Genomic DNA, 55,301 nt, shown 5'->3' with positions numbered 1-55,301 from the left:
GCCAAAAAACTGCCAGACATGCCCCCGGAGCTACAAACCGACGACCGCAAGGTGCAGGGCTGCGTCTCCCAGGTGTTCATCGATGCCCAGCTTGATGACGGACGCGTCCTCTGGCAGGGGGCTTCCGATGCCCTGATCACCAAGGGATTGCTCGCCCTCCTGATTCAGGGACTCAGCGGCCTCACCCCGCAGCAGGTGCAGGCGGTCGATCCAGCCTTCATCGCCGCCACGGGACTCCAGGCCAGCCTCACCCCATCCAGGGCCAACGGCTTCCTCAACATCCTGCGCATGATGCAGGCCCAAGCACGACAGCTCGAGACAGGGAGCGACCCCTCCACTTCATAGAGTCGTTGGATCGAACCACGGATCGGACACATCCCCATGGCGACAAGGATCGGCATTGGCCTGTTGGGCCTGGGCACCGTGGGTGGCGGCGTAGCCGAGATCCTGCAGACCCCTGATGGTCGCCATCCACTGGTCGCTGACCTTGACCTTGTGCGCGTGGCCGTGCGCGACCTCAATCGCCCACGCCCCGTGGAGCTACCAGCCGATTGCCTGACCACCAACCCCGAGGCGGTGGTCGACGACCCCAATGTCCACGTGGTGGTGGAGGTCATGGGTGGGATTGAACCGGCCCGCACCCTGATCATGCGAGCGATCGCTGCCGGCAAGTCGGTGGTCACCGCCAACAAGGCCGTGATCGCACGTCACGGCGAGGAGATCGCAGCAGCAGCAGCCTCGGCAGGGGTCTACGTGCTGATCGAAGCAGCCGTGGGCGGCGGCATTCCGATCATCGAACCGCTCAAGCAATCCCTGGGCGGCAACCGCATTCAGAGGGTGAGCGGCATCATCAATGGCACCACCAATTACATCCTCAGCCGCATGGCCCAGGAGGGGGCCGACTACGACGCCGTGCTTCGCGATGCCCAGGAGCTCGGCTACGCCGAAGCCGACCCGGCTGCCGACGTGGATGGCCTGGATGCCGCCGACAAGATCGCAATCCTGGCTGGCCTGGCCTTCGGCGGTCCGATCCCCCGTGGCGGAATCCCCACCGATGGCATCAGCAGCCTGCAGAGTCGCGACGTGGACTACGCCACCCAGCTCGACTACGGCGTCAAACTCCTGGCCGTTGCCGAGCGCGCTGACAACACAGACACTGACAACGCAGACCGTGATGGAGGCCCCTCTCTCCCGCTAGCCGTTCGGGTGCAGCCAACCCTGGTCCCCCTGGATCACCCCCTGGCCGGGGTGCACGGCGTCAATAACGCCATCCTCGTGGAGGGGGATCCAATCGGGCGCGTGATGTTCTACGGCCCCGGAGCCGGCGCCGGCCCCACCGCCTCCGCCGTGGTGGCCGACATCCTCAACATCGCCGGCATCCAACAGCTCAACGACACCGATGGCCAGCTCGATCCTTTGCTGGCTGCCAGCAGCTGGCGCGCCTGCCACCTGGTGGAGAGCAGCGCAATCCGGCAACGCAATTATCTGCGTTTCCACACCGACGACACCCCTGGGGTGATTGGCCAAATCGGCACAAGCTTCGGCGATCACGGTGTTTCCATCCAATCGATCGTGCAATTCGATGCCAGCGATGCAGGCGCCGAGATCGTTGTGATTACCCACGAAGTGAGCAACGGCAACCTCGACAAGGCCCTTGCCGCGATCACGGCACGACCGGAGATCCGGGGGATCGCCGCCCACCTGGGCTGTCTCTGAGCGATCCCTGACCGTTGCCGCCGACACTGGCAGTCACCCCCCTGCATGGGGCAGAGTCGTAAGAACCATCACAGGACAGGTCTGCATTTGCCGATCTGTGCTTCATCCGGTTCATGCCGAACGAATTGATCCACGCCCCGGGGCAACGCTGCATCGCGAACGCGTCGCACTCCACCATGGATCTTCACCAGGGTGACTGCATTCGGATCGACAACACCAACGATCTCTTCCAGGTCATCAGCATCGACGGAGACCACAACCGCTGCTGGGTCCGCCGCTGGCCCCTCCAACCCAAGGGTGGCTCTGGCGTCTTCGAAATTTCCCTGCAACAGATCACCCGTCCCGAGCCGGCTCTGCCCCACAGCCAGGCTCGGCGCCCTTGAATGGCTGGCAGCTGAAGATCAATCGCCGTGCAGCAGCCGTGCCGCCCTTCCCGCTCCGGCTGGATGGCTGCGTCCCTGCTGCTCGTCCTTGGCAGCAGCCAGCTGGCCTGCCAGCAGCAACGCAGCAGTGATCGACTGACGGTGGCGAGCGCAGGACGCATCGTGTCCCTCGACCCAGCCCAGGCAAGCACCACGGGCACCCTCCAACTGCTCAGCGCCCTCGGTGACACTCTCTACCGCCGCTCAGAGAACGGGACGCTGACCCCCCAGCTGGCTTCAGCCCAACCCCAGCTCAGCGATGGGGGGCGCACGGTGGAGATCCCGCTCCGCCGAGATGTGTTGTTCCACGACGGCAGCCGCTTCGATGCCGATGCCATGGCCTTCAGCCTGCGTCGTTTTCTGCGCATCGGCACCCAGAGCTATGTGGTGGGGGATCGGATCGAGAGCATCGAAACGCCAACCCCCTTTCTGCTCAGATTGCGGCTGAGCCGTCCCTCGAGCTCTCTAGAAAGCCTGCTCACCTCCCCTTACCTGACGCCGGTCTCCCCGAAGGCATACGCCGACCATCGCGATCGCTTTCTCAATGACCGCTTCATCGGCACGGGCCCCTACAAACTCACTCGATTCAACGCCACTCAGCAGCGCCTCACGCCCTTTCCTGAGTATTGGGGCGAGGCACCTAGCAATGGCGGACTTGACCTGGTCAACCTCAGCAATTCCACGGCTCTGTTCGGGGCCCTGCGCAGTGGCGAAGTGGATGTGCTGCTTTCCGATTCCATCGATGAAGACCAGCGTTTGGCCCTCGATCGGCGCGCCAAACAGGGACTGCTGCTGGAGAGCAGCGGCCCCGCTCTGACCATCGGCTACGTCACTCTGCTCAGCAATGCCCCACCGCTGCAAAACCAGCTGGTACGCAGGGCTCTCGCCCACAGCCTCGATCGGGACCTAATCAGTCGCAGGGTGAGCCACGGACAACGCCAGCCCCTCCGCTCTCTGATTCCTCCGGCCCTTCGAGGGGGCGCAAGCGAACCCTGGCCCACCTATGCCCCGGCGACCGCACGCCGTTTGCTGCAACAGGCTGGCTACTGCCAGGGCAAGCCCCTCAACGTGCCCTTCACCTACCGCTCGAATGTGCCCTCCGACCGGCTGATGGCCCTCACCTGGCAGGCCCAGCTGAGGCGGGATCTGCAGGACTGCATCAAGCTCAACCTGGAGGGCGTGGAGTCGACCACGGTCTACCGTCAGCTCGGCGAGGGGGCGTTCAAAGCGGTGATGCTCGACTGGGGAGGCACCTACCCCGACCCGGAGGCGTTCCTGGTGCCCCTGCTCAGCTGCAACAAGTCGCAGGGCTCGCTTTGCGAAGCAGGCGAGGCCGTGAGCAGCGGCAGCTTCTGGACCCGCCCTGGCCTCGAGCTGGCCCTGCGTCGTAGCGACAGTCTCCTGGGCCAGCAGCGTCTGCAACAACTGGCACGGGTGGATGCCATGGCTGCTCAGGGAGCGGCCTACCTACCCGTTTGGCTGGTGACGCCAAAGGCCTGGGCCCAGACCGATCTAGACAGACCCCGGTTCGATGGAAGCGGATTGCTACAGCTCTCCAAACTCAAGAAGCACTCCGCTCAGGCGAGGGGACTCTGATGGCACGGGGTCGTGAGCTACTGCGCTACTGCGCCACACGCCTGGCTCTGGCGCCTCTCATGCTCTGGCTGATCGCCAGTCTGGTGTTTCTGCTGCTGCGGGTTGCCCCTGGCGATCCTGTCGATGCTGTGCTCGGCAGTCGAGCCCCAGCAGCAGCCAAGGCCTTGCTCCGCCAACGCTTGGGGCTCGACCTACCCCTCAGCCATCAATACCTCGACTTTCTTCAAGGTCTCCTCCACGGCGACCTAGGCCAGGCACTGATCAACCAGGAACCAGTAGGGCAGATCATTGCCAAGGCGCTGCCCGCCAGCCTGGAACTCAGTCTCACCGCCCTACTGATCGCGGCCGTGAGCGGCCTGGCCGTGGGCTTCAGCGGCATTGCCCGCCCCGAGGGGAAGCTCGATCTCGCCGGACGCTTTTACGGGATAGGCACCTATGCACTGCCACCCTTCTGGGTGGCGATGCTGGTGCAGCTGCTGTTTGCCGTGATCCTGGGCTGGCTGCCGGTGGGCGGCCGCTTCCCCCCCAGCCTTGTGCCACCGAGCGGCAGCGGTTTTCTGATCCTCGACAGTCTCATCAGTGGCAATTGGGCAGCGCTGCAGGGCTCCCTGCGCCACCTGGTGTTACCCGCCTGCACCCTGGGGTTGCTGCTCAGTGGCGTGTTCACCAACGCCCTGCGCCTGAACCTGCGCCGTGCCCTTGGCTCCGATTACGTGGAAGCGGCCCGCAGTCGCGGGCTGAGCGAAGCACAGGTGGTGCTGCGGCACGCCCTGCCCAATGCCCTCTTGCCCGTCCTCACCATCGCCGGAATCACCGTGGCCTCCCTGATCGGTGGCGCCCTGCTGATCGAAGTGACCTTCTCTTGGCCGGGGATCGCCCTGCGTTTGCAGGAGAGCATCAACCAGCGCGATTACCCGGTGGTGCAAGGGATTGTGGTGGTCGTGGCTGCCCTGGTGGTGATGGTGAGCGTGCTGGTGGACCTCCTGGTGGCGCTGCTGGATCCGAGGGTTCGCTACTGAGCGAGCAAACGGGCTGCACCACCGCGATCGAGTCGATGCAGATGCAGCTCACCAATCCGGCGATGCAGGACCCTGGACTCTGCTGGCGGCGCTGAGGGCATCGCTGGTCCCTCCAGCTGATCGAGAAAGCTGATGATCTCCGCTTCCAGAAGGACCTGCACCTGAAGCGGCTGCACCCCCACCAGCTCTTCCCCGAGCTGGAACAAATCCTCACCCCGGCCACCTCCAGCCTGACCCTCCACCCGCACCGGTGAGAAGTGGCTCGCTCCCTGCACGAGCACAGCGCGACTAGCGGGGTGGGGAGACACGGCGAGCATCAACCCCAGCTGCTCGCTCTGGGGAGGGGTAATCAGATCGAGGGTGCCCCCGGTAAACAGCACAGGCACCGCCACATCAATGGGGCGATCCCGGGGCCAGAGCAGACTCCCGAAACTGTTCATGCCGATCACCCCCACCAGCTCCCTGGGAGGGGTCAGCTGGGGGAGACGCACATCCTCCACTTGGCACTGGAGCAGACGGGAAAGATTGCCAAGGGGCAAACCATCCAGGGCCACGGCACAACGGCGCTGCAACCCTGGTTGGGGTTGCGCCCCGGCAGCCAGCAGGGCGGTGAGGGCACCAAGGGAGTGACCACCGAGGACCAACTGCTGACCGGGCAACTGAAGGCCCCCCTCCCGGCGTGCCCTGAGCACGGCCTCGAGGTCCCGGAGCCGATCCGGCAACACCTCAGCGCCCGGTGGAGAACGACGGCCATCGAGCAGCGCCTGCACGGCGTCGGCGTCGCTGCCGGGATGCTCCAGCACCAGCACTGGCCAGCCACGGGCACTGAGATCACGGCCGAGCCAACGGAAATGGTCAGGGCTGCCACCCAACCCCGGCATCCACACCAACCAGGACTGTCGTTGGGGCGCACCAGGACTGGCAGGCCAGATCTGCAACCTGAGCGGACGGGAGCGGTGGGGCACCGTGAGCAGCTGGCGTTCGGGATCGAGAGCCTGGCCAGCCGCCACGGCACTGCCCCCGTCGATCGTTCCGACGCCGCTGGCTCGCTCTTCGGCCTGCTCCACAGACTCGCTGGAGAGACGTCGCACGAGCTGCTGCTGACGCTCCAGCTGCTGACGCCAATGGCTCGCCACCTGCAGCAGAGCATCGAGGTCAAGCCGCACCCGCTCGGCGGGCAGCGCCTCAAGCAGATCAAGACTGCTGACCTGCTCCTGACGCTCCAGGAGCATCTCCAGAGTCGTCAGGACGGTGATGCCCTGGCTGTCCTCATCAACACGCACGATGTCGGCCACTTCATCGAGCAGGCGACGGCCGGCCCAACTGCCGAGCATCTGACGGGCCATGCTCCGGTCATTGATCAAGGGGGCCTTCAGCAGGGCCAGAACGCCTTCACGGCTCTCAGGCTCCAGCAGGTTCAGCCAGATCGCCAGTTCACTCGTACTGCGCCCGTCAGCCCGCACCCAGGCCACCAGATCAGTGATCTGAACGGGAATCGACAGACCGTCGAGCTGCACTTGCAGCTGCTCCGCGGCGCGGAGCGGACGCAGGAACGTCGGGGAAAGCAGCAGACTGGCCAGCAGTCCAACGCCCAACCACTGTTGAGGAAATCGTTCTGTTGAGCGTCGTCGCAAGGCCAAGGCCCTTGAACTGGTGGCACCAGTTTCCCGCAGCACTGCAGGAACTGGCAGTGATTCGCTGGATCGCCTCGCTCGGGGCTGGTGGCGTGATCTACATGACACCGATCATTTTTCACCAGGTGGACCTCTCGGCCAGCCAGGTGGGACAGGGGCTTGCGGCTTCCGCCCTGATCGGAACCGTGGCCAGACTCCTCAGCGGACTCATGCTCGACCGAGGGCTGAGCTGCTCCTGGCCGGTGAGGGCCGCAGCAGTGCTGGCCCTGATCGCCGATCTGGTATTGCTGCAGGCCCATGGATTTGAGGGCTATTTGAGTGGCCAGCTGTTGATCGGCGTAGCCGCGGGGTTCTACTTCCCGGCGATCGAACTGGCCGTCCCCCTCAGCACAGGACCCTTCCCCTCCAGCCGGGGCTACGCCCTGGCCCGCAGTGCTGACGCCCTCGGGGTGGCGATGGGTGCCCTGACGGGAGCAGTGCTTGCCGGCCTGGGCCTGATCCGAGGTGTCTTTCTGGTGGAAGCGGCCGCGGTGCTGGCGATGCTGACCCTGCTGGCCTGGAAGCCTCTCCCCGATGGTCGTGATGCCCTGCTGCATCCCCAGGGCGCCGAGAAGCCTCTCCTCAAGGAGCCGGCCGCCAGCGCCGGTGGACGCTGGCTTCTGCCTCTTCTGCCGGTGCTGGCCTTGAGCATCGTGGCCACAGGCATGATCGCCCTGATGCAAAGCGCTCTGCCCCTCGACCTGGTGCGCGGTGGGCTGGAGCGCCCCGCCCTGAGCGAAGCCTGGAGCGGCGGATTGATTGCCCTTCAGCTGAGCCTGCTGGTGGTGCTGCAGTGGCCGGTCGGCAACTGGGTGGCGCGCCACAGCCTCCGTTTCGGGCTGGGCCTTGGCCTCGTGAGCTTTGCGGTGGGCTGCTTACTGCTGGCTGGCTCCGCGCTATGGAGCGGTGGCGTCAGCCTGATCCCCCTGGCGGTGCTTCCCGTCGCCTTCGCTGAAGCAGCCTTTCTGCCGACAGCGGCCGAAGCAATGGTTGAAGAAACGCCATTGCAGCATCGCGGCCTGGCGATGGCCCTCTTCTCCCAGTGCTTCGCGATCAGCGCCACCGGTGCCCCTCTCATCGCCGGCACCCTGCTCGACTCCCAGGGGCACGGCCTGGTGCTCTGGCTCCTCATGGCCCTGATCTGCATCTGCAGCACCCCGCTGCTCAAAAGCGTCAGGCCGCGCTATACAGCGGGTCTGGCGGCGATTCCTCTGCCCCTGGAGACCGATGAGCAAAGCCCGGGAACTGCTGCGCTCCGTTCGCAACATGACCATCCTTCGGGAGCTGGCCCGGACGGATGGGGGGCTGGACAGCGTCGCTGATCTGGTCGACAACTTCATCGACAGCCAAGCGATGGAGCTCTGCATCGAACGCTTCAGGGCCCTGCCGGGCGGTCGCGAGCTCCTCGAACAGCGCTACCCACCCTTCCAGCCGGACGTGGACGCCCTGGAGCGGTTGCCGGAAGGCAGTCTTGGCCGCGCCTATGCCGGCATGATCCGGCGGCTCAACTACGACCCGGAGTTCTTCCGACCACGGGACACGAGCACAGAAGCGCTCTGGCTGACTCAGCGGATCGCGACCACCCACGATCTGCATCACGTGGTGGCAGGTTTCAACACGGAAGCTGCAGGCGAATCCGGGGTTCTGGCGATCACCGCCACCCAGATCGGCTTCCCGGCCTTCGTGCTTCTCAACCTGCTTTCGGGCTTCCGAGCCTTCCGCCTCCAGCCCAAGGAGCTGGAAAGCATCAGCAGGGCGATCGCCCATGGCAGCCGCATCGGCCTCGAGGCAGCCCCTCTGGTGGCCCAGAAATGGGAGGAAGGCTGGGACAAACCCCTTCAGCAATGGCGTGAAGACTTAGGCCTCCGAATTGCTGAGGGAGAGCCGTTCAGCGCCGTCTACTGAATCACCGAAGACGACGAGCCACGCTGAAAGCGATGGCGCAACTTGGCTTGCAGCACAAAGACCGCTGGCACCAGGGTGACCAAATTGGCAGCGATCACCGGCCCATTGCCCGTCAGCAGCCCGAAGAGCGCCCAGGTGGCCAGCCCAAGGGTGAACAGGCCGTACATCGACAGAGAGATCGAGCGAGTGTCCTGACTGCGCAAGGTTTTGAGCGCCTGCGGAAAAAAACTGAAGGTGGTGAGCAGCGCCGCCAGATAACCGATCGCGTCAACAGACATGCCAAATGAGCCACAGGGCTCCATACAGTTTCGCCAGTCATGTCTCAATGAGGACGCACGTCATGGCCATTCGACGCTGCCAGGGGCTGCTCAGCGCCGCAGGCCTCAGCCTGACGCTGGCCGCCCCGCTTTCGTCCGCAGTCTTTGCTGGCGAGAGTCGCCAGGAGATCCGCAAAGCCCTGGTAGGCCTGGCCGCCTATGCGGGTTGCAAGGAGCGCCATGCCGGCTACAGCGCCGAACGCGCCCAGCGCATCATCAGCAGCGGCATCGCCAACAACGGTTGGCAGTCACAGGCCGACTGGCTCCGCTCCCCTCAGGCTCTGCGCGTGGTGGCCCTCACCACCGACGCCATGAACAAAAGCTGCGATGACTTTGATCAGAACAGCAAAGACTTCGTGCCGGCGATGCAGGCGATCGACGCCCTATGAGGCAATCGGCAGGGAGACCCGGTGAAGCGCTAGGGGTTCAGACATTGAACAGGAACTCCATCACATCCCCTTCCGCCACCACATAGTCCTTGCCTTCACTCCGTAGCCAGCCCTTGTTGCGGGCTTCAGCCAGCGAACCGGCCTCCAGCAGCTTCTCCCAGCCAATCGTCTGAGCCCGAATGAAGCCCCGCTCGAAGTCGGTGTGGATCACCCCGGCGGCCTGGGGAGCGGTCATGCCCGCACGGAAGGTCCAGGCACGGGTCTCCTTCTCACCCGTCGTGAAGTAGGTGCGCAGACCCAGCAATCGGTAGGTGGCCCGGATCAGGCTCTGCAAGCCGCCTTCGCTCACTCCGAGCCCTTCGAGGTAATCGCTGCGCTCCTCATCCCCGAGCTCAATCAGCTCGGCTTCCACCTGGGCAGAGATGCGTACGGTTTCCGCACCCTCCTGCTGGGCCAACGCCACCACCTCCTCGCAGAAACTGTTCCCCGCGGAAAGGTCATCTTCACTCACATTGGTGGCATAAATAATCGGCTTAGCGGTGAGCAGACCCAGGGGCTTGATCATGGCGGCCTCCTCATCGCTCAGAGGCACGCTGCGGGCGGCTCCCCCCTGCTCGAGCACCTCTTGGATCCGTTCCAGAGCGGCGTCTTCCACCTGCGCCTCCTGACTGGTGCGCATCTGCTTCTTGAGCCGTTCGCGGCGCTTCTCGATCTGGGACAGATCAGCCAGCCCCAACTCCAGGTTGATCACCTCCGCATCCCTGGCCGGCCCCACGGAACCCGATACATGAATGACATCGTCATCCTCGAAACAGCGGACCACATGCACAATCGCGTCCACTTCGCGGATGTTGGCGAGGAACTTGTTGCCCAGGCCCTCACCCTGGCTGGCTCCCTTCACCAAACCGGCGATGTCGACGAACTCCATCCGGGTGGGAATCAACTCCTTGCTGCTGCTCAGATCTGACAGCTGCTGCAAGCGTGGATCAGGCACCGCAACAGTGCCCACGTTGGGTTCGATCGTGCAGAAGGGAAAATTGGCAGCCTGCGCCTGCGCATTGGCGACCAATGCGTTGAACAGGGTGGACTTGCCGACATTGGGCAGCCCGACGATTCCGGCTTTAAGCATGGGCGGGAATCTACCTGCGGCCCACAGCGGACCACTGCTGTTCAGAGAACAGTCATCCCAACAACACGCGCGCAGACCACAGCAAGACCGCCAGCCAGCGAGACTGGTCGCACTGTCGTCTGTGGGGCATGGCCACCACCAACCGCCCGCCCCGCACCTCACCTCAGGAGCTGGGCTTGCCTTCTCTTAGCCCACTCAGCGGCCTCCGACGCCATCGACGCCGCACCGTTGCCGTGATCGCAGGGGTGGTGCTGATTGCCGGTGGGGCCAGCATCTGGACCCTGGGTCCCGGCCGCAACCGAACCCGAAACCTCACGCCTTACACGGTGAGTGCCGAAAGGGGCTCGTTACCCGGGGTGGTCACCGCCAGTGGCGAACTGGAGGCGGTACGTCGCGTGAATGTGAGCCCCAAGCAGCAAGGGCGCCTGGAAGCGCTTTTCGTGGAAGAAGGCGACTCGGTCAAACAAGGCCAAGTACTCGCCCGCATGGACAGCGGCGACTACCGCGACCGGCTCGACGAGTTAATGGCCCTCGAACGCCAGGCCAAGGCTGATTACGACGCCAAAGCCGCGGACTATGAGCGCCAGCAATCGCTGTTTGCCAGCGGTTCCATCAGCCGTGCGGACGTGGACAATGTCCGAGCGGCTTACCTCTCCAGCAAGGCGGCCCTGGCTGCTGCACGAGAACGAATCCAACAACGCCAGGTGGAGGGTGGAGAGCTCCTGATCCGCGCCCCTTTCAGCGGCGTGATCACCCAGCGTTATGCCGAGCCCGGCGCCTTCGTCACCCCCACCACAACCGCCTCCGCAACCGCCGGCGCGACCAGCTCCTCAATCGTTGAGCTCTCCCAGGGGCTCGAAGTGGCCGCGAAGGTGCCAGAAAGCGATATCGGTCGCATCCGGATCGGCCAGGACGCCATCGTGCGTGTGGATGCATTCCCCGATCAGCGGTTCAACGCACGGGTGCGCGACATTGCACCTCGCGCCGAAAAACTCGACAACGTCATCTCCTTCGAAGTGGAGCTGGATCTCCTCAACCCACCTCCCCAACTGCGGATTGGGATGACAGCAGATGTGGACTTCCAGACTGGCCGCACGGCGATCAGCACCCTGGTACCCACGGTGGCCATCGTGACCGAGAACGGTAAGCCGGGTGTGTTGCTGGTCGGCAAAAACGATCAGCCCCAATTTCAAGCGGTAGAGCTCGGTGCGAGCAGCGGCAGCCAAACGGCCATCCTCAATGGCGTGCAACCGGGATCCAGGGTGTTCATCGATCTGCCCCCCTGGGCCAAAAAGCGCGACTGACGGCGACAATGCCCCTTCTTGCCCCTGCCCGAGCCCACCGTGACATCTGAGGGAAAGGATCGACCACTGCTGCTTCTGGTGGACGGCCATTCCCTGGCCTTCCGAAGCTTCTACGCCTTCACCAAGGGTGGTGAGGGTGGTCTTGCCACCAAAGATGGACTGCCCACCAGCGTCACCTACGGCTTCCTCAAAGCCCTCCTGGACAACTGCAAGGGGTTAAAGCCCACGGGCGTGGCGATTGCCTTCGACACGGCTGAACCCACGTTTCGCCATGTGGCAGACGCCAACTACAAGGCGCACCGGGATGTGGCCCCCGACGTGTTCTTCCAGGATCTGGAGCAGCTGCAGGTGATCCTGCGCGAACAGCTGCGTCTGCCCCTCTGTCTGGCACCGGGCTACGAGGCCGATGACGTGCTCGGCACCCTGGCGAATCGCGCCGCAGGCGATGGCTGGCGCGTGCGAATCCTCAGCGGCGACCGAGACCTGTTCCAGCTGGTGGATGACCAGCGCGACATCGCAGTGCTCTACATGGGCGGTGGCCCCTATGCCAAAAACAGCGGCCCCACGTTGATCGACGAAGCCGGCGTGGAGGCGAAGCTGGGCGTGCATCCCACCTCCGTGGTGGACCTGAAGGCCCTCACAGGCGATAGCTCCGACAACATCCCCGGAGTGAAGGGCGTCGGCCCCAAGACCGCCATCAATCTGCTCAAGGAAAACGGCGACCTCGATGGCGTCTACCGGGTGCTGGAGGAAGTGGAGGCCGAGGGGGCGAAAGCCAGCCGAGGTGCCATCAAGGGTGCCCTGAAGGGCAAGCTCAGCGCCGATCGCGACAACGCTTACCTCTCGCGCAAACTCGCGGAGATCCTTGTGGACATTCCCCTGCCAGAGGATCCTGAGCTCGATCTGGGCACGGTGGATGCCGAAACTCTCACCACCCGCCTGAAAGAACTCGAGCTCAACAGCCTGATCCGCCAGGTGCCCACCTTCGTAGCGACCTTCTCAAGCGGCGGCCTGACGGCGAATGGCCATCTGCTGGAGACAACGGAGCATTCCTCAAAACCCTCCGTTGACTCCAGCCCCCCAGTCGACACAGTGCCCGACAGCAAAACGGCTGCGGCTGTCGACGAGGCCAGCCTCCCGGTCCTAGCCCCCCAGCTGATCACCAGCCCGGCACAACTCAGCGCCCTGATCGAGCGACTGATGGCCTGCCGCGACCCCCAGGCCCCGGTGGCCCTCGACACCGAGACCAGTGACCTGAACCCGTTTAAAGCCCAATTGGTCGGGATCGGGGTCTGCTGGGGAGCTGAACTCAGCGACCTGGCCTACATCCCGGTGGGACACACCCCGCCGACAGAACCCGGCCTCGACATTGCCAACAGCCTCGACATTGCCAACAGCCCCGAGAGTGCCAACAGCCTCCAACAGCTGCCGCTTGAAACGGTGCTCGAGCAACTGGCACCGTGGCTGGCCAGCCCCGAGCATCCCAAGGCCCTCCAGAACGCCAAATATGACCGTCTGATCCTGTTGCGCCATGGCCTACCCCTTGGCGGCGTGGTGATGGACACCCTGCTGGCGGACTATCTGCGTGATGCAGCGGCTAAGCACGGCCTTGATGCGATGGCCGAGCGCGACTACGGCATCCGCCCCACGCTGTTCAGCGATCTGGTGGGCAAGGCAAAGGAGGGGAAGGCCAGCTGCTTCGCGGACGTCCCCGTCGATCAGGCGGCCCTTTACTGCGGCATGGACGTGCACCTCACGCGACGCCTGGCCATCGATCTGCGCCACAGCCTGGAGGCGATGGGTCCCCAGCTGACCGAGCTGCTCGAGCGGGTGGAACTCCCCCTTGAGCCAGTGCTGGCGCTGATGGAGGCCACGGGAATCCGTATCGACACCCCCTACCTGTCGGAGCTGTCTTCCGAGATGGGCCAGACCCTGGAACGACTGGAAGCGGAGGCGAAGCAAGCTGCGGGAGTCGACTTCAACCTCGCCTCTCCAAAGCAGCTCGGCGAATTGCTCTTCGAGACCCTCGGCCTCGACCGCAAGAAATCGCGCCGCACGAAAACGGGCTTCAGCACCGATGCATCCGTACTGGAGAAACTGGAAGCCGATCATCCGGTGGTGCCCCTGGTGCTGGAGCATCGGATGCTCAGCAAGCTCAAGAGCACCTACGTGGATGCCCTGCCCCAGCTGGTTGAAGCGGAAACCGCACGCGTTCACACCGATTTCAACCAGGCGGTCACCGCCACAGGAAGGCTGAGCAGCAGCAATCCCAACCTGCAAAACATCCCCGTGCGGACGGAGTTCTCCCGCCGAATCCGCAAGGCGTTCCTGCCCCAAGAAGGCTGGAAGCTGCTGAGTGCTGATTACTCCCAAATCGAGCTCCGCATCCTTACCCATCTCTCCGGTGAGGAGGTGCTGCAGCAGGCCTACCGAGATGGTGATGACGTGCATGCACTTACGGCCAGACTGCTGCTCGACAAACCCGAGGTGAGCAGCGATGAACGCCGCCTGGGCAAGACCATCAATTTCGGGGTGATCTACGGCATGGGTGCCCAACGGTTCGCGCGGGAAACCGGGGTGAACCAGGCGGAAGCCAAGGAGTTCCTCAGCAAATACCGGCACCGTTATCCGAAGGTGTTTGCCTTCCTGGAACTCCAGGAGCGTCTGGCGCTGAGTCGTGGCTACGTCGAGACAATCCTGGGCCGGCGCCGGCCCTTCCACTTCGATCGCAATGGACTCGGCCGACTGCTTGGCAAGGATCCACTGGACATCGATCTCGATGTGGCACGGCGGGGAGGCATGGAGGCGCAGCAGCTGCGCGCCGCCGCCAACGCACCGATTCAAGGCTCCAGCGCCGACATCATCAAACTGGCCATGATTGAGCTGCAGGCCGCTTTAGACCAGCAAGGGCTACCGGCACGCCTGCTGCTGCAGGTGCACGATGAACTGGTGCTGGAGGTGGATCCCTCGGCCCTGGACAGCGTGCGCACCCTCGTCGTGCAGACCATGGAAAACGCCCTGCAGCTGAGCGTGCCCCTCCTGGTGGAAACCGGCGTGGGCGCGAATTGGATGGAGGCGAAGTAAGCCCCACGCCGTAGCCTCGCCCCAGCCCACTGCGCTTGCCCCGTGCCCCTGCGGTTCACCAACACCCTCACCCGCCGCACGGAAACCTTCCGGCCGCTGAGGGAGGACCAGGTGAGCATTTACTGCTGCGGTGTGACGGTCTACGACCTCTGCCATTTGGGCCATGCCCGCAGCTACATCAACTGGGACGTCCTGCGTCGCTATCTGATCTGGCGTGGGTATGCGGTGACCTTCGTGCAGAACTTCACCGACATCGACGACAAGATTCTCAAACGCGCCGCCGAAGAAAACAGCTCGATGGATGCGGTGAGCGAGCGCAACATCGCGGCTTTCCATACCGATATGGATGCCCTCGGGATTCTGCGGCCCGACCGCATGCCCCGGGCCACCCGCTGCCTCGATGGCATCCGCGCCTTCATCAGTGAGCTTGAGGCCAAAGGAGCCGCCTATTCCGCTGATGGTGATGTGTATTTCGCTGTGATGAAGCACGCCGGATACGGCAAGCTCAGCGGCCGCGACCTCAGTGAACAACAGACCAATGCCGACGGCCGCGTCGCCGATGCCGAAGAAGCCCGTAAGCAGCACCCCTTCGATTTCGCCCTCTGGAAGGGCGCCAAAACCGACGAACCCAGCTTCCCCTCACCCTGGGGCGAGGGGCGACCGGGCTGGCACATCGAGTGTTCAGCGATGGTGCGGGAGGAGTTGGGAGAGACGATCGACATTCACCTGGGTGGCGCCGACCTGGTCTTCCCCCACCACGAGAACGAGATCGCGCAATCGGAGGCTGCCACCGGCAAGGAGCTGGCCCAGGTGTGGCTGCACAACGGCATGGTGAACGTGGGGGGCGAAAAGATGAGCAAGTCGCTGGGTAACTTCACGACCATCAGGGCCCTACTGGAGAGCGGGATCTCCGCCATGACCCTGCGTCTGTTCGTCTTGCAGGCCCACTACCGCAAACCGCTCGACTTCACAGCGGAAGCACTGGAGGCGGCCACCACAGGTTGGAAGGGTCTCAACGCTGCCCTCGGGCTGGGCGAACACCATGCTTCCAGCCTGGGATGGCGGGAGCCCGCGCCCCTGCCGGAGGGAGCGATCACGATCGAGCAGATCCAAGGTCAGATGACGTTCTCAGATGAGCCGTTGCTGGGCGCACGCCAACGCTTCATCGACGCCATGGACGATGACCTCAACAGTTCAGGCGCTCTGGCCGTGCTGTTCGACCTTGCCAGACCCCTGCGCGGGCTTGCCAATCGCCTTGATCGCGGTGACATTCCTGAGCAAACCGATGACGAGCAGCCCCTATTGGAGCAGCGCTGGTTGTTGTTACGGGAGCTTGCCGGGGTGCTCGGATTGCGCTCGGAAGCATCGGGGGTGGAGCCTGAAGATGCCGAATCCTGCGACCCCAGCGCCATCGAAGCGGCGATTGCCGCTCGTCAGGCAGCGAAACAGGCCAAGGATTTCGCCGAAGCCGATCGGATCCGCGCCGAACTCACGGGCCAAGGGATCGAGCTCATCGATAAGCCTGGCGGCGTTACCGAATGGCGACGCTGCTGAGGACACTCAGCGCCGTTTCCCAGCCATCATCGCTTCGATCTTGCGGATCCGCGCCAACGTGGTGGTCCAGACCTCCAGACGGAAGCGCTGATCCGCCAGGGTGGGCTCCGACGGTTCTGCAGCAGCGATCCAGGCCTGCAGTTCCTCAATCTTGGCCTCAAGGTTCTCGCGAGCCTCAAAAGCCTCCCAAAGCTCACGCTCCAACTTGGCGCGCTCAATGAAATTCCAGCGTTTGAGCCAGAGCATGGTGGCCATAGTGAAGATGGTGCAGGTCTAGAGGATCTGATGGTGATGCAACCGGAAACGCTGTCCAAGGCGATACAGCTTTCGGTGGCTCCGGTGTTCCTTCTCGCCGGCATCGGCGCTCTGCTGAACGTGATCTCCACCCGACTGGCACGGATTGTTGATGCCGCCAAGCGCGCCAAGGACGGTGTTCTAGCTGGGAACCCAATCGATGAGCAGGAGCGGCGTTGCTACCGCCGGCGCATGCAACTGACGATCCGGGCGATTGAACTGCTCACAGGTTCCACCCTGCTCATTGCCGCCGTGGTGGCTGTGATGTTCTTCAGCGTGATCTCCAGACTGAACCTCACGGTGGTCGTGGCACCCCTGTTCATCTCGGCAATGACCCTGCTGATGCTGGCGTCGCTCTGCTTCCTTCGGGAGGTGCAATTGGCGTCTCGCCACCTGCGTCAGTTGATTTGATCATCAACTCCCCAACCAGCCCCACCCCCTGAGCAGATCCACCAGGCTGATCACCAGACCCACGGCGATCACGGGCGGGGAAATCCAGCGAAGCACAAACAGCAACCAACGGCGTAAGCCAGCCGGAGTAGCACTGCCCTTGAGATCGTCGTTGAAACGGGCAGGAACAACCCAACCAAGCAGCAGGGCGATCAACAGCCCACCAAGGATCAGCATCACCCCCCCGAAGATAGAATCCATCACCTCCAACACCGGGATCGACGTGGCCGCAGGGAGACCGGCCACAAAAATCAACGCCGCACTGATCCACACCGCCCGCCGCCGACTCCAACCAAGCCGATCCATCAGTGAGGCCACCGGCACCTCGAGGAGCGACACCGATGAGGTGATCGCGGCGATGTAAGCAAGGAAGAAAAACAGCACCGCCACCACCCGTCCCGTGAGCCCCAAGGAAGCGAGGCCGGTGGGCAGAGCGATAAACAGGGTCCCCACGGTGGAGCCACTCACCACATCCTTCAGACCGAAACTCATCACCACCGGGAAGGTGACAAGTCCGGCGAGCAATCCGACGGCGGTGTCCATCCCCACAACGGCAATCGCTTCCCTCGGCAGATGATTGCGGCGGTCGAGATAGGCCGCATAGGCAAGGATGCAGCCGATGCCTGCCCCAATCGAAAAGAACGCCTGGGTGAAGGCATTGCGAATGGTGGTGAAGTCAGTCAGCTCCCGGGGATCGAAGTTGAGCAGAAAGGTGTGACGCCCCTCGGCTGCTCCCTCCAAACCGGAGGCCCACAGCGCCAGTCCGATCAGCAACACAAACAGCAGAGGCAGCGCCCATCGAGACAGCCGTTCGATACCGGCTTGCACTCCTGCAGCCACCACCAAGGCGGTGAGCACAAGACTGAACAACTGTCCCAGCACGGCACTGTTGCCGCCGCTAATCACCCCGAAGAAGCCCTCGGCTGCCGCCAGGTCTGATGGCAGTCCCACCAGTAGGGCATGGAGCAGGGTGTGACCAGTCCATCCCATCAAAACGGCGTAGAAAGCCAGGATGCCGCTCGCCGCTGCGATAAAAAGCCAGCCCATCGGTTGCCAGCGGCGACCAGCCGCGGTCACTGGTGCGATCAGGGGGCTGTGGCCTGTGCTGCGACCCAGCACCATCTCCGCCACGAGGACCGGCAGACACACCACCAGCACAATCAGCACATAGAGGAGCAGAAACGCGCCACCGCCCCCCTGGGAGGCGCGATAGGCGAATCCCCAGAGGTTGCCCAGCCCGACCGCACTACCCGCCGCGGCCAGAACAAAACCAAGACCTGACCTCCAGTGCTCCTTCACCGCCATCGCCGCCCGATCTCCTCGCCTGAGCGGCAGTTTGCCAGGGTTCGGCATGGGAAACTGTTGACACTTGCCGGATCGACGTGAAAGCCATCAGCGTGCTGGGCTCCACGGGCTCGATCGGCACCCAAACCCTGGAGATCGCCCAGGAATTCCCAGAGCGCTTCCGGGTGGTGGCCCTCAGCGCCGGGCGCAACCTTCCACTGCTGGTGGAGCAGATCAGCCAGCACAGCCCTGAAGTAGTGGCCTTGGCAGACGACAGCCTGCTGCCCGAACTCCAGGACCGTCTCAACGCCCTGCCCACCGATCGACAACCCGACACCCTGCCGCAACTGGTGGGTGGCGCCAACGGACTCAACGTCGCAGCCGCTTGGGACACGGCCGATCTTGTGGTGACAGGCATCGTTGGCTGCGCCGGTCTGCTGCCCACCCTGGCGGCAGTGCGCGCCGGGAAGGATCTGGCCCTAGCCAATAAGGAAACACTGATCGCCGCTGGGCCGGTGGTTTTACCGGAACTGAAGAAGAGTGGCAGCCGCCTGCTGCCAGCCGACTCGGAACACTCCGCGATCTTCCAGTGCCTGCAAGGAACCCCCTGGGCTGAAAACGCCAGCCTCTCCACCGGTGTTCCCACCCCAGGCCTGCGCCGCATTCAGCTCACCGCCTCCGGTGGTGCATTCCGTGACTGGGAGGCCGCCGATCTGGAGAAAGCCACCGTGGCTGATGCCACCTCCCATCCCAACTGGAGCATGGGCCGCAAGATCACGGTGGATTCCGCCTCCCTCATGAACAAAGGCCTGGAGGTGATCGAGGCCCATTACCTGTTCGGTCTCGACTACGACCACATCGAGATCGTGATCCACCCTCAAAGCATCATCCACTCGATGGTCGAGCTGGCCGATTCCTCGGTGCTGGCCCAGCTGGGCTGGCCGGATATGAAATTGCCAATCCTCTACTGCCTGAGCTGGCCGGAACGGCTTGAAACACCGTGGCGTCGCCTCAACCTCACGGAGGTGGGGCAGCTCAGCTTCCGGAGCCCTGACCCCGCCAAATATCCCTGCATGGAGCTGGCCTACGCAGCTGGCCGCGCCGGTGGCACGATGCCAGCCGTGCTCAATGCGGCGAATGAGGAAGCGGTAGCCCAGTTCCTGCAGGAGCGCATTCACTTCCTCGACATTCCCGATCTCATCGACGCCACCTGTGAGCGTCACAAGTCCGATCGAATGGATCATCCCCAACTCGACGATGTGCTGGCCGTGGATCAGTGGGCTCGAGATGTGGTGCGTGAACAGGTAGAGCGCGGCACCCGACGCATCCCCATGGCAGCCATGGCCGCGTGATCCGAGTCAGCCATCACCTGCTGCTCTGTGCCACGCCGGCCAAGGCGAAGTGCTGTGACCCCAGCATCGGTGCCGCCAGCTGGGAGGCTCTCAAGCAGGGAGTGCGCCAGCTGGACCTCGAGAACCCTGAGCGGGCACAGGGCATCGTGCTGCGCAGCAAGGCTGACTGCCTACGAGTCTGTGAACAGGGCCCCGTGCTCCTGATCTGGCCGGAGGGCATCTGGTACGGGAATGTGACACCGGAGCGGGTGCAGCAGATCCTCGAAGAGCATGTGGTGGGTGGGCGACCGTGCAACGAGTGGGTCATCCGCCGGACACCATTCCAGCAGCCCACCGAAGCACAATCTGTTTCGAACGATCCTCAGCCGTCCTGATCGCTGCCGTCAACGGCGCTGATTGCTGTCACAGCAGCTGGTGGTACCAGGCCTTGGCCAACCGATCTGACCAGGAGCCTGCGGTCAGGCTGTCGCCAGATGCATGGAATCCGTTGTGGCCTCCCCGTGCAGTGAGCAGGATCGACAGGGGTTCAACCTCATCGGACTGGTTCAGAGCCCCAAGCGATCGCTGCAACTCCTGCGCCGCTCGAGCTGGCACCCAGGGATCATCCAGCGCCTGAAGCAGCAAGGTGGGAGGCAGACGCCTGCGGGCCTTGGGATCAAGCAAACGGAGCAGGGGCGAGGCGCGGCGGTAGTACTCCTCCACGGAGTCGTAGCCCCAACGTGGTGCCGTGATGGCTGCATCAAACGCGCGGATGCTTCGAGGTGGAGTCTTCCTCAGGAGCTGCTCCTCTGTGGCTGTGACACCGAAGGGATCTGCCAAGGTCTGGCGCACGAGCCGTTGCAACAACCAACGCTGATAGATGCGATTGCGGGAGCGCTCAATCGAAGCACTACAGGCAGCCAGATCGAGAGGGCTACTGGCGCAGAACAACCCATCGAGAACCCCGGCCGACTCCAGCGCCGCATTCAGCAGCATGGTGCCACCCAAAGACATGCCAGCACCAAGAAGGGGAAGCGGTTGAAGACGGCCGGCGGCCTGAGCCAGCTCCGAGGCCAGCTCCCGAGCGCGCATGAGGACGGGAAGGAGATCGCTGTTGCAGCAAGCGGCATAGGTGCCTGCGGCGAGATGACGGCCTGGGTCAGCCCCGCGCAGGTTGAGCCGCAACACAGCAAAACCCGAAGACTGCAGGGATAAACCAAGACGACGCATGCCTTCCCGTCGACTGGAGCCACCCAGGCCATGGACAAGCACCACCAGCGCCTGAGCAGGACCGCCAACGGGTTGGTCGAGAACAGCAAGCAATTGCCCGGCAGGGGCGGCTCCACTGCGAAGGGCTGGAACTGGAATCTGAAGCGGCTGCCCATGATCAGGAGGCAGCCGCATCGGGCGAAGGGTGTCCCGCAGGGTTTGCAGGTCTCCGCCTAACCAGGGAAGACGTTGCCGATAGGCGGCAACACCCAGCTGCTGAAGCAGCTGGGTCATTTCTTCCCGACGCCCAGCTCCTTGAGCTCCCCGAGCAGGTCACCCAGCACCTTCTTGGCATCACCAAACACCATCGAAGTGTTAGCCAGTTCGAACAGATCGTTCTTGATGCCTGAGTAACCAGCACTCATGCCCCGCTTCACCACAAACACCGTGCGGGCCTGCTGCACATCCAGCACAGGCATGCCGTAAAGCGGCGAGTTCGGATCGTTCTTGGCCTGAGGGTTGACCACGTCATTGGCACCCAGCACCAGCACCACATCCGTGGCAGGGAACTCGGGGTTGATCACATCCATCTCTTTGAGCTGCTCGTAGGGCACATCGGCCTCGGCGAGGAGCACATTCATGTGACCAGGCATGCGACCAGCCACTGGGTGAATAGCGTAATCGACCTGGATGCCAGCGGCTTCCAGAGAACGGGTGACTTCCCGCAGGGTGTGCTGAGCTTGAGCAACGGCAAGGCCGTAACCAGGAACGATCACGACCCGTTCGGCAGCCTCGAGGGTCAGGGCACATTCCTCAACGCTGCAGCTGGTGATGTTGGTGTATTCACCACCACCACCACCGGAGGCCGCTGCGGATGCTCCCAGGGCCCCGCCGAAGAGCACGGACACCAGGGAGCGGTTCATGCCATTGCACATGACCTGGGTGAGGATCAAGCCGGCTGCACCGACCATGGCACCCGCCACGATGAGCAACTGGCTACCGACCACAAAGCCGGCAGCTGCTGCTGCCACACCGGAGTAGCTGTTGAGCAGCGAGATCACCACAGGCATGTCAGCCCCACCGATGGGCAGGGTCACGCCGATGCCCAGCAGGCTGGAAGCGATCACCAAAAGCCAGAGGCCCTGAGCACTCACACCACCTTTGGCAATCAGGTCAACCGCTGCCACTAGGCAAGCGACCGCCAGTGCAATATTGACGAAATGGCGGGCCTTGCTCTGCATCCAGGCCGGCGTCGACAACCAACCCTGCAGCTTGGCCATGGCCACGATCGAGCCAGTGAAGGTGATCGCACCGACGAACACCGAGATCACGATCGAGACCACAGCGACCATGCCAGTGGCATCGAGCTCGCTTGGGTAGAAGGCCGCAGCCAGTGCCACCAACAGCGACGACATGCCCCCGCAACCGTTGAAGAGAGCGACGGTTTCGGGCATGGACGTCATCGGGACCCGCTGGGCCGTGATGGCACCCAGCACACCACCCACAACGGTGCCTCCGATGATCCAGCTCCAAGCAGCCACGCTGATGCCACTGGTGCCCAGGTAGTGAATAAGCAGACCGAGCACGGCAAGCGCCATGGCAACGGCTGCCAGTTGATTGGCGCCCCGGGCAGAGCGCACCTTCGAAAGACCTTTGATGCCTAGGGCCAGCAACAGGATGGCGACCAGGTCAATGACGTACTGAAGAATGTCCATCAGCGGTTCTCCTTGCGGGCGGGCTTGCGGCTGAACATGGCGAGCATGCGATCGGTCACCAGGAAGCCCCCGATCACGTTGAAAAGGGCAAAGCCCAAAGACACAGAACCAAGCACCAGCAGAGGGATGCTCCCGTTCGATTTGATGATCGCCGTCAGGGCCGCCAGCACGGTGATGCCGGAGATGGCGTTAGCGCCGCTCATCAGAGGTGTATGCAGGGTGGGAGGCACCTTGCCGATCAGTTCCAGGCCCAGGAGGCTGCCGAGCAGCAGAACCCAGAGGGCATTCACAAAGCTTGAATCCATCAGTTGGCTCCGGGGGTGAGAACGTCGCCGCGGCGGATGCTGCCGTCCTGGGCGATCAGACAACCAGCGATCAGTTCGTCCTCGGTGTCGAGGCTGAGCTGACCATCCTTGAGGGTGGGCTCCAGCAGCGCCAGCAAATTGCGGGCATAGAGCGCACTGGCGTGATTGGGAACTGTGCAGGGCAGATCGTTGGCCCCGATGAGCTTCACGCCCTTGCGATCAACGGTCTGGGAGGGCTGGGTGTCAGCGCAGTTTCCACCCTGGGCCACAGCAAGATCCACCACCACCGCACCGGGACGCATCCGATCCAGCATGTCTTCACTGATCAGGCGGGGGGCACGGCGACCGGGCACCTGAGCTGTACAGATCGCCACATCAGCCTCGGCCAGCTGATCGGACAACTGTTGGCGCTGGGCGGCCAGGAACGCCTCCGAGGCCTGTTTGGCATAACCGCCCGACTCAGCGGGCTTGTCCTCCATCTCCGGGGGATCGATGAAACGGGCACCGAGCGATTCCACCTGCTCCTTCACGGCGGGGCGGATATCGCTGACATAAACGACTGCGCCGAGACGGCGGGCGGTGGCCACCGCTTGCAATCCGGCAACACCGGCACCGAGTACCACCACCCGCGCGGGTTGAACGGTGCCCGCTGCGGTCATCAGCATCGGGAAATAACGGTCGAGGGCTCCGGCTCCGAGCAGCACGGATTTGTATCCGGCGATGTTGGCTTGGGAGGAGAGGGCATCGGCCGACTGGGCGCGACTGATCCTGGGCAACAACTCCAGGGCCATGGCCGAGAGGCCTGCGCCCTGGAGAGCGCTCGCCAGCTCAGCATTGCTGTAAGGAGAGAGCAAGCCGACCAGCAGCGCACCGCGGCGGAGGGTTGCCAGCGCAGACGCTGCGGGAGGCTGCACGCAGAGCAGCAGGTCGGCCTGGCTCCAGGACGACGCATCAGCTGCCGCTACGAGCTGAGCTCCGGCATCGGCATAGGCCGTATCCACGAAACCGGCCCTGGCACCAGCACCCCGTTCCACTGAAACGGTGCAGCCCAGGCCAATGAACTTCCTGACGGTCTCAGGAGAAGCCGCTACACGGGTTTCCCCTGCAGCGGTTTCAACAGGTATTAAAAGTCTGGGCAAGATCGTGACGCCGTCGACCCAGCCGAGATTACGGGGTCGCGTACACGATTCCGGGAGCTTTTCTGAAGATCGACGTCCTGATCGATTGCTCTGGCTAAGGAGAGGGCCCATTCCGCAAACCCATGGGCCTCACGGCGATCGAATGTCCAGACGGCGTCTGCCACAGCCATCACGGTGGCCATGCGGTGGAGCGCCAGGCGATGCAGGCGGTTCTTCAGGGGCATGGCCGCGAATGGTGTGAGCGACTGGCGGAGCGCATCTACGAGATGTCGGTTGACACCTTCTCCCAAACCGTGATGCCCAGCCTGCACGCGGCTGGCTGGCAGCGTCGCCATCTCGACTGGGAGTTCAAGCTTGCCGACCAGGAGTCCGAACCAGACCGCACCCTGGTGGACGGCATCATCAATGCCACCGAGAGCTTTCTGCGCAGCAGCGAGGTGCATCGACTCTTCATTCAGGAGCTCGTGCAGGGCACCTTTGACGAGGCCAGTGATCGACACCTGCACCGCTCAGCTGTGCGCCAGTTGATTGAAACCGAACTGCTGACGCTGCTCGAAGAACAGAAAGATGATCTGCTCGACCGTCTGGCGGGCCGGCTAATGGATGAGGCCCAGGGGGACTTTGATCTGGCCAGGAATGCGGCCAGCGCAGGCCTCAAAGAGGTGGAGCTGCTCCTGGCCAATCACACCGAAGCGCTCTGAGCGAAGGCTCAGAACATCGGCTGCACTTCCTGCTCCACTGCCAGGGCCATCGCACGACGGCCCTGGCAGTGGAGCAGGCGCGCCCTAAGGATCAATGGATCGATGTCGCACTCGTGCAGCCAACACTGCTCCAACCGCAGCTGTGGGTTCCTGTTGGGGCGTGAGGAGGAGCGACGATTGGCCATGGGCAGCGCGGGCAAAACCCAAGAGGGCTGATGGCCGGAAGGTAGGGATGCTCAGGACGAATGGAATGGTTAGAAAGACCTAACTTTCAGAGCAGGCCGATCGTCCCCCCGTCCTTTGAACTCTGTAAGCCCAACCCGGACGAGACGATCCGCCCCAGGGTCTGGCAGCACCAGCTGATTCAGCTGTTGCGCCGCAGGCTGTCTCAGCCAGACACCAGCGGCCGGGATGTGCTTGTCCATGCCGGCCCCGGAGCAGGCAAAACCCTGGGCGCCTTGCTGGCCTTCCGCAGCATGCGTTCAGAACAGCGACTCGATCGCTTTCTTGTGTTCTGCCATCGCACTTCGATCCTGAAGCAATGGCAGCTGGCAGCTGGGCGACTGGGACTGACACTGGCGGAATGGTCTCCATCCCCTGAGCTGGAGTCGGGGGATCGATGGACAGGACAGGGGCTGGGCGACGCGGACGGCTGGCTGGTGACCTACCAGGGAGCGGGCCGCCAACTGGAGGGACTGGGGGAAGCACTCCGTCTTTGGTGTCCAGAACGCCTGTTGGCCATTGCCGACGAAGCCCATCATCTGGGCGTGGATCCGGAGGAACCAGAGGGGCCGATCTGGGGACGCACCTTCCTCGAACTCAGCGAAGGAAGTCGACTGCGACTGGGTCTGACAGGAACCCCCTTCAGGGCCGACAACCTCGCCTTTTGCGCCGCAAGAAAGGTGCAAGTGGAGAGTGAGGGGGAGCTTGTGGAACAGATCAGTCCGGATCTCTGCGTGGAGCCAAGGGAACTGATCGCCGCCGGCGATGTTCGGCCACTGGAGTTCCGATTTCAGGATGGATGGGTGGAGCACAGCCGCGAGGGACTGCCGGACCGTGATGTGTCGCCACTGTCTGCAGAGCAGCGAGAGAGCTGGAGGGCCCGCAATCTGCGCAGGGCGATCCGTCTGTCCGACTCCAGCAGCATTGCCCTGCAGCTGCTGCTGCGAGCCAGAAAACAACTCGAGAAAGTGCGCGAACGCCATCGGGAGGCAGCGGGCCTCGTGATTGCTCGTGACATCGACCATGCGCGCAGCATCACGCGACTTCTGGAGGAGGAGGGCGATCGGGTGGATCTCGTGCACTCCCAGGATCCGGACGCGAGTCGCCGCCTGGGCGCCTTTCAAAAGGGCAATGCCGACTGGCTCGTCAGCATCGACATGTGTGCAGAGGGATTCGACGCCCCCAGGTTGCGCGTCGTGGCTTACCTCACCACCGTGGTCACCCGCAGCCGCTTCCTGCAGGGCATTACACGGGCGGTCCGCATGAGCGGGGATCGCGCAAGCGTGGAAGCGGTACCGAGGGAGCCCTCCTTCGTCTTTGCCCCGGCCGATCCTCTACTGATGAGCTACGCGCGCACCTGGTCCTGGTCGGAGCCGTACCGCATCCGCAGCCTGCCCACGACTGAGGACGATGCAACGGAAACCGGAGGCAACTGGCGTGGGCCCAGCCTGCCCCTTGAGGCGGTCGGTGATGGAGCCGGCGCCGTGATCCAGATGCGCACTCCGGAATTGCCCAGCTTTTTGCAGCGTTGACGACACATTTCTGCAGAGAAAAATGCGACGTTCTGCGAATTCAGGCCTGATGGGTCCCCATCAACAAGCAGCCTGGTCACCATCTGGGAGCCGATCATGGAAGCAGCCATGCAACGTCGCGTCAGCGTCGCCACATGCTGGGCAACCACCAGGATCGCAGTGCTGGACAACGCAGAGCGCTATGAAGACAGCTACGCATTGACCCAGGAATTCAGAGAGTGGATTACCTGCATGGGTGAACACACGGAGCTTCTGGAGGACTCGGTGCTGAGCGTTTCAAGGGCACCAAGCAAACGCCCGCAGTTCAACGAAGGCTGGGAAGACCCCCTAGAAATCTGAAGAAATTATTAAAAACCGCCAATGACTTTGGGTCGGCGTTCATGCAATCCGCGCCCCTTCGATCACGACAGGGAGAAGGCTCATTTAGAGTCAACTCATAATCGATCCGCTTAAGCCATGGCTGCAGAGATTGGTGCTGACCACCTGGCCACAGAAAACCTGGTCATCGTTGGCTCCGGACCTGCGGGCTACACAGCTGCGATCTACGCCGCCCGAGCCAACCTCAGCCCACTTCTCATCACTGGCTTCCAACGGGGCGGCATCCCTGGCGGACAACTGATGACTACCACCCACGTGGAGAACTTCCCCGGGTTCCCCGATGGGGTGCTCGGCCCTGACCTGATGGATCTCATGAAGGCCCAGGCAGAGCGCTGGGGAACGCGCCTTCTCGAAGCTGATGCCGATGCCATCGACCTCAGCAGCCGTCCCTTTCGCATCGAAGCCGACGGCCGCAGCATCCAGACCCAGGCGCTAATCCTGGCCACTGGCGCTAGCGCCAATCGCTTGGGACTGCCGCAGGAGGAGCGCTTCTGGAGCAAGGGCATCAGCGCCTGTGCCATTTGCGATGGCGCCACCCCCCAGTTCCGCAACGAAGAGCTAGCTGTGGTGGGCGGTGGTGATTCCGCATGCGAAGAAGCGGTGTACCTCACCAAATACGGCAGCCACGTGCACCTGCTCGTGCGCTCTGGACAGTTACGTGCCAGCGCGGCCATGGCCGACCGGGTGCAGGCCAACCCCCAGATCAGCGTCCACTGGAACACCGAGGTGGCCGATGCCGAAGGCGACGACTGGCTGACGTCCCTGCGACTTCGCAATCGGGAAAGCGGCGCAGAGCGGGAGCTCCCCGTGCGCGGACTCTTCTATGCCATCGGCCACACCCCCAACACCGAGCTGGTGCAGGGACAGCTGGACTGCGATGGCAAGGGATACCTCTTAACCACACCAGGCAGGCCTGAGACCTCGGTGGACGGCGTTTATGCCGCTGGCGATGTGGCTGATGCGGAATGGCGCCAGGGCATCACTGCCGCAGGTAGCGGCTGTCAAGCCGCTTTGGCAGCCGAGCGCTGGCTGAGCCACAACAATTTGGCGACCCTCGTGTCGCGCGACAGCGTTGAGCCTGCCCAGGCCTCAACACCCCAAGTCAGCGAAACGGCCACAGAAGCCACCTATGACCCCAAAGCCCTCTGGCAGAAGGGCAGCTATGCATTGCGCAAGCTCTATCACGACAGCGACAAGCCCCTGCTGGTGGTGTACACCTCCCCCAGCTGCGGCCCCTGCCACGTGCTCAAGCCACAACTCAAGCGTGTGCTCGATGAGTTGGGGGGCCGTGCCCAGGGGGTGGAGATCGACATCGAGGCTGATCAATCGATTGCCGAGCAGGCCGGAGTGAATGGCACCCCCACGGTGCAACTGTTCTATGGCAAGGAGCTCAAGCAGCAGTGGCGTGGCGTGAAGCAGCGCAGCGAGTTCCGAGGCGCCATTGATGCCCTCCTCGGTTCACCAGTCTGAGCGATTCAGCGGCGGCGCCTGGAATCGATCTGCAGCAGGTCCCTGACCTTCTGCACCTGGCTGGCGAGCTGGGGGTCTGAGGCCAGCTTCTTTTCCACCTGCCCGATCGCATACATCACCGTGGTGTGGTCCTTCCCCCCGAAGGTCTCACCAATACGTGGAAGGCTGAGGGCGGTGCCCTGACGCATCAGAAACATGCCCACCTGACGTGCCTGACTGACTGCCCGGCGTCTGCTGCTGCTGCACATGTCCTCGGCTGACACATCAAACACTTCCGACACCTTGTCGATCACCTGCTGGGGTGTGACCTCAACACCCTGACCACTCGGGTCGAGCATCGGCGCAACCGACTCCACCGTCATCGGTAGACCAGTGATCGAAGCGAAGGCCACGGCTCGGGTCAGGGCCCCCTCCAGCTCACGGATGTTGGACGTGAAACGGCCTGAGATGTATTGGATCAAATCCCTTGGCAGTGAAACCCGCTCCTGCTCCGCCTTCTTCTGAAGAATCGCCATGCGCGTCTCCAGGTCTGGAGCTTGGATATCAGCGATCAGCCCCATCGAGAATCGGGAGATCAGGCGCTCCTGAAGACGAGGGATCTGACTGGGGGGGCGATCACTGGCGATCACAATCTGCCGCCCAGCCTCATGGAGCGCATTGAAGGTGTGAAAAAACTCCTCCTGGGTGTATTCCTTCCCCTCGATGAACTGAATGTCATCGACCAGAATCAAGTCAGCAGCTCGATAGCGATCGCGAAAGGCCTGCATGCCGTCCTTACGGATCGCCTGAATCAGATCGTTCGTAAAGGTTTCCGTCGAGACATAGGAGACCCGCGCTTCAGGATCAATTTCCAGGCGGTAGTGACCGATCGCCTGCATCAGGTGGGTTTTTCCCAAACCCACACCACCGCAGATGAACAACGGATTGAACTCCCGTCCTGGCGACTCAGCGACCGCCAGCGCCGCCGCATGGGCCATGCGGCTGTTTGGGCCGACCACAAACCTGTTGAACACGTAACGCATGTTCAACCCCGGCAAACGCCGTGGTTGCGATGAGCGGCTAGTCGCCCCTTCAGTCGGGGGGGTCGCTGGTGCCGTTCCCGACGATGACTGTGTATTCCCGGCGCTGACGCCAGACGAGGCAGCTGCCAGCGTGGTGGCGGCAGGCTCGTCCTCGCGGGCCAGAACCTTCACGGTCACCTTGGCCCCATGGAGGCCTGTCGCAACCTCCTCGATCGTGGCGACGTAGTTCTTACGGAGCCAATTGCTGGCGAAGCTGTTCGGGGCCTGCAGGGTGAGCTCCCCATTGGCGAAGCCCGTGCAGAGGGCTGGTCGGATCCAGGTTTCGAAGGTGGGCTTGCTCAGGTTGCTCTGGAGCGCGTGCTGCACCTTGTTCCACAGCTCGCTGCCGGTCAGCACCACGCGTATCCGATCCCATCGGTGCCGAATCTACGCACCTTCTGCCGGCCAGTCCGTCTTTAATGAGACCCTGACCAACTCAACCGCAATCCCATGGCCAGCGCCGCGCCCAGCTCCAGGCAGCGCCTTCTCCTCTGGCTTGGCATCAGCATGCTTGGAGTCGGTCTTGCTGGCTGCAATCCCTCCTGGCGCCAGCGGCTCGGCCTAGAGCCCAAGCCTGCCGAGGGCCCCGCTCCATCCGTGAGTGACGGCCCCAGCTCCGCGCCCCTTCAACCAGGTCGCAATGTGATCGTCTCCGCCGTCGAGCGGGTGGGCCCGGCCGTGGTGCGAATCGACACCCTGAAGCGGGTCAGCAACCCCCTCGGCAATCTGTTCGGGGCTGGACCATCCATCCAACAGCAGGCCGGTCAGGGGTCAGGCTTTATCACCAGGTCCGATGGTCTGATCTTCACCAACGCCCATGTGGTGGAGGGAGCGGACCAGGTGTCGGTGACACTTCCCGATGGCCGCAGCTACAGCGGTAAGGTGCTGGGAGGTGATCCCCTCACCGATGTAGCCGTGGTGAAGGTGGTAGCGGAGAAACTGCCCGTAGCCCCCCTAGGCAATTCAGACGACCTGAAGCCAGGCGAATGGGCGATCGCGATCGGCAATCCGCTCGGACTCAACAACACCGTCACAGCTGGGATCATCAGCGCGGTGGAACGGACGAACGCCGTGGGTGCCGGCCAGCGGGTGCCTTACATCCAGACCGATGCCGCCGTGAATCCAGGCAACAGCGGCGGGCCTCTGATCAACGCCTCCGGTCAGGTGATCGGCATCAACACCGCGATCCGCCAAGCGCCCGGCGCTGGCCTCAGCTTTGCGATTCCGATCAATCTCGCCAAGCGGATCGCCCAGCAGATCATCAGCACCGGCCAGGCCTCGCACCCGTTCATCGGCGTGAGGCTGCAAAGTCTCACACCCCAGCTGGCTCGCGAAATCAACGCCACCAGCAAGACCTGCAAAGTGCCTGAGGTCAATGCCGTTCTAGTGATCGAGGTCGTGGAAGGCAGCCCCGCCGCCCGCGGTGGCATTCGCCCCTGCGATCTGATCCGCCGCGTGAACGGCACCCAGGTGAAAGATCCCTCTCAGGTGCAGCTTGCCGTCGATCGCGGCCGCGTCGGACAAGCCATGCCCCTGATCGTGGAGCGAGACGGCAAAAAGCTGGAGCTCTCGGTGCGTCCGGCGGAACTGCCCAGGGGGGAATGAAGGCAGCAGCAGGGCAATCCCCCCTGCCAGTGTTGGTAATGATGACGCGATGGCCGGCTGCTGGACGCTGCAAGCGGCGTCTGGCCGTCAGCCTCGGGTCAGGAAGGGCAGCCCTGGTTCAGCGCGGCCTCACCCGCCACACCCTTGCGGTGGTGGAGGGGCTGCGAGCCAGCGGACACCTGCATCTGCGCATTGCCCTTTCCGGCTGCGGGCCGGGTGCCGCCCGTCGCTGGCTAGGCCATCGCCCAGGGGAGTTCAGCCTGCAGGGCCAAGGGGGATTGGGGGAACGCATGCGACGGCAGGTCCTCAAGGCCAGCCATCGTCACCCAGGCGCCCCGGTGCTGCTGATCGGTACCGATCTTCCTGGGCTGACACGCCAGGATCTACGCGCCGCGATCGCGGCTCTCAGGCAACATCCGTTCGTGCTGGGCCCGGCTGCTGATGGGGGCTACTGGCTGATGGGACTCCAGTCATGCTTGCTCCGCCCCACGGTCACCTGGCCCTTCACTGGGATCAACTGGGGCAGCGATCAGGTGCTCAGCCACACGCTGCAGCGTGCGGAGGCTCAGGGCCTCCGTCCTCATTGTCTGCAGTGCCACAACGACCTCGATCGCCTCCAGGACCTGAGGCCTTGGCTGGCAGGACCATTGGCATGAGGGCGGAGCGGAACAACCGGGAGGCCGCCCTGCCTGCGCTGAGTGTGCTGATTCCATGCCTCAACGAAGCCGCGCACCTGCCGCTGCTCCTGGCCGATCTACAGCGCTATACGCCCATCCCAGAGCTGCTGGTGGTGGATGGAGGCAGCGGTGATCGCAGCGCGGAGGTGGCAGAACTGGCTGGGGCGAGGGTGCTGCCTAGCGTTCCGGCCTGCAGGGGGCGCCAACTGGCGAGCGGAGCGAGGCAGGCCAGCAACAGCTGGCTTCTGTTTCTCCATGCCGACAGCCGGCTGCCCCGGCAATGGCCACAGGCGATCGCAGACGCGATGCGGGCCGCCGATGCCGCCACCAATGCCTGGTACTTCCCCTTGACCATCGAGCCCTCGACAGCTGCTCGCCGGGTACTGGAGCGCTTGGTGAACCTGCGCAGCCGAGTGGTTCAAACCCCCTATGGAGACCAAGGATTGCTGATCCATCGCCACCTCTATGACGCGAGCGGAGGTTTTGAAGACCTTCCTCTGATGGAGGATCTTGATCTGGTGCAGCGGGTCGGCCAGCGAGCGGCGTTACGACCTCTCAGCTGCTGCATCCAGACCGATGGACGTCGATGGGAGCGGGATGGAGTGCTCGGGCGAAGCTGGAGAAACGCCCGGCTGCGCCAACGGTGGCGACAGGGGGAATCAGCCCAGAACCTGGCCGCGGCCTATGACGGGAGCCCACCTCCTCTCCTTCAGCTGGCATACCAAAAACCGCAGCGATGACCATTGGGCTCAAGCTCCCAACCGAGGCGTTCGTAGAAGGGCAGCACCCCGGGGTCGGCAAACAGGGTGACCCGCTCAGTGCCCATCTCCCTCAGCAGATCGATCAGGTAATCCATCAGTTGCCGGCCGAGCCCCGCCCCCTGATAAAGCGGATGGATGGCCACATCCCAGATCGTGGCCTCCAAGACCCCGTCTCCTGTGCAACGCGCGAAACCCACCAGGCGCGGCACCCTCGGGTCATGCCGCCAGAGTCCGACCGTGATCAGGCTGTGCTCGAGAGCCCGGCGCACTCGCCGTACCGGGCGGCGGCTCCAGCCCACAGCCTCCAGTAAACGCTCGAGCTCCACCAGATCAAGGGGTCTGGAACAACTGAAGACCAGGCTCACCTGGGGATTGGGCGAGCTGCACAGTCGCGCGCCTTCTCCATAGGCCTCCACCATCGACTGAGGAGAGAGCAAAGGGGTGCTGATCACCCAGGCGGTGCGATTCATGCATGATCCTGACGCACCGCCCCTGTCTGCGGTCAGCATGGAGGCCGTTGCGCCGTCTGATGACCTCCGCTCCCCTTCTCATCGGCATCCATGGCTGGCTGCTGAGCAGCCGGGTCTGGGAGCCCTTCCAGAAGGCCTGGGCCGCTGGGGAGGGGAATGCAGATCAGGGGGGCAGCATTGCTCCTGCATCGATCCCCTTGTGGTGCCCGGACCTGCCAGGTTTCGGAGACCTGAAGCGTCCCAGGGATCTGGCGCCAACCCTTCCCGCCTATGGCCGCTGGCTCGCCGAGCAGGCCTTACGACGGGCAGATGGCCAACCTCTGGTGTTGATGGGCCATTCGCTTGGGGCCAGCGTGGTTCTCCATGCGGCAGACCATCTTCAGCAGCAGGCACCTGACAGCCTTAAGGCCCTGGTGCTGATCGCGGCCGGAGGCGGCATCTACCAACCGAGGCCGTTTCAGCGCCTGAGGCAGGGGGGGCGGCTGGTGGTCCTGATGCGCCCAGCCTTGCCCCTTTCCCTCGGACCGTTCCAGGCAGAGCGGCGGGCAGCGCTCGGCTTGCTGGTGAACAGCACCTGCCGCGGATCGATCAGAGCCATACCAGAGCTGGTGTCCAGACTTGAGGTGGAGAACCTCTGGATCAGCGGCAGCCAGGACCGGGTGATGGAGCCCGGTTATGTGCGTCATCTGGCTGGCTATAGCCCTCAGCACGCCTTGGTCAGCCTCCCCGACTGCGGCCATCTGCCGATGCAAAGCCACCCTGAGGCCCTGGCCTCGGCACTAAGGGGATGGCTTCAAAGTCTGGCCAGACCACGCTCCTGCAATTCAGCCAGTTCGGCGTAGAGGCCTCCAAGGGCCCGCAACTCGTGGTGGGTGCCCTGCTCGATCAACTGCCCCCGTCGCAACACAAGAATGCGATCCGCCGCCTCCACCGTTGCCAGGCGATGGGCAATCACCACGGCAGTGCGTCGTTCCAGAAGGCGATCGAGATCCCGTTGCAGCGTTGCTTCCGTGGAGGGATCCATGAAGGCTGTCGCCTCATCCATCACCAACACCGTGGGATTGCGAATCGCCACCCTCGCCACAGCGAGCAACTGACGCTCTCCAGAGGAGAGGTTGCCACCACGCTCTCGAAGCTCCGAAGCCAGCCCCTCAGGCAGACGCTCCAGCAAAGGGGCGAGACCGAGATCCCGGCAGATTTCGCCGAGACGCCGATCATCGAGCGGAACATCGAGACGCAAATTGTCCGCCACGCTGCCGCTGAACAGGAACGTGTCCTGAAGCACGACCCCCAGCTGACGACGCAACTCAGGCACAGGCAGATCGCGGATGTCCTCTCCGTCGAGAAGGATCCGCCCCTCTTGGGGCTCATAAAGACGACAGAGGAGACGGATGACGGTGCTTTTACCAGAACCGGTTGGACCCACCAGGGCCACATGTTCACCAGGGGCGATGCGGAAGCTCAGGTTGTGCAGAATCGGCTCATCGGGCCGATAGGCAAACGACACGTTCTCGAACACCACCTCGCCCCTGTTGGCTGGAACGGCCACAAGCGAGGGGCCGACGGGCCTGGGCTTCATCTCGCTGCTGCGGTCAACGATCTCCAGAGGCTCCTCGAGCAACTCGCCGATCCGCTCGACAGCGGTGAGTCCCCCCTGGATCTGGGTGAAACGCTCAGCCAGCTGGCGCAGGGGGTCAAACAATCGCTGGGAATAGAGGATGAATGTGGTGAGGGTTCCAAGGCCCATGGCCCCACCGCTCACCATCCAGCCCCCCAGGGCCAGCACAACGGCAACGGCTCCGAGGGCCACCCACTCGATAAAGGCAGAGATGCTGCTGTCGTAAAAAATCGTGCCGTTGACAGCCCGCCGGTACGCGTGGCCGGTGCGTTCGAAGCGAGCTGCATTCACCGCTTCGCGACGGAACATCTGCACCACCTCCAATCCCTGGAGGTTTTCCTGGAAATCGGCGTTTAGCTGGGAGAGCTCTTCACGCACGCGGTAGTTCGCCTTTCGATAGCGACGTTGCAGCCAGAGGATCATCAGCGTCACCGGGACCTGAGCCACCAGCAGGAGCAAGCCCAGGCGCCACTCCACCAGCAACATCGTGATCGCGATCACCAGCAGGCTGACCAAATCACCAAGAACACCGACAGCCCCGCTGCCGAACACTTCAGCAAGAGCATCCACATCGCTGGTGAGGCGCGTGAGCAGCTTGCCGACCGGCATCCGGTCATGGAAGCGAAGTGACAGCTGCATGGCATGGGAGAACAGATCCTCACGAATCCGGGACGTGAGCCGCTGCCCTACGGCCTGGATGTTGAAGGACTGCAGCCCCTGCAGACCAAGGCGCAGCAACACCGACACCAGCAGCGTGCCCACCAGTAAGCGCATCGCCGCCGGGGTCTCCATGGCCTGAAGCAGGGGCAGCACCGACTCCCTGGAGGCACCCCCGACACGCCGAAGCACAGCAATCGCCTGGCCGACCAGCAACGGCTGGATCGCACCGGCAAGAGCGACGGGCACCAGCAGCACCAGAGTGAGCAGCAACCGGCGCCGGTCCCGACCGAGGTAGCGCCCCAGGCGCCTGACCCGCTGAAAGTCCGATGTGGCCATCAACTGGCCGCCGGCTGGGGTGTGCAGGCGCGCATGGCATCAACAATTCCGCGCAGATCTCCACGATCCAGGCGGAGTGAAAGGGGATGCCCCACGAGACGGGCCGTGGAAAAGAAAAGATCCTCGATCGCCACAAGTCCGTTGTCCCGCAGGGTGCGACCGGTGGCGACCAGATCCACAATCGCCTCGGCGATTCCGGTGATTGGTCCGAGCTCGACCGAACCAGTGAGATGCACCAGTTCGACAGGCAGATCGAGAGCGTCGAAATAGGTGCGGGCGCACTGGGTGAACTTGCTCGCCACCCGGCAGTGGGGGGGAAGATCCGCCGCGCGCTGGTAGCCGCTGCTGGCCTTCACAGCTACGGACATCCGACAGCCGCCGAAACCGAGATCCACCAACTGGGCCACTGGCATCTGGTGCTCGCGCAGCACGTCGTAACCGACCACACCCAGCTGCGCCTGTCCATAGGCCACGTAGACCGGCACATCACCGTTGCGCACCAGCAAAGCCCTGGCCCGACCACAGGCGGAAGGGACCATCAACTGGCGGTTATCAGGGTCGAGAACCGCCTGAAAATCGAGACCGGCTGCAGCAAAGCGTGCCACCGAATCTTTCAGCAGTGCTCCCTTTGCCAGGGCGACGGTGATCATGGAGTGATGCGTCGACCTGGACTTTAACGATGCCACCTTCCGGCACGCCCCAAGACGGCATTCACCCTCTGCCAGTGCTGCAGGACAACATCGTGTGGATCTGGGTGGCGGGAGATGCTGCGGTCGTGGTCGACCCGGCGGTGGCCTCACCGGTGATCGACTGGCTTGAGGAGCGCGAACTCCGGCTCGAAGCCGTGCTGCAGACCCATCACCATGCGGATCACATCGGCGGCACCCCCGAACTCCTGCTCCGCTGGCCCGATGCGGCGGTGATCGCCGCTCTGGCCGACCTGGAACGCATCCCCTTTCAAACCGTCTCGGTGCAGGAGGGGGACCGGCTCACCCTGCTGGATGGGGAACTGGAGGTGCTGGAGGTTCCGGCCCATACCAGGGCCCATGTGGCGTTTCTGCTCTCGGCTCAGGGGACGAGGCCTCCGGCCCTGTTCTGCGGAGACACGCTCTTCAGCGGGGGGTGTGGTCGCCTGTTCGAAGGCAGTGCGACGCAGATGCACGAGGCGTTGCAACGCTTCAGCCAGCTCCCACAGCAGACGGGCGTCCATTGCGCCCATGAATACACCGAAGCGAATCTGCGCTGGGCGGCAGCCCTGCGGCCGGATGCGCCGGAAATCCACAGGCGCTGGCAGGAGGTAGGGACCCTCAGGGCCAGGGGCAGTTGCAGCCTGCCGAGCACGATCGGAATCGAACGGGAAACCAACCTGATGATGCGCGCCAACGATGCGGAGGAGCTGGGGGCACTGCGCCGGCACAAGGATCAGTGGCGTGGCTGAGGGCCCGGCTCAGGGCGCAGCTCAGTTATTGACTGAGCGCTTCGAGGACTAAACGCTGCGGATAGAGCAGCACGGTTTCTCCGGGGCGCAGGGCGAGTCGACAACGGGTCCCGCGCTGGTAATCGCTCTGGAGCGGCAGGCGCAGGCGCAACTGACGAGCTCCCGCCTCGACCCTGTAAAGCCATTCACGACCTAGGAACTCTCGACCCATGACGCAGGCCTCAGCGGTGGGATCTGGGACCAGGGTGATCGCCGCGGGATCCACCAACACGGAGGCCTCTGCCAGTTCCCGCTCCCCCAGGCCGGAAGGCATCCGGAATCGGCCGAGCGAACAGTTCAGATGGCCGCTGCCATCGGTCTGTACAGGCAGAAGATTGCCCTGCAAAACAAAACGACCGACAAACGGGGTGGCCGGCGACTCCACCAGAGTGCGAGGAGACGCGCATTGATGCAGCAGACCGTCCTGCATCACGGCAACCCGGTCGCAAATCGCTAGCGCTTCGCCAGGGTCATGGGTGACCAGAATGCCCGAGGTGCCACAGCGACTGAGCACCGCTGGCAGTTCACTGCGCAAGCGAAGCCGGACCTCCACATCGAGGTTGGAGAAAGGTTCATCCAGCAACACCACCGCAGGAGCCGGGGCCAGAGCCCTCGCCAGAGCCAAGCGCTGGCGCTGGCCTCCAGATAATTCATGGGGATAGCGGCCGGTCAGCCGCTCCAGCCCAAGCAACTCAAGCAACCACGAAGCCCGACTGGTGTCCTGTCCCCGGCGCAGTCCAAAGCAGGTGTTCTCCCAAGCATTGAGATGGGGGAACAGGGCGTAGTCCTGAAACACCATGCCCACCCCGCGACGCTCGGGGGGCAGTGAGCGTTGGCCATCTGCCGCCAGCTCACCCTGCAGGTGCACCTCACCACGAGAGGGCTGCTCGAAACCGGCAATCAGGCGCAGCAGCGTGGTCTTGCCACAGCCGGACGGACCCAGCAATCCCACGAGCTCTCCTGGCTGCAGGTGCAGATCAATCCCCTGAAGCGTCCAGTCCCGCTCTCGCCCCGGGTAGCGGTGCCAGAGGCCCGACACCGCAACCGGCGCGACCTCTGATTCGCGACCCGCCATAACCCTCGAGGGTGATGATGCCTGTCCATTGTGCGACTCCACCATGACCTCCCCCATCAATCCTGAGGCGATCACCACGGACGCCGCACCGGCTCCAGTCGGTCCCTACAACCAGGCTGTCCTTGCGGGGGGATGGCTCTACTGCTCCGGCCAGATCCCCCTCGATCCGGCCACAGGTGCCATGGTGGGAGCGGGCGATGTGGAGGCGGAAACCCGCCAGGTGCTCAGCAACCTGCTTGCAGTCCTCAAGGCCGCAGGAGCCGATGCCTCCCGGGTGGTGCGGACCACGGTGTTCCTTGTGGATCTGAACGATTTCCAAAAAGTGAATGCCCTCTACGCGGAGGTCTTCGGTGCCGGAGTCAGTCCAGCCAGGGCCTGCGTGCAGGTGGCAGCACTTCCCAAGGGTGCCCGGGTGGAAATCGATTGCGTGGCCTGGATGGGGTGAGAGAGACCCCACCGCTGGTGAGGGCCCTGGCAGGGGCGGGACCGGCGGTTTCATAGGTTGAGGGTTGCGCTGCGCGATCCCATGGCCCAGGCCAAGCTGACCATCGGAGAACTGGAGGCGGGCTATCCCCTCTATTGCAAGGCGTTACGCAGACTTCTGAAGGAAGGTCGCAGCACCCAAGACATCCAGAAAACCGTTTGCTGGGGCCATCTGGAAACCCTCAACCGCTGCCTTCCCACCCGCTACAAGGCACCGTCTTACTTACTGGCCCTGATCCGCCGCGATCTTGAGCAACCGAAGCACTGAGGCCGACAACTCAGGGGCCGGGGGTGAGCGGACGGGCAGGATCCTCTCCTTCAACTTCCCCCTGAAACACCCTGCTCGCCAATACATCGCTGGCTTCAATCGTAATCAGATCCTCACGATTGAGCGGTTCGGCCATTCTTGAAAACAGCCGATTGGCCTGCCGGAGTCGCAGACGATCAAGAGCGTTGCGGATTGAGCGTGCGTTAGCAAAGAAGGGCAGAAGCCGTCGGCGTGAGATGTAGTCGGCAAAGGCTTTCTGAGCCGAATCAGTGAAGCAGTAGTTCTGCTGATGCAGCAATAGAAGGGCAATCTCCATCAGCTCCGAATCGCTGTAGTCGGGGAAATCAATGTGATGAGCGACTCGGGAGGAGAGACCGGGGTTAGACTGATAGAACTCCTGCATGCGGTCTTTATAACCGGCAAAAATCACAACAAACTCTGAGCGCTGCTTCTCCATATCCTGAAGAAGAATTTCGATCGCTTCAGCCCCATAATCCCTCTCATTACCTGGCTTATAAAGATAGTAAGCCTCATCAATAAACAGAACACCGCCCTGGGCGCGCTTGATCATTTCACGGGTTTTAGGTGCGGTGTGACCTACATATTGACCAACAAGATCATCACGGGTCACAGTGACCACATGGCCTTTGCGCAAATAGCCGAGACGATGAAGGATTTGGGAGATCCGGATCGCAACTGTCGTTTTCCCAGTCCCCGGACGACCCGTGAAGGACATGTGCAGGGAGGGTGCAGAGCTGGGCAGATCCAGGGTCTCCCGAGCACGATCCACCAAAAGCAATGCAGCAATCTCACGAATGCGCGTCTTCACAGGACGCAAGCCAACAAGATCGCGATCAAGCTGCTCTAACACCTCAGCAACGCCTGAATCGGCGAAGCTGGCCGCAAGGTCAATCGATGAGTCCATCGACCGCTGCCGCAAAGGCATGATCCTCAGCCTGCAAAGGAGCTCCCTCCTCGAGATCGAGAGGCCGCAAGGTGAGATTCACGTAAGTACGGCCAAAACTGATATCCGGAAAGCGTTGCTGTTCTTCACTGAAAGCGCCAAGACGATCTAAAAAATCACGGGTGGCGCCGTAGGTCTCGAATTCAACTCGGCGCTCAAGCCGGACCGGACGATTGCGCTCTTCCCACTGATGCTGCCCTGATTGATGCTGCCCTGATTGATCCTGCACAACGACACGCACACGCTTCGCTGAACTTAGAGCAGAGCATCCCGGCGAGTCCCCATCAATCGCTCAGCCCAGGCAGATGCATAGGAATGGTTGGCCGCCTGTGCCTCGGGATCCTCGACATTGAGAGGATGGGGCATGGTGCCAGCAATCGCCGCGTTGGTGACACAGAACATCGACTTCTGGAAGCTGATGCAGATCTGCACATGAACATCGGCCTGCCCTCGGCCATGGCTGTCGTACCAGCGACTGAGCTCATCGGGAAGGTGGCGATACATGTCTTGCATGCAAAGGCTCGGAGGGATCCCCGCCCCCATGCTTGGAAGCGGGTCGGCATAGAGCGCTCCGTAGCGGAAGCTGCTTTGATCCGGAGAGATCTGCTGAGCCTGGGCGTTGTACGACACGGTTCCCAGGAAAGGCATCCCGCGGAAGAACACCGCCTCCACATAAGGGACAGCCACATCAACCAGGAAGGTGAGGCCAGCTTCAGGCGGGAGGATCCAGATGGTCTCACCACCGACCTGCACCTCGTAGGTGATCGGATTGGCGGCGGCAGCCACCAGACCATCACGGATGTGATGAACCACATCGTTGACGCAGGCCACCTCACCGATGCGATAGCGACGGGCAAGGTCAACAAACACATCGCTCATCACACGCCAGAACAGCCCAAGGGCATAAATGGTGGTGAGTGAGCGAATCGCCTCGGGTGCGAAACCCGGAAACAGTGCATTCACCAGCGCCAACAGCGGATCGCGACGGGCTTTGAGGCGGATGATCCGATCACAAACCGTCTGGAAGGGATCACTGTCGAGGTAGGCATCCAGCCCTCCGGTGCCATGCCAAAACATCGCCTTCTGGCAGTACTCGGCGTATTCGAAGTTGATCCGATCACCGATCCAATGGCTCCAGAGGCGCTGGAGGCTGAAACCCTCGTGGAAAAAACGAAGGGTCGGGAAGGGATTGAGCAGCTGGGTCTGCCCCTGATACACCAGGTTGCGGCTGTAAGCATCCAGCACGAGGCCGTAACTCTCGAGCACATTCACAACCTGGAGAAGATGGTCAGGAGTGTCAGCGAGCAAGGGCACGTCCGCCAGCAGGCGAGAGACCAGCTCCTCGTGATCGGGCAGCGGGGGCGTGGTGTGGGGCATCAGGAGAGGCCTCCGGGCAGGGTGGTGAGAGCGAGCTGACTGAGGCTGGTCGTCGCCGCCTCGCTCAGACCGACCAGAAGATCAGGGGCCAAACCGAGAATCAGGACCCCAAAACTGAGAAGGATGGCCGGCATTTGATCCTGAAAAGGAACCGGTTCAAGCACCCGGGGGTTGGCATCGTCACCGGCGGTGATTGCCAAGCGTCCAAAAAAGGCACGATTGACAAGCAGCAGGAAGTAGACCGCTGTGAGCCCCGAGCCCACCATGCTGAGCAGGGTGGCTGTGGTGAAGCTCTCAAGGCTGCCTCGGAAGATCAGGAATTCGGCAATGAAGCCGGCCATCCCCGGAATACCGGCACTAGCCATGACGCCGATGATCATCAAAGAGCCACTCAATGGAAGGCCACGCTGAGGGTTGAGAAGGCCCCGCAACACATTCAGATCCCTGGTGCCAGTACGCGAATAAACCACACCCACGACCAGGAAAAGAATCGCCGAGATCAAACCATGGCTGACCATCTGGAAAAGGGCGCCCTCCAGGGCCACAGGGGTGGCTGCTGCCGCCGCCAGCAGCACATAGCCCATATGCCCCACGGAGCTGTAGGCCACCATTCGCTTCATATCGGTCTGGGCGATTGCGGCCAAGGATCCATAGAGCACAGACACCGCCGCCCAGGTGGCTAGCCAGGGAGCGGCGACAGCCCAGGCCTCAGGGAAGAGACCAAGACAGAAACGCAGCAGACCATAGGTGCCCAGCTTGAGCAGGACCCCTGCCAGAAGCACGGACACCGGCGTCGAGGCTTCGGTGTGAGCATCCGGCAGCCAAGTATGGAAAGGAAAAAGGGGAATCTTGATTCCGAAGCCGATCAGCAGAGCCCCCATCAGCACCAACTGGCTAACAATCCCCATCTGGGAGCTGAGTACAGGATGGAGGCCGAAATCAACGCTGCCGGTCAAGACAGCCATTCCCAGGAATGCCGCCAGAATCAAAATCCCTGAAACGGCGGTGACGATCAGAAATTTCGTGGAGGCATAGGCGCGATTGGCGCCACCCCAGACCGCAATCAGCAGCCAGAGGGGGATGAGCTCCAATTCGTAGAACAGGAAGAAGAGCAACAGGTTCTGAGCCAGGAAGGCACCATTCACCGCACCGCTGATGATCAGCAGGAGAGAGAAGTAGATGCGCGGCCGATTCTCAATGCTGCGGGACGCAAACGCTGCCACCAGGCAGAGCACTCCGTTCATCAGCACTAACGGCAGTGAAAGGCCATCGACGGCGAGGGAGTAGTCGAGCCCAAGACTGGGCAGCCATGGCATACGTTCAACAAGCTGAAAACCTTGCTGAGAGGAATCGAAGGCCCAGAGCAGCGGAAGCCCTGCCAGGCACTGAATCGCCAACACAATCAGAGACACGCGCCTGATGCCACCGGAATTGGTACCGGCAGGCAGGCAAGAGATCAGGAGGGCCCCGCCAAAGGGGATCAGCAGAAGAACGGTCAAGAGCATGGAGTTCACCTCAGTTCAGAAGCCAGCTGAGGCTGAACAGCAGCAGCACAATCGCCGCCACCACCGTGAGCACGTAGCTCTGGCTCTGACCGCTGATGCTCAATTTGAGACCATCGGCGCTTTGGAGGGAGAAACGAGCCAGGAAATGGAGCACACCATCGACCACCGTGCGATCAAAGCGATCAGCCAGTTTTGAAAAGGCAGCTACCACATTCACGATCGTGAGGCGGTAGAAGCGCTCGGTATAGAAATCAAAAGCGAGGAGATCCTGGAACCAGCGAAGAATGGGATTCAGGGAACGGGACCAGGCTTTATTCAGGGGGATCAAGGCTCCGATGAGAAGTCCCACCAGGCCACTGCCAACCACAAGCGCGGCCGCCCAGACGGGGAAAGCGAGCAGCCCATCCAGAGACTCCAGGCGAATCAGCAACAACGGGGTAATCAGAACGATCACAGACAGCGCCACCATCGGCAGGGCCATTTGCCAATTGATCTCCGCGGCTCTCCTGGTCTTGGCCAGGGACTGGCCCAGGAACACGTGGCGGTAGACGCGGGTGAGGTTGAGGGCCGTCAGCGCATTGGTCACGAGGAACACGACAACCAGGACAGGTTCACGAGCGCCAATCAACTCCACGGACTGGGCCAGGCAGAGGAAGCCCCCAAACGGGAGACAACCAACAAGACCCAGCGAACCAATCAGAAAGGATCCGGAGGTTGCCGGCATACGGGAACCGAGCCCCCCGAGTTCGGTGATGTCCTGGCAATTGGTGGCGGCGATCACGCCACCCACGCTCATGGACAGCAGAGCTTTGGAAACGGCGTGGGCAAAGAGCAGCAGGAGTGCAAGTACGGGCACCTGCAACGCAATGGCGATAAAGACGAGGCCCAGATAGGCCGTTGTGGAATAGGAGAGATTCCGTTTGATATCCACCTGGGCAATCGAGACCAGCGAGCCGCCAAGGGCACTGATGATTCCAATCACCTGAAGGACCACCAGGGTGACGGGAGCCTGCTGCAACAGGGGCATCACCTTGAGGAGAACGATGGCACCGCAGGTGACAACGACGGAATTGCGCAAAATCGAAGCTGGGTTCGGACCCTCCATCGCTTCATCCAGCCAGAGGTGCATGGGGAACTGGGCGCACTTTCCGACCGGACCAGCAATCAGACCTAGACCCAGCAGGGTCGCGGCAATGGGGGTCATGGGCTGAGTTGCTGACCAGGCGTAAAGATCCTGAAAGCCCATGACTCCAGACCAGGCAGCCAGAGACACCACCCCCATCAGCAGGAGGACATCGCCGACGCGCTTGGTGAGAAAGGCATCCCTGGCAGCGGTGATCACCAGCGGCTGGGCGTACCAGAACCCCACCAGCAGGTAGGTAGACAGGGTGAGCATCTCCAGCAGGAAATAGCTCTGAAACAGGGAGTCACTGAGCACGACTCCAGACATCGCACCCTCGAAAAAGCCGAGGAGAGCGAAGAAACGGGCTAGGGCCCATTCCTTATCGAGATAACCGAGTGAATAGAACTGGGCCAGAAGGCTGAGACCAGTGATCAGTTCAAGAGCTGCCAGGTTGGTCAGCGACAGGCTGAAGCTGATGTTGAGCTGCAGGTCTGCAAAAGCCAGCCAGGGAAACTCAAGAGAAACAGGCCCATTGAGCATCACCTCACGCAACACCAAACTCCCATGCACAAAGGCAATCAGGGTGAGAAGGATGTTGAGGTAAGCGGGGGGGCGATGCGCATCCCTGCGAAACCAGCCAGCGGCCCATGGAAGGGCCACGAGGGTTCCGGCCAATCCATAGAGAGGGATCAGCCAAGCGGACTCAAGGGTCAGGGTGGAAAACGTACTCAAAAAAAGAACTCAGACGTTTCCGGCCAAAGGCGCGTTGGCCGGAGAATCTAAGCGGAATTGGGAGTCAGGGAACGCCATTCCACTCAGAGGCGGCGACGGGCGCCAGTCGCCACCAAGGCAGGCTCAACCTCCTGGTGGGGACGCGCAATGATATGCGCAGCAACCAGGCCATCGCCTACTCGCTCACAGGCATCAGCACCTGCACGAACAGCGGCGTTCACCGCACCGGTCTCACCGCGCACCATGACGGTCACGTAGCCACCGCCGACGTACTCGCGACTGATCAGCTGCACCTCGGCAGCTTTGGTCATCGCATCGGCCGCTTCAATTGCAGGCACCATCCCACGGGTTTCGATCATGCCGAGGGCAATGCCCTTGATCGGTGCAGGCGTTGCAGCCGCAGAGACACTGGAGGAGGCACGGCGAGCGGCACCACCGGAAGCGCTGCTGGATCGTGTGCTGGTCGAGCGACTCGTACCCGATCGGCTCGCACTTGTGCTGCGACGGCTGCTTGTGGTGCTGGAACTAGCACTGCGGCGTGTGCTTGTGGCTGCTGCAACGGCGGTCACATCGACAGTTGCCTTAGCAGCCGGTGTGTTTTTAACAGCCGGCGTTGTCTTCTCAGCCGCTGCGGAGCTGCTTGCCGCTGGCGTCGCGGCCGCAGGGGTCACCGCTCCGCTGGACGTGGAGGAAACAGAAGCACCGGAGGAAGCAGACGACGGGCTGGAACCAGCGGAAGAGCGACGGCGGGGCGATGGAGTAGCCATGGTGAGGAGGGAGTGGATGGAACGAAGCGGGACGGGGTGATCAGTTATCCATCCGGCGTCCAGTGATCGATGATCCCGCCGATGGTGAGATCAGTGAGGACCGTGTTGTCGGGGCAGGCATGACGGGCCGCAGAGCCGCTGGCAGTAAAAACCCAGTTCCCTTCTCGAGCACCAACGGGATCAACAGCCACCAGTTTCTTGCCTTTGTTGTTTTCCAGAATGCGTAGGTGCATGTGATCAAGCCCGGCGACCCGATAGGTGCAAACCAATGTTCCCCGCACCTGCATGATTTCCATCAGCCTGCAGCCCCCTGGGGTGGGGATGGGGGAGCTGCAGGGGACGCTGCAGGTGCGGATGATGTGGAGGGAGGTTTCGGGGGATCGGGCTCCCAGTGGTCAATGATCCCAACGATGGTGAGGTCACTGGGATAGGACTTGCTACCGGCAGCCTCACGGGCAGCAGAGCTGGAAACGCAGATGACCCAGTCTCCGGGCTTGGCACCGACGGCATCAACAGCAACTTTTTTGGTGCTGCCATCGAGGACGACCTGAAGATGCTTGTGCTCAAAATCGGGGATCCGATTGGTTGAGACGAGTGGCTTGATGACCTTGACGATGAGCATGATCAGTGAGCCTCCTGACGGACAGGATCGAGGGAGGACCCTACCGTTTCGGCAGGGGAAAGGTTGTCACGGTCTCGGACCGTGAGCATGGTGTGGAGCAGGCCGGCGTCAACGAGCTCCGTATAGCGGGCGGCGATCGCTTGGTTGACGCGATGGCAATCAGCGACAGCCCGCTCTCTGGCACCAGGAACCTTGCCTGAGTAATCGAAGCGGACAACGACAGGGATTGGCAGATCCCTTGAAACATTGAGTCCCTTGAAGATCTTGACGCCGACATCGAGATCAGGAGCACCTTCCTCAACAGTGTCGAGATGGGCGAAGTACGTGAGGTTGCGTAGATGCACCTCCTTGAACCCGATGCCGACACCGATAAAGCGTTCAGCATGGCCTGCATCGGGATAGGGCCCGTGGTGCAGCGCACGGACGTAATCCTGTTGGGAGAAATTGTTGATCAGTAACTCGGCAATGAAGCGCACCATGCCTGGATCAGGAGTCGTCGTGGAGTGGGTTTCCACCGCAGCGATGACCGCCTCACGAGCCTGATCAGCCTGCAGACAGGCGGTGCTCTCATAAAGAGTTGCAGCACACAACCATTGATCCAGCTTGATCGCACCATCTCGATCGGGAACATGAACCCGGATCGCATCGGTGTCAGTGTCGAGACCGATCAATAAAAGATCCACCGAAGCGCCACAACAAAAGCTGTTCTCAACGGCTTCACGGAAATCCTTGAGGCGTTGCAAACCTGCAGAGGCCGCCAGGGAGTCGTTGCTGCCGTGGGCGGCACAGCCTTGGTGGGATGGATCTAAAGAACTGAAGTGGTACGTAACCACTTTCAAATAACGCGTAGGGGCATGGGGCTCGTTGGGAACATGTTCGCGAAAACGGCGATGCTCGGTTTTGACCCAACGATTGACCGTGTTTTCCACGTCGAACATGGCTCCGGCATGGGAGCGACGCCGCACGGCACTGAAGGGAATGCGCAGGGCGTAGGCAATGGAATGGGCTAAACGACCATCCGCGCAGGGAGTGACATCAAGCAGATGGAAACCGCAGTCGAGCAAGAAAGTGTTGAACTGCTCAGCGCGCTGACTCCCGGACGCACCGCCGAGAGGGTCATCAAGAAAGAAACGCTCGCTCAGGGATTGATGGGCCTGGAACACACACCAGGCAAACAGGGCGCGCATGTCAAGGGGACGCACCCATGCTTTCTCAAGGATGTGATCGGGTAGATCAAATCCGAGCTCGGCCCGAGCTAAGCGTTGAGCCTGGGTAATGAAATCAGCGTCGTGTTGGAAGGCTGAAACCCTCTGGAGAACGGGAACGATGCGATCAAAACGTCCCTTGACCTCCAGTTCATAGGCCTGGAGCCTGTTGTTCTCGGAGAGCTGGGTGAGGGGATGGGCAGCCAACACACCTCTGCGAGACACTGTCGCCGCTTGAAACCGAGCGGGAGGAGAGCATGCCTGAGGCTGAAGTTCAGCCGATTTATCCCGGCGAATCCAGGAGGGGCGCTGAACGACAGGTCGTCGGGTGTCCTGACTTGAACGAATCCGTCCACTGGACAAACGAGCATCATTCACCACTGCCGCTTTGCCCGCAGTGGTGAGCGCCTTGCGCCGTTCAAGGGCGGCACTGCGGGTGGTGGCAACTGGATCCGATCCGGGTTGATCCTGGTTGGGTCCCACCTCAGTTGAGCTGGAGAGGGCCTGAGCCAACTGCAGCTGACGACGCGTGGGAGCCGTGGGAGCCAGTGGGCGCCCGCTCCGTGCCGATGGTTGGGAGCGAACCATTCTTCGATCAGCCCCGAGCGCCGCCGGAGACGGTGATCAGGGATCCTTTGTCGGTGTTGCCAGAGGAGCCGGTCACACGGCTGACGGGCCACTCCGTTTCCTGGTTGCGCTTGCGTTCGAAGGACGACATGGCGCTCATCGGGCCAGGACGGGAAGGATTGCGACGGCGGGCTGAAGCCCCTTCCGTACCCGTGACGTGCTCACCACGGTCCCAGTCATCGCCGGTGACCTTGGTGGACGAACCCTCTCCGGTGACCCGAGAGACAGGCTTGGTGGGAGGCTCACTCACCACAGCCACGGTGGGCTGGAACTGTCGCTGTTGCCGGTTCTGGAATTCGCGGTTATCGAAGCGAAACTGCTCGGTACCCGTGACTTTTCCGCCGGCCATATCAAAAGGGCCGGTGATGCGGCTCCCCTGCTCATAGGCGGTGCCAGTGACCCCGGAACGAAGCTCACGATCCTGTTGAGCGGCACGCGCGGGGGACATCACACTGAAACGTGTCCAAGGGGCACCTTCCGGTGACACACCATGGGTTTCAGTGCCGGCGGGGGCATCGGAACCACAGGCCGCAGCAAGTTGATCAGAACCCAGATAGGGAGTTCCGGTAATCGCTTCGCAGGCTCCACGCTCATCACCGGTCATCACGCCACCGACCCCGGGCTGAAGACCGGTCATCGGGGCTGAAGGAGTGCCGACGCGCACTGGAGTGCGCTCACGAATGGCCTGAACAGCAGGGGCACCGCAGTATTGACCAGCCTGCTCAAGACCTGCATAGGGAGTACCAGTCACAGCCTTGCAGCTACCGGGCTCGTCCCCAGTGACCTTGTCGGACCGACCGGTGCGGGTGCCGCTGACGACCTGATTGCGGTTGGTGATGCTGAAACCCACCTTGGCGGCTTCAGGCTCTGCCTTAGACCCGCAAAAGGCATTGACTTGCTCAGCACTGATGTATTGATCACCAGTGACGCGATGGCACGAGCCGAACTCATCGCCGGTCACCTGTGCAGAGCGACCCACCATCGTTCCAGTCACACCGGTGCCGGAAAGGGTGGCGGAACGTCCGACCTTGGCGGCAGGACGGCCCTCGGGGAGGGGGTCGGATCCGAGGTACTGATCTCCCGTGAGGGCACGACCAGCTCCGGCTTCATCACCGGTGACACTGGAAGAACGACCCACCATCACGCCACTCACTGGACGTCGTTGCTGGGTCAGGCTGTGTCCGACTTTGCGAGGGGAGGGGGTGGAACCACCGCAATAAGCCGCGGACTGATTCGCAGAGATGTATTCAGTACCGGTGACGGATTTGCAGGTGCCGGGCTCGTCACCAGTCACTTTCTCGGAGCGTCCGACTTCGTTGCCGGTCACTCGATTGCCTTGGCTGGTAGCGGTCACGCGAACCTTGGCAGGGGTGGTGACGGCAGGAGCGCTCTGACAGAAGGTCTGGAACACCTCGGCACCCAAGTACTCAGTGCCAGTGATGGAGCGGCAGGTGCTGGCCTCATTGCCGGTGGTCTTCACCGAGCGGTTGGCCTGGGTACCGGTGACGGTCTGACCACCTGTGGTCTGAGACTCACCCACTTTCCAATGGGCATCCTCAGCGGCTGCCTGCTTGGAACCATGACGATTGGGACCAGAGGGGCGGGTCACACCCGCACTCTGCTTGTTGCGGGCACCGGCCTTGGCACGCAATTCTCGCACCTGCTGAGCCAACTCACGGCTGGTGAGATCGGGATTGGCCTGACGAGCAACAGCGGCTGCGCTGGTGGGCTGCTTTCCAGCGGTCTTGCCGTGCTTCGACATGGCATCACGGCGAGCCAGCACCAAAGCGCGGCTGGGATTTTCAATAGATCGCCGCTTGGGTGACGCACTACGTCGCTCAGCAGCGGCGCGACGGTCGCCGGAGCGATTGCTCAGCTCAACGGAGACCGCAGGACGAGTCGACAATCCTTTTTCAGCTGGACGCTGTCCGCCGCATCCGCACTCTTTCTTGGCAGGTTCAGATGCAGGAGCGACAACCGTTTGCCGAGCCACATCGGTGCGATTGCGGTCGCGACTGGTATCAGCGGTTTTGCCTCGACGGGAGAGTGCTTCACGACGGGCAAGCACCAGCTCACGACTGGGATTGCTCTGGGGCTTCACCTGGGAGAAGCGGGCGACTGAAGCGCGCTGCGGGGTCACGGCAACAGGGGCAGAAAGAGAAGCGACTGCAGATTGCGAAGAAACAGGCGTGTTGGCTGTGATCTCAGCAGCAACATCAGTGCGGGTCGGACGTGCATCCGAAGCCGTGCGCACACGATTCGCTTTACCGCCTGCGGCAACCGATGCCTTCTTCCCGGCGGTGGTCAGCGCTTTACGGCGCTCAAGTGCGAGTTCGCGACTGGAAAGTCTTGCCATGTCCGCCCGAGGTTGTCGTCGTGAATGGAAGGGTGGAGCCCTCCCGGAAAAGAGTTGAGCCCTGATGAAGGTCAGGGCTCGGAACCATTGGATCGAAGATCAGCTGGATCGAGGATCAGCGACCTTCGAAGACCACGAAGCAAGCACCCTGGCTTTGGGTGTAGGCGTCGTAACCAACGATGCGCACGTGGTGGTCGGGATAAGCGCGATGGCAAGCCTCGAGCTCGCTGACCACAACATTGAGGTCCTTCTCACCGAAGAAGGGCAGCTTCCAATAGGACCAATACGTGGCCATGGAGTTGCTGGGATGGACATGCTCGACGAGCGGGCTCCAACCCTGGGCAATGATGTAGGCGATCTGGTCGTAGATCTCGTCCTGGGTCATCGGCGGAAGAAAGCCGAAGGTCTCCAGGGTGGCGACTGTTTGGTAGTCACCCACGGTGCTCTGGAAAGGCATGGGGATCCTGGGTTACGGAATTGGTTGGACCGGATCTGTTGTTATCCGGCCGGAGTCATGACGAAGAACGGTGGGAGAACACCGATTGAGGTGCTCTCCCTGCCGATCAGTTCTGAACGTCGAGCTTGTCGACGGTATCGAACTCGAACTTGATCTCCTTCCAGGTCTCGAGAGCGATGGCCAGCTCGGGGCTGTGCTTCGCGGCTTCCGTGAGGATGTCGCGGCTCTCCTTCTCGAGATGACGGCCGGCATTGCGTGCCTTGACGCAGGCCTCGAGGGCCACACGGTTGGCAGCAGCACCTGCAGCGGAACCCCAGGGGTGACCATGGGTACCACCACCGAACTGCAGAACGGAGTCGTCACCGAAGATGGTGACCAGGGCGGGCATGTGCCACACGTGGATACCGCCGGAGGCGACGGCGAACACGCCAGGCATGGACCCCCAGTCCTGATCGAAGAAGTTGCCGCGGCTGCGATCTTCGGGAACGAAGGACTCACGCAGCTGGTCGATGTAGCCGAGGGTGGTCTGACGATCACCTTCCAGCTTGCCGACCACGGTGCCGGTGTGGAGCTGGTCACCACCGGACAGACGCAGACACTTGGCGAGAACGCGGAAGTGGATGCCGTGCTTGGGATGACGGTCGATCACCGCGTGCATGGCGCGGTGGATGTGGAGCAGCATGCCGTTCTTACGGCACCACTTCGAGAGACCGGTATTGGCCGTGAAGCCACCGGTGATGAAGTCGTGCATGATGATCGGCATCTTGAGTTCCTTAGCGAACTCAGCGCGCTCATACATCTCCTCGGGAGTGTTGGCGGTCACGTTGAGGTAGTGACCCTTACGCTCACCGGTTTCCTGCTCAGCCAGCTTGATGGCTTCCGCAACGAATTCGAAGCGGTTCTGCCAGCGCTGGAAAGGCTGGGAATTGATGTTCTCGTCGTCCTTGGTGAAGTCCAGACCGCCACGCAGGCACTCATAGACCACGCGACCGTAGTTCTTACCGCTCAGGCCGAGCTTCGGCTTGATGGTGCAGCCCAACAGAGGACGGCCGTACTTGTTCATCCGATCGCGCTCGACCTGAATGCCGTTCGGCGGGCCGTAGCAGCTCTTGATGAAGGCAATCGGGAAGCGGATGTCTTCCAGACGGAGGTGACGCAGGGCTTTGAAGCCGAACACGTTGCCGACCAAGGAGGTCAGCACGTTGGTGATGGAACCCTCTTCGAACAGATCGAGGGGGTAGGCAATGAACGCGTAGAACGACTCCTTGTCGCCAGGGACGTCTTCGATGCGATAGCAACGGCCTTTGTAGAAGTCGAGGTCGGTGAGGAGCTCGGACCACACAGTGGACCAGGTGCCGGTTGAGGATTCAGCAGCCACAGCAGCGGCAACTTCTTCCTTGGGCACACCTTCTTGGCCGGTGCACTTGAAGCAGGCCAGCAGGTCGGTGTCGAGGGGAACGTAATCAGGAGTCCAGTAAGTGTCTCTGTACTCCTTGACCCCAGCGTCGTACTTCTTGCTCATGGGAAAACTCCGTTAGGTCGGTAAAGGGATTTGAGAGGCGCGAGTTCGTCAAAAACTCAGCGGCAGATCTCAGTCCTTCTGACCCAGGAAGTTGCCGTTGCCCAGAGCAGGCTCCACTTCGCGGTGGGGGCGGGCAATGATGTGAGCAGCAACGAGGCCGTCGCCGACGCGCTCGCAAGCATCAGCACCAGCGCGAACAGCGGCGTTCACAGCGCCGGTTTCGCCACGCACCAGAACGGTGACGTAGCCGCCGCCGACGAACTCACGACCGATCAGGCGCACTTCGGCAGCCTTGGTCATGGCGTCAGCAGCTTCGATCGCGGGGACCAGGCCGCGGGTCTCGATCATGCCGAGAGCGATGCCCATGGTTTCGTTAGCCATTGCCTACCGGGAAAGGGGTGGAATGTTCGCCGCTGACATTGCTCTGCCGAAGCACCAAACGTCAAGCGATAGGAGGCGTTTTGAGCATCACAGTCCATAGTGAACGCTATAAGCAGGGCTAATCACCAAGGCTCCAACTGTTCGATGACGCTGTTGGGGTTCATGTGAGCACCCCCGGATAGGCCGATGGCAAAAGCGCGCGCCACACCTAGCTTCACATTTGGAGACAGTGCCCCGCGCCTGCGGGGTGGAATGTTCAACCCGTTCTGGCTCCAACCTCGCGACGTGGAGAGACTCATACCGCTAAGCCACACAATGGATGCCTTCCGACCTTTTCAGGATTGGTTCGTCCTGTTTTGACCATTGCCAGTGGCAACCCCAACAAGGTTGCTGAGATTGTCTCGATGCTTGGCCCTCTCGCTCTAGAGGCGAGGCGTCAACCTGACGATCTTGAAGTGGAAGAAACTGGAGAGACCTACCTTGAAAACGCCCGTCTGAAAGCAGTTGCGGCAGCCCGCCGTACCGGTTGCTGGTCGCTGGCAGACGATTCCGGCTTGGAGGTGGATGCTCTTGGAGGAGCCCCGGGTCTTTTCACTGCACGGCTGGCACCAACCGATTCCGAAAAGATCCAAAGGTTGCTTGAAGCTCTGGAAGGCGACCCTTACCGCAGCGCCTGCTTTCGTAGTGCGATGGTCCTCTGTTCACCAGAGGGGCAGTGCCTGGAAGAAGCGGAGGGAGTCTGCTGGGGGGAACTCCTCAAAGCACCGGCCTTCAGCGGCGGCGGCATTGAATCGCTGTTCTGGGTGCGCGAGGCCAACTGCAGCTACGGCGAACTGAATCCATCCCAGCTGGCTCGCCTTGGTAGCCGAGGGAAGGCAGCAAGAGCGCTGGCACCACGCCTGCGAGAACGTCTCGGACTCAACCGGTGATCGTCAACGCAGTGACGAGCGGCGGTTAATGAGTTCGATCGCCCGCATCGCTGCAGCAGCGGCCTCCTCCACATCGCCCTCACGTCCGGCCAGAGTGAGACGCCCGAACGCACCGACAGCTTTCACATCCACAAGTGTGATGTTGGAGGCTTTCTCCGCCTCATTGGCAGCAATCAAAACGTAGCCGGCGGGTTCGGTCTCAAGAATGAACATGCTCATCCCGGCCTCGATCATCGAGCCCCGGCGGTTCTGGCGGTTGATCAGCACTGCATGGTCGGGAGTGATCGCACGGATCACCTCCGTCCAGCTGACATCAGCCGGACTGCGCTGCTCGATCGAGCTACCAATGGCCTCGAGGACCACATCACCGGAATGGAGCACGGTGCTCTGGTCGCGGTGATAGAGCGCCATCGAACCGAAGGCACGCTCCACGACCATCTGACCGAGGCGCACGTTGCTGGCCTTCAGGGCTATGTCGGTGACCCGATGCACGGCCATGCCAGGGGACACCTCCATCCACAGGCAGGCATCGCCAGGAATCGGAAGAAACCCCTGACTGACCGAACCCATGTAAGCCGCCAACTGGGGCTGGAGGGAATCGATAAAGACATGGGTCCGCAGTTCAATCGACTGCACATGACTGTTCTGTCGATTCAGACGGGGGGATTCGCTATCGGTGGTCACCACACAGCTCGGTCCTCCAGCGGAGGGGTGAACCTCCGTGCCGGTGACGAGAGCGCTGCCTCCACGCCGCCGCTCCCGGGGATCGAAGCCGGCGAAACGAGTCATGGCCGGGATCTTACCGGAAGGTCATGAATAAAGGATCTGCTAGCGCTTGCACACCGACAGGCAACCGATACCGTCCGGCCATCCGTTGTTTCGAACCATGGCGACCCCGGAGCTCAATGCCGAACAGGCTCTCGGCCTGGTGAGCTACACCCTGATGCAGCGCTTGGCCCATGAAGGGCAAGTGGACCTTCCCTGGCTGGACGCCCCGGCTGACGAAACGGCCGATTCAATTCGCCAGCTGCGCCAGCGCCTTGAACTCACAGCCCTCGCTGTGGAAACAGGTGCGCCCCTTTCAACAGCAGAGGTGAGCCTGCTGCTCGGCGCCAGACCCGGGTCTGAAACAGTGGAACGAGGCGGCCTCCGTGCCCGTCGGGTCAGCCGCAACGTCTGGCGATTGACCCGAATCGAGAGCAGCGACAGCAAGTCGGGCGGCTTCAACGATGATCGTTTCCGCCGCCGTCTCTGAGATCAGGGCTTGGCTTTGTCTTGAGCGGCAGGCGCCTCCTCGATCTCGACACACACCGTGGTCGCAGCCAGCTGTTCGCGGGCCGCGACCACTGGAGCAGCCTTGCCCTTGAGCTGCTCAGCAGCCTGTTCGAGGGTCAGGTTTTTGTCTGTAGTGACAGATTGAACCGCCTTCTGGAAGAGCTGCACCTGATCGCGGTACTCCTTGACCTCAGCCTTATTGAGCTGTTCCTCCGCCCCTTCAAGCTTGCTAAGAGCTGACTTGAGGGACTCACCGGCCTTCTCGGCATCACCGATGGTCGACTGAGCGGTCAGGGAATTCACGCTTGCCACAGCCGCATCCACGTCGAGACGTGCCGCGCAAACGGCCTCGACACCTTGGGCCACTTTCACTTCATCCTTCACCGCCTTTTTTGCCGGAGATTGACAGGCAGCCAACGCCACAGTCAAAGCGAGAACCGCGGGCATGACGCGCAGGGGAGACATGGAAAGACGCAATGGATTGAGATCGAACAGTAGGCACAAACAACCGATCGAACCCGCTCTGATCCCAAAGAGTTCCTGTGCCCGGAGGCTCCAGGCAGTTCCGGCGCCACCCTGAAGGAATCCACCTTTGCCCTGGGCGGAATGAGCGCCAACCTATTGAAGGAGTCGGGGCCCCGTGAGGTGTTCTGCGGTCTCACCTCCATCGTCTGGCTGCATCGACGCATGCCGGATGCTTTTTTTCTCGTTGTGGGTTCACGCACCTGTGCCCACCTGATTCAAAGCGCTGCCGGCGTGATGATCTTCGCGGAACCGCGCTTCGGCACCGCCATTCTGAGCGAGCGAGATCTGGCCGGCCTGGCCGATGC

Annotated in this window: 58 protein-coding genes (2 of these 58 running past the window's edge); 27 read left to right on the top strand and 31 right to left on the bottom strand. The window is 62.4% G+C overall.

Annotation, left to right across the window (positions count from 1 at the left end):
* Positions 1–345 carry the 3' portion of a SufE family protein gene (locus CWE16_RS08975; RefSeq protein ID WP_131594754.1) on the top strand. Its footprint begins 117 nt before the window's first position, so the window shows 345 of its 462 coding nt (coding positions 118–462); its start codon lies beyond the left edge, outside the window; its stop codon occupies positions 343–345.
* Between the two features lie 36 nt (positions 346–381).
* On the top strand, positions 382–1,716 hold the full coding sequence (locus CWE16_RS08970) for a homoserine dehydrogenase (RefSeq protein ID WP_131594752.1): 1,335 nt from the start codon (positions 382–384) through the stop codon (positions 1,714–1,716).
* Positions 1,717–1,784: 68 nt separating this feature from the next.
* On the opposite strand, the gene CWE16_RS12420 is transcribed toward CWE16_RS08970, so the two are convergent.
* Entirely contained in the window at positions 1,785–2,078 is a 294-nt protein-coding gene (locus tag CWE16_RS12420) for a hypothetical protein (RefSeq protein ID WP_161567582.1), read from the bottom strand.
* Positions 2,079–2,162: 84 nt separating this feature from the next.
* On the opposite strand from CWE16_RS12420, the gene CWE16_RS08960 reads away from it, so the two are divergent.
* Both CWE16_RS08960 and CWE16_RS08955 read left to right on the top strand, forming a co-directional pair.
* Positions 2,163–3,734 carry an ABC transporter substrate-binding protein gene (locus CWE16_RS08960; RefSeq protein WP_131594747.1) on the top strand — a complete coding sequence of 524 codons (1,572 nt, stop codon included), beginning with the start codon at positions 2,163–2,165 and terminating at the stop codon, positions 3,732–3,734.
* Positions 3,734–4,753, top strand: coding sequence for an ABC transporter permease (locus CWE16_RS08955; protein ID WP_131594745.1), 1,020 nt, complete (start codon positions 3,734–3,736; stop codon positions 4,751–4,753). The genes CWE16_RS08960 and CWE16_RS08955 overlap by 1 nt, the downstream gene beginning before the upstream one ends.
* On the opposite strand, the gene CWE16_RS08950 is transcribed toward CWE16_RS08955, so the two are convergent.
* Complete coding sequence (locus CWE16_RS08950; RefSeq protein WP_236629661.1) at positions 4,747–6,348, bottom strand: alpha/beta hydrolase; 1,602 nt, start codon at positions 6,346–6,348, stop codon at positions 4,747–4,749. The genes CWE16_RS08955 and CWE16_RS08950 overlap by 7 nt on opposite strands.
* Positions 6,349–6,488: 140 nt before the next feature.
* Here CWE16_RS08950 and CWE16_RS08945 point away from each other — a divergent pair, with 140 nt between their 5' ends.
* Positions 6,489–7,748 carry an MFS transporter gene (locus CWE16_RS08945; RefSeq protein ID WP_236629667.1) on the top strand — a complete coding sequence of 420 codons (1,260 nt, stop codon included), beginning with the start codon at positions 6,489–6,491 and terminating at the stop codon, positions 7,746–7,748.
* Positions 7,654–8,331 carry a Coq4 family protein gene (locus CWE16_RS08940; protein WP_201737982.1) on the top strand — a complete coding sequence of 226 codons (678 nt, stop codon included), beginning with the start codon at positions 7,654–7,656 and terminating at the stop codon, positions 8,329–8,331. Before CWE16_RS08945 ends, CWE16_RS08940 begins: the two co-directional genes overlap by 95 nt.
* On the opposite strand, the gene CWE16_RS08935 is transcribed toward CWE16_RS08940, so the two are convergent.
* Positions 8,325–8,609, bottom strand: coding sequence for a SemiSWEET family sugar transporter (locus CWE16_RS08935; RefSeq protein ID WP_131594743.1), 285 nt, complete (start codon positions 8,607–8,609; stop codon positions 8,325–8,327). The genes CWE16_RS08940 and CWE16_RS08935 overlap by 7 nt on opposite strands.
* A gap of 62 nt (positions 8,610–8,671) precedes the next feature.
* Between CWE16_RS08935 and CWE16_RS08930 the strand changes: the two genes are divergently transcribed.
* Positions 8,672–9,037, top strand: a complete 366-nt coding sequence (locus CWE16_RS08930; RefSeq protein WP_236629660.1) for a hypothetical protein — start codon at positions 8,672–8,674, stop codon at positions 9,035–9,037.
* Positions 9,038–9,074: 37 nt separating this feature from the next.
* Here the strand turns inward: CWE16_RS08930 and ychF are convergent, their stop codons facing one another.
* Positions 9,075–10,166, bottom strand: coding sequence for a redox-regulated ATPase YchF (gene ychF, locus CWE16_RS08925; RefSeq protein ID WP_131594741.1), 1,092 nt, complete (start codon positions 10,164–10,166; stop codon positions 9,075–9,077).
* A 128-nt stretch (positions 10,167–10,294) separates the two neighbouring features.
* Between ychF and CWE16_RS08920 the strand changes: the two genes are divergently transcribed.
* The 3 genes from CWE16_RS08920 to cysS are packed head-to-tail and all read left to right on the top strand — an operon-like array spanning position 10,295 to position 16,108.
* A complete protein-coding gene (locus CWE16_RS08920) occupies positions 10,295–11,470 on the top strand; it encodes an efflux RND transporter periplasmic adaptor subunit (protein WP_131594739.1) in 1,176 nt (391 codons plus the stop codon).
* Between the two features lie 39 nt (positions 11,471–11,509).
* On the top strand, positions 11,510–14,554 hold the full coding sequence (gene polA / locus CWE16_RS08915) for a DNA polymerase I (protein WP_131594737.1): 3,045 nt from the start codon (positions 11,510–11,512) through the stop codon (positions 14,552–14,554).
* A gap of 42 nt (positions 14,555–14,596) precedes the next feature.
* A complete protein-coding gene (cysS, locus tag CWE16_RS08910) occupies positions 14,597–16,108 on the top strand; it encodes a cysteine--tRNA ligase (RefSeq protein WP_131594735.1) in 1,512 nt (503 codons plus the stop codon).
* Positions 16,109–16,114: 6 nt separating this feature from the next.
* On the opposite strand, the gene CWE16_RS08905 is transcribed toward cysS, so the two are convergent.
* Entirely contained in the window at positions 16,115–16,354 is a 240-nt protein-coding gene (locus CWE16_RS08905; protein ID WP_131594913.1) for a hypothetical protein, read from the bottom strand.
* Between the two features lie 45 nt (positions 16,355–16,399).
* Here CWE16_RS08905 and CWE16_RS08900 point away from each other — a divergent pair, with 45 nt between their 5' ends.
* A complete protein-coding gene (locus CWE16_RS08900) occupies positions 16,400–16,813 on the top strand; it encodes a DUF2721 domain-containing protein (protein WP_131594911.1) in 414 nt (137 codons plus the stop codon).
* A gap of 3 nt (positions 16,814–16,816) precedes the next feature.
* On the opposite strand, the gene CWE16_RS08895 is transcribed toward CWE16_RS08900, so the two are convergent.
* Complete coding sequence (locus CWE16_RS08895) at positions 16,817–18,157, bottom strand: sodium-dependent transporter (protein ID WP_131594909.1); 1,341 nt, start codon at positions 18,155–18,157, stop codon at positions 16,817–16,819.
* Between the two features lie 77 nt (positions 18,158–18,234).
* Between CWE16_RS08895 and CWE16_RS08890 the strand changes: the two genes are divergently transcribed.
* Complete coding sequence (locus CWE16_RS08890; protein WP_131594733.1) at positions 18,235–19,488, top strand: 1-deoxy-D-xylulose-5-phosphate reductoisomerase; 1,254 nt, start codon at positions 18,235–18,237, stop codon at positions 19,486–19,488.
* Positions 19,485–19,862: a (2Fe-2S) ferredoxin domain-containing protein gene (locus CWE16_RS08885; RefSeq protein ID WP_131594731.1), complete on the top strand. Its 378-nt coding sequence runs from the start codon at positions 19,485–19,487 to the stop codon at positions 19,860–19,862. Before CWE16_RS08890 ends, CWE16_RS08885 begins: the two co-directional genes overlap by 4 nt.
* A 28-nt stretch (positions 19,863–19,890) precedes the next feature.
* On the opposite strand, the gene CWE16_RS08880 is transcribed toward CWE16_RS08885, so the two are convergent.
* Genes CWE16_RS08880 through CWE16_RS08865 form a run of 4 tightly spaced genes read right to left on the bottom strand, consistent with a single transcriptional unit; the run spans position 19,891 to position 23,835 of the window.
* Positions 19,891–20,970: a YheT family hydrolase gene (locus tag CWE16_RS08880; RefSeq protein WP_131594729.1), complete on the bottom strand. Its 1,080-nt coding sequence runs from the start codon at positions 20,968–20,970 to the stop codon at positions 19,891–19,893.
* Positions 20,967–22,391: an NAD(P)(+) transhydrogenase (Re/Si-specific) subunit beta gene (locus CWE16_RS08875; protein WP_131594727.1), complete on the bottom strand. Its 1,425-nt coding sequence runs from the start codon at positions 22,389–22,391 to the stop codon at positions 20,967–20,969. Before CWE16_RS08875 ends, CWE16_RS08880 begins: the two co-directional genes overlap by 4 nt.
* Complete coding sequence (locus tag CWE16_RS08870; protein WP_131454411.1) at positions 22,391–22,696, bottom strand: NAD(P) transhydrogenase subunit alpha; 306 nt, start codon at positions 22,694–22,696, stop codon at positions 22,391–22,393. The genes CWE16_RS08875 and CWE16_RS08870 overlap by 1 nt, the downstream gene beginning before the upstream one ends.
* Positions 22,696–23,835 (bottom strand): Re/Si-specific NAD(P)(+) transhydrogenase subunit alpha, encoded by a 1,140-nt coding sequence (locus CWE16_RS08865; protein WP_236629659.1) that lies wholly within the window; start codon positions 23,833–23,835, stop codon positions 22,696–22,698. Before CWE16_RS08865 ends, CWE16_RS08870 begins: the two co-directional genes overlap by 1 nt.
* A 122-nt stretch (positions 23,836–23,957) precedes the next feature.
* Between CWE16_RS08865 and CWE16_RS08860 the strand changes: the two genes are divergently transcribed.
* Positions 23,958–24,536, top strand: coding sequence for an EF-1 guanine nucleotide exchange domain-containing protein (locus CWE16_RS08860; protein ID WP_131454413.1), 579 nt, complete (start codon positions 23,958–23,960; stop codon positions 24,534–24,536).
* Between the two features lie 8 nt (positions 24,537–24,544).
* On the opposite strand, the gene CWE16_RS08855 is transcribed toward CWE16_RS08860, so the two are convergent.
* Positions 24,545–24,736 carry a hypothetical protein gene (locus CWE16_RS08855; protein WP_131594723.1) on the bottom strand — a complete coding sequence of 64 codons (192 nt, stop codon included), beginning with the start codon at positions 24,734–24,736 and terminating at the stop codon, positions 24,545–24,547.
* Positions 24,737–24,781: 45 nt separating this feature from the next.
* Between CWE16_RS08855 and CWE16_RS08850 the strand changes: the two genes are divergently transcribed.
* The 3 genes from CWE16_RS08850 (at position 24,782) to trxB (ending at position 28,138) form a co-directional block, all read left to right on the top strand.
* Positions 24,782–26,290, top strand: a complete 1,509-nt coding sequence (locus CWE16_RS08850) for a DEAD/DEAH box helicase (RefSeq protein WP_131594721.1) — start codon at positions 24,782–24,784, stop codon at positions 26,288–26,290.
* Positions 26,291–26,386: 96 nt separating this feature from the next.
* Positions 26,387–26,629, top strand: a complete 243-nt coding sequence (locus CWE16_RS08845; RefSeq protein WP_131594719.1) for a hypothetical protein — start codon at positions 26,387–26,389, stop codon at positions 26,627–26,629.
* 117 nt (positions 26,630–26,746) lie between these two features.
* Positions 26,747–28,138 (top strand): thioredoxin-disulfide reductase, encoded by a 1,392-nt coding sequence (trxB, locus tag CWE16_RS08840; RefSeq protein ID WP_131594717.1) that lies wholly within the window; start codon positions 26,747–26,749, stop codon positions 28,136–28,138.
* 5 nt (positions 28,139–28,143) lie between these two features.
* On the opposite strand, the gene dnaA is transcribed toward trxB, so the two are convergent.
* Entirely contained in the window at positions 28,144–29,559 is a 1,416-nt protein-coding gene (gene dnaA, locus CWE16_RS08835; protein ID WP_131594715.1) for a chromosomal replication initiator protein DnaA, read from the bottom strand.
* 90 nt (positions 29,560–29,649) lie between these two features.
* Here dnaA and CWE16_RS08830 point away from each other — a divergent pair, with 90 nt between their 5' ends.
* The 3 genes from CWE16_RS08830 to CWE16_RS08820 are packed head-to-tail and all read left to right on the top strand — an operon-like array spanning position 29,650 to position 32,221.
* On the top strand, positions 29,650–30,804 hold the full coding sequence (locus tag CWE16_RS08830; protein ID WP_131594713.1) for a trypsin-like peptidase domain-containing protein: 1,155 nt from the start codon (positions 29,650–29,652) through the stop codon (positions 30,802–30,804).
* Positions 30,805–30,845: 41 nt separating this feature from the next.
* Positions 30,846–31,460, top strand: coding sequence for a TIGR04282 family arsenosugar biosynthesis glycosyltransferase (locus CWE16_RS08825; RefSeq protein WP_236629658.1), 615 nt, complete (start codon positions 30,846–30,848; stop codon positions 31,458–31,460).
* Positions 31,457–32,221, top strand: a complete 765-nt coding sequence (locus CWE16_RS08820) for a TIGR04283 family arsenosugar biosynthesis glycosyltransferase (RefSeq protein WP_131594907.1) — start codon at positions 31,457–31,459, stop codon at positions 32,219–32,221. The genes CWE16_RS08825 and CWE16_RS08820 overlap by 4 nt, the downstream gene beginning before the upstream one ends.
* On the opposite strand, the gene CWE16_RS08815 is transcribed toward CWE16_RS08820, so the two are convergent.
* Positions 32,191–32,712 (bottom strand): GNAT family N-acetyltransferase, encoded by a 522-nt coding sequence (locus CWE16_RS08815; RefSeq protein ID WP_236629657.1) that lies wholly within the window; start codon positions 32,710–32,712, stop codon positions 32,191–32,193. The two genes, CWE16_RS08820 and CWE16_RS08815, sit on opposite strands and share 31 nt — an antisense overlap.
* Before the next feature lie 59 nt (positions 32,713–32,771).
* Between CWE16_RS08815 and CWE16_RS08810 the strand changes: the two genes are divergently transcribed.
* Positions 32,772–33,554 carry an alpha/beta fold hydrolase gene (locus CWE16_RS08810; RefSeq protein ID WP_131594709.1) on the top strand — a complete coding sequence of 261 codons (783 nt, stop codon included), beginning with the start codon at positions 32,772–32,774 and terminating at the stop codon, positions 33,552–33,554.
* Here CWE16_RS08810 and CWE16_RS08805 read toward each other — a convergent pair.
* Positions 33,506–35,326: an ABC transporter ATP-binding protein gene (locus CWE16_RS08805; RefSeq protein ID WP_131594707.1), complete on the bottom strand. Its 1,821-nt coding sequence runs from the start codon at positions 35,324–35,326 to the stop codon at positions 33,506–33,508. The genes CWE16_RS08810 and CWE16_RS08805 overlap by 49 nt on opposite strands.
* A complete protein-coding gene (gene hisG / locus CWE16_RS08800; protein ID WP_131454423.1) occupies positions 35,326–35,976 on the bottom strand; it encodes an ATP phosphoribosyltransferase in 651 nt (216 codons plus the stop codon). Before hisG ends, CWE16_RS08805 begins: the two co-directional genes overlap by 1 nt.
* Before the next feature lie 29 nt (positions 35,977–36,005).
* Between hisG and gloB the strand changes: the two genes are divergently transcribed.
* A complete protein-coding gene (gene gloB, locus CWE16_RS08795) occupies positions 36,006–36,764 on the top strand; it encodes a hydroxyacylglutathione hydrolase (RefSeq protein ID WP_131594705.1) in 759 nt (252 codons plus the stop codon).
* 25 nt (positions 36,765–36,789) lie between these two features.
* On the opposite strand, the gene CWE16_RS08790 is transcribed toward gloB, so the two are convergent.
* Positions 36,790–37,878 carry an ABC transporter ATP-binding protein gene (locus CWE16_RS08790; protein ID WP_131594703.1) on the bottom strand — a complete coding sequence of 363 codons (1,089 nt, stop codon included), beginning with the start codon at positions 37,876–37,878 and terminating at the stop codon, positions 36,790–36,792.
* 43 nt (positions 37,879–37,921) lie between these two features.
* On the opposite strand from CWE16_RS08790, the gene CWE16_RS08785 reads away from it, so the two are divergent.
* Together CWE16_RS08785 and CWE16_RS08780 are read left to right on the top strand one after the other, a co-directional pair.
* Positions 37,922–38,323: a Rid family detoxifying hydrolase gene (locus CWE16_RS08785; protein ID WP_131454426.1), complete on the top strand. Its 402-nt coding sequence runs from the start codon at positions 37,922–37,924 to the stop codon at positions 38,321–38,323.
* A gap of 81 nt (positions 38,324–38,404) precedes the next feature.
* Positions 38,405–38,629 carry a DUF3136 domain-containing protein gene (locus CWE16_RS08780; protein WP_131454427.1) on the top strand — a complete coding sequence of 75 codons (225 nt, stop codon included), beginning with the start codon at positions 38,405–38,407 and terminating at the stop codon, positions 38,627–38,629.
* A gap of 10 nt (positions 38,630–38,639) precedes the next feature.
* Here CWE16_RS08780 and cbbX read toward each other — a convergent pair whose 3' ends face one another.
* The 13 genes from cbbX to CWE16_RS08715 all read right to left on the bottom strand — a co-directional run bounded on the left by cbbX (position 38,640) and on the right by CWE16_RS08715 (position 52,267).
* Positions 38,640–39,554: a CbbX protein gene (gene cbbX, locus CWE16_RS08775; protein ID WP_131594701.1), complete on the bottom strand. Its 915-nt coding sequence runs from the start codon at positions 39,552–39,554 to the stop codon at positions 38,640–38,642.
* The gene (locus CWE16_RS08770) at positions 39,538–39,822 is read right to left on the bottom strand and encodes a 4a-hydroxytetrahydrobiopterin dehydratase (RefSeq protein ID WP_131454429.1); all 285 of its coding nucleotides are present in this window, start codon (positions 39,820–39,822) and stop codon (positions 39,538–39,540) included. Before CWE16_RS08770 ends, cbbX begins: the two co-directional genes overlap by 17 nt.
* A gap of 26 nt (positions 39,823–39,848) precedes the next feature.
* Complete coding sequence (locus tag CWE16_RS08765) at positions 39,849–40,970, bottom strand: CO2 hydration protein (protein ID WP_131594699.1); 1,122 nt, start codon at positions 40,968–40,970, stop codon at positions 39,849–39,851.
* The gene (locus CWE16_RS08760) at positions 40,970–42,475 is read right to left on the bottom strand and encodes an NADH-quinone oxidoreductase subunit M (protein ID WP_131594697.1); all 1,506 of its coding nucleotides are present in this window, start codon (positions 42,473–42,475) and stop codon (positions 40,970–40,972) included. Before CWE16_RS08760 ends, CWE16_RS08765 begins: the two co-directional genes overlap by 1 nt.
* Before the next feature lie 10 nt (positions 42,476–42,485).
* Positions 42,486–44,330, bottom strand: coding sequence for an NAD(P)H-quinone oxidoreductase subunit F (locus tag CWE16_RS08755; protein ID WP_131594695.1), 1,845 nt, complete (start codon positions 44,328–44,330; stop codon positions 42,486–42,488).
* Between the two features lie 83 nt (positions 44,331–44,413).
* Positions 44,414–45,097 carry a BMC domain-containing protein gene (locus tag CWE16_RS12415; RefSeq protein WP_153188433.1) on the bottom strand — a complete coding sequence of 228 codons (684 nt, stop codon included), beginning with the start codon at positions 45,095–45,097 and terminating at the stop codon, positions 44,414–44,416.
* 44 nt (positions 45,098–45,141) lie between these two features.
* Complete coding sequence (locus CWE16_RS08745; protein ID WP_131594693.1) at positions 45,142–45,393, bottom strand: carboxysome peptide B; 252 nt, start codon at positions 45,391–45,393, stop codon at positions 45,142–45,144.
* Positions 45,393–45,719, bottom strand: a complete 327-nt coding sequence (locus tag CWE16_RS08740; RefSeq protein ID WP_131594691.1) for a carboxysome peptide A — start codon at positions 45,717–45,719, stop codon at positions 45,393–45,395. The genes CWE16_RS08745 and CWE16_RS08740 overlap by 1 nt, the downstream gene beginning before the upstream one ends.
* Positions 45,720–45,721: 2 nt before the next feature.
* Positions 45,722–47,512 carry a carboxysome shell carbonic anhydrase gene (locus CWE16_RS08735; RefSeq protein ID WP_131594689.1) on the bottom strand — a complete coding sequence of 597 codons (1,791 nt, stop codon included), beginning with the start codon at positions 47,510–47,512 and terminating at the stop codon, positions 45,722–45,724.
* 7 nt (positions 47,513–47,519) lie between these two features.
* Complete coding sequence (csoS2, locus tag CWE16_RS08730) at positions 47,520–49,907, bottom strand: carboxysome assembly protein CsoS2 (protein ID WP_131594687.1); 2,388 nt, start codon at positions 49,905–49,907, stop codon at positions 47,520–47,522.
* A 115-nt stretch (positions 49,908–50,022) separates the two neighbouring features.
* Positions 50,023–50,364 carry a ribulose bisphosphate carboxylase small subunit gene (locus CWE16_RS08725; protein WP_006043651.1) on the bottom strand — a complete coding sequence of 114 codons (342 nt, stop codon included), beginning with the start codon at positions 50,362–50,364 and terminating at the stop codon, positions 50,023–50,025.
* A 106-nt stretch (positions 50,365–50,470) separates the two neighbouring features.
* Positions 50,471–51,886, bottom strand: a complete 1,416-nt coding sequence (locus tag CWE16_RS08720; protein ID WP_131454437.1) for a form I ribulose bisphosphate carboxylase large subunit — start codon at positions 51,884–51,886, stop codon at positions 50,471–50,473.
* 69 nt (positions 51,887–51,955) lie between these two features.
* Positions 51,956–52,267 (bottom strand): BMC domain-containing protein, encoded by a 312-nt coding sequence (locus CWE16_RS08715; RefSeq protein ID WP_006169870.1) that lies wholly within the window; start codon positions 52,265–52,267, stop codon positions 51,956–51,958.
* Between the two features lie 341 nt (positions 52,268–52,608).
* Here CWE16_RS08715 and CWE16_RS08710 point away from each other — a divergent pair, with 341 nt between their 5' ends.
* Entirely contained in the window at positions 52,609–53,196 is a 588-nt protein-coding gene (locus CWE16_RS08710; RefSeq protein WP_131594685.1) for a non-canonical purine NTP pyrophosphatase, read from the top strand.
* Between the two features lie 3 nt (positions 53,197–53,199).
* Here the strand turns inward: CWE16_RS08710 and CWE16_RS08705 are convergent, their stop codons facing one another.
* Positions 53,200–53,985 (bottom strand): BMC domain-containing protein, encoded by a 786-nt coding sequence (locus CWE16_RS08705; protein ID WP_131454439.1) that lies wholly within the window; start codon positions 53,983–53,985, stop codon positions 53,200–53,202.
* 97 nt (positions 53,986–54,082) lie between these two features.
* On the opposite strand from CWE16_RS08705, the gene CWE16_RS08700 reads away from it, so the two are divergent.
* Positions 54,083–54,451 carry a hypothetical protein gene (locus CWE16_RS08700; protein ID WP_131594683.1) on the top strand — a complete coding sequence of 123 codons (369 nt, stop codon included), beginning with the start codon at positions 54,083–54,085 and terminating at the stop codon, positions 54,449–54,451.
* 2 nt (positions 54,452–54,453) lie between these two features.
* Here the strand turns inward: CWE16_RS08700 and CWE16_RS08695 are convergent, their stop codons facing one another.
* Complete coding sequence (locus CWE16_RS08695) at positions 54,454–54,918, bottom strand: hypothetical protein (RefSeq protein ID WP_330848547.1); 465 nt, start codon at positions 54,916–54,918, stop codon at positions 54,454–54,456.
* Positions 54,919–55,077: 159 nt separating this feature from the next.
* Between CWE16_RS08695 and CWE16_RS08690 the strand changes: the two genes are divergently transcribed.
* On the top strand, positions 55,078–55,301 hold the 5' portion of the coding sequence (locus CWE16_RS08690; protein WP_131594679.1) for a ferredoxin:protochlorophyllide reductase (ATP-dependent) subunit N. Its footprint extends 1,021 nt past the window's final position; the window shows 224 of its 1,245 coding nt (coding positions 1–224); it begins with the start codon at positions 55,078–55,080; the stop codon falls past the right edge of the window.

The organism is Synechococcus sp. BS55D, assembly GCF_004332415.1.
In the GTDB taxonomy this organism is placed as follows: Bacteria; Cyanobacteriota; Cyanobacteriia; order PCC-6307; family Cyanobiaceae; genus Synechococcus_C.
The sequence above is the reverse complement of the archived record's forward strand: the minus strand, read 5'-3'. Positions and strand labels throughout refer to the sequence as shown.

Bases quoted from the DNA above. Each gene is read 5' to 3' on its own strand.
- CWE16_RS08875 (WP_131594727.1), bottom strand. From the start codon at position 22,391: ATGGACATTCTTCAGTACGTCATTGACCTGGTCGCCATCCTGTTGCTG.
- CWE16_RS08720 (WP_131454437.1), bottom strand. From the start codon at position 51,886: ATGAGCAAGAAGTACGACGCTGGGGTCAAGGAGTACAGAGACACTTAC.
- CWE16_RS08695 (WP_330848547.1), bottom strand. From the start codon at position 54,918: ATGCCCGCGGTTCTCGCTTTGACTGTGGCGTTGGCTGCCTGTCAATCT.
- CWE16_RS08870 (WP_131454411.1), bottom strand. From the start codon at position 22,696: ATGGATTCAAGCTTTGTGAATGCCCTCTGGGTTCTGCTGCTCGGCAGC.
- CWE16_RS08745 (WP_131594693.1), bottom strand. From the start codon at position 45,393: ATGGAAATCATGCAGGTGCGGGGAACATTGGTTTGCACCTATCGGGTC.
- CWE16_RS08830 (WP_131594713.1), top strand. From the start codon at position 29,650: ATGGCCAGCGCCGCGCCCAGCTCCAGGCAGCGCCTTCTCCTCTGGCTT.
- CWE16_RS08880 (WP_131594729.1), bottom strand. From the start codon at position 20,970: ATGACCCAGCTGCTTCAGCAGCTGGGTGTTGCCGCCTATCGGCAACGT.
- CWE16_RS08935 (WP_131594743.1), bottom strand. From the start codon at position 8,609: ATGTCTGTTGACGCGATCGGTTATCTGGCGGCGCTGCTCACCACCTTC.
- trxB (WP_131594717.1), top strand. From the start codon at position 26,747: ATGGCTGCAGAGATTGGTGCTGACCACCTGGCCACAGAAAACCTGGTC.
- CWE16_RS08780 (WP_131454427.1), top strand. From the start codon at position 38,405: ATGGCCCAGGCCAAGCTGACCATCGGAGAACTGGAGGCGGGCTATCCC.
- CWE16_RS08960 (WP_131594747.1), top strand. From the start codon at position 2,163: ATGGCTGCGTCCCTGCTGCTCGTCCTTGGCAGCAGCCAGCTGGCCTGC.
- CWE16_RS08705 (WP_131454439.1), bottom strand. From the start codon at position 53,985: ATGACTCGTTTCGCCGGCTTCGATCCCCGGGAGCGGCGGCGTGGAGGC.
- CWE16_RS08945 (WP_236629667.1), top strand. From the start codon at position 6,489: ATGACACCGATCATTTTTCACCAGGTGGACCTCTCGGCCAGCCAGGTG.
- ychF (WP_131594741.1), bottom strand. From the start codon at position 10,166: ATGCTTAAAGCCGGAATCGTCGGGCTGCCCAATGTCGGCAAGTCCACC.
- hisG (WP_131454423.1), bottom strand. From the start codon at position 35,976: ATGATCACCGTCGCCCTGGCAAAGGGAGCACTGCTGAAAGATTCGGTG.
- CWE16_RS08845 (WP_131594719.1), top strand. From the start codon at position 26,387: ATGGAAGCAGCCATGCAACGTCGCGTCAGCGTCGCCACATGCTGGGCA.
- CWE16_RS08820 (WP_131594907.1), top strand. From the start codon at position 31,457: ATGAGGGCGGAGCGGAACAACCGGGAGGCCGCCCTGCCTGCGCTGAGT.
- CWE16_RS08930 (WP_236629660.1), top strand. From the start codon at position 8,672: ATGGCCATTCGACGCTGCCAGGGGCTGCTCAGCGCCGCAGGCCTCAGC.
- CWE16_RS08790 (WP_131594703.1), bottom strand. From the start codon at position 37,878: ATGGCGGGTCGCGAATCAGAGGTCGCGCCGGTTGCGGTGTCGGGCCTC.
- CWE16_RS08940 (WP_201737982.1), top strand. From the start codon at position 7,654: ATGAGCAAAGCCCGGGAACTGCTGCGCTCCGTTCGCAACATGACCATC.
- CWE16_RS08735 (WP_131594689.1), bottom strand. From the start codon at position 47,512: ATGGTTCGCTCCCAACCATCGGCACGGAGCGGGCGCCCACTGGCTCCC.
- gloB (WP_131594705.1), top strand. From the start codon at position 36,006: ATGCCACCTTCCGGCACGCCCCAAGACGGCATTCACCCTCTGCCAGTG.
- CWE16_RS08785 (WP_131454426.1), top strand. From the start codon at position 37,922: ATGACCTCCCCCATCAATCCTGAGGCGATCACCACGGACGCCGCACCG.
- cbbX (WP_131594701.1), bottom strand. From the start codon at position 39,554: ATGGACTCATCGATTGACCTTGCGGCCAGCTTCGCCGATTCAGGCGTT.
- CWE16_RS08700 (WP_131594683.1), top strand. From the start codon at position 54,083: ATGGCGACCCCGGAGCTCAATGCCGAACAGGCTCTCGGCCTGGTGAGC.
- CWE16_RS08815 (WP_236629657.1), bottom strand. From the start codon at position 32,712: ATGAATCGCACCGCCTGGGTGATCAGCACCCCTTTGCTCTCTCCTCAG.
- CWE16_RS08895 (WP_131594909.1), bottom strand. From the start codon at position 18,157: ATGGCGGTGAAGGAGCACTGGAGGTCAGGTCTTGGTTTTGTTCTGGCC.
- csoS2 (WP_131594687.1), bottom strand. From the start codon at position 49,907: ATGGCAAGACTTTCCAGTCGCGAACTCGCACTTGAGCGCCGTAAAGCG.
- CWE16_RS08765 (WP_131594699.1), bottom strand. From the start codon at position 40,970: ATGCCCCACACCACGCCCCCGCTGCCCGATCACGAGGAGCTGGTCTCT.
- CWE16_RS08715 (WP_006169870.1), bottom strand. From the start codon at position 52,267: ATGGCTAACGAAACCATGGGCATCGCTCTCGGCATGATCGAGACCCGC.
- CWE16_RS08850 (WP_131594721.1), top strand. From the start codon at position 24,782: ATGGAATGGTTAGAAAGACCTAACTTTCAGAGCAGGCCGATCGTCCCC.
- CWE16_RS08740 (WP_131594691.1), bottom strand. From the start codon at position 45,719: ATGCTCATCGTCAAGGTCATCAAGCCACTCGTCTCAACCAATCGGATC.
- CWE16_RS08860 (WP_131454413.1), top strand. From the start codon at position 23,958: ATGGGCCTCACGGCGATCGAATGTCCAGACGGCGTCTGCCACAGCCAT.
- CWE16_RS08905 (WP_131594913.1), bottom strand. From the start codon at position 16,354: ATGCTCTGGCTCAAACGCTGGAATTTCATTGAGCGCGCCAAGTTGGAG.
- CWE16_RS08810 (WP_131594709.1), top strand. From the start codon at position 32,772: ATGACCTCCGCTCCCCTTCTCATCGGCATCCATGGCTGGCTGCTGAGC.
- CWE16_RS08760 (WP_131594697.1), bottom strand. From the start codon at position 42,475: ATGCTCTTGACCGTTCTTCTGCTGATCCCCTTTGGCGGGGCCCTCCTG.
- CWE16_RS08725 (WP_006043651.1), bottom strand. From the start codon at position 50,364: ATGCCTTTCCAGAGCACCGTGGGTGACTACCAAACAGTCGCCACCCTG.
- CWE16_RS08805 (WP_131594707.1), bottom strand. From the start codon at position 35,326: ATGGCCACATCGGACTTTCAGCGGGTCAGGCGCCTGGGGCGCTACCTC.
- CWE16_RS08970 (WP_131594752.1), top strand. From the start codon at position 382: ATGGCGACAAGGATCGGCATTGGCCTGTTGGGCCTGGGCACCGTGGGT.
- CWE16_RS08955 (WP_131594745.1), top strand. From the start codon at position 3,734: ATGGCACGGGGTCGTGAGCTACTGCGCTACTGCGCCACACGCCTGGCT.
- CWE16_RS08920 (WP_131594739.1), top strand. From the start codon at position 10,295: ATGGCCACCACCAACCGCCCGCCCCGCACCTCACCTCAGGAGCTGGGC.
- CWE16_RS12415 (WP_153188433.1), bottom strand. From the start codon at position 45,097: ATGGCTACTCCATCGCCCCGCCGTCGCTCTTCCGCTGGTTCCAGCCCG.
- CWE16_RS08900 (WP_131594911.1), top strand. From the start codon at position 16,400: ATGCAACCGGAAACGCTGTCCAAGGCGATACAGCTTTCGGTGGCTCCG.
- CWE16_RS08825 (WP_236629658.1), top strand. From the start codon at position 30,846: ATGACGCGATGGCCGGCTGCTGGACGCTGCAAGCGGCGTCTGGCCGTC.